This window comes from Streptomyces sp. NPDC060031 (assembly GCF_042736805.1).
GTDB lineage: Bacteria > Actinomycetota > Actinomycetes > Streptomycetales > Streptomycetaceae > Streptomyces.
Genome location: NZ_JBHWVM010000002.1, coordinates 111025 through 160795, shown reverse-complemented (window position 1 = coordinate 160795; position 49771 = coordinate 111025). Strand labels below are relative to the sequence as shown.

Sequence of the window (49771 nt, the reverse complement as noted above, 5' to 3'; positions counted from 1 at the left end):
GGGTCGCTCGGGACCACGGCGACGCACAAGGCGGGCGCGCCCGCGGTGGCCGTCCCCGCCCCGCGCCGGGCCGCGCCCGTGCCCTTCCCCGATCCCGAACCGGCCGGGCCGCGCCGTGCGGCGCCGCCCACGCTGGACCCCCGGGAGGCGGCGCTGGCCCTGCCCGTGCCGCTGGTGGACGCGGGCGATCCCAACGCCGGTTTCCTGGCGGGCCTGCTGGCCTCCGCGCCGGCCGACCTGCTGGGCGCGCTGGGCTCGGCCCCGGCCGACTCCGCCGAGGTGCGGCTGCGGGAGCTGCGGGCCCGGCTGGAGCTGGGCGAAGCGGGCGCGGCCGGGGCGGCCCTGGAGGAGCTGGAAGAGCTCTACCCCGACGACTGGCGGGTCGTGTGGGCCCGCGGGGTCGCCTCCCTGGCCGCCGGCGAGGACGAGATGGCGGCCCTGTCCTTCGACGCCATCTACGACGCCTTCCCGGGCGAGCCGGCGCCGAAGCTGGCGCTCGGGCTGTGCGCGGAGGTGCTGGGGCAGCTGGACAACGCGGCCGACTACTACCGCCTGGTGTGGGCCACGGACCCCGGCTTCGTCAGCGCGGCGTTCGGACTGGCCCGGGTGCAACTGGCCGCCGGGGAGCGGACCGGAGCCGTGGACACGCTGGAATCCGTGCCCGAGGCCTCGATCCACCACACCGCCGCCCGGGTGGCGGCCGTACGGGCACGCCTGCGCGACCGGGCTCCGCAGGAGGAGCTGCTGCCCGACCTGGCGTCGGCTGCCGCGCAGGTGGAGGCACTGGAGCGGTTCGGGCTGGACTCGGTACGGCACGTCCGGCTGTCGACGGAAGTTCTGGGCGCGGCCCTGGACTGGGTACTGTCGGGTGGCCGGGGTTCCGAACCCGGCCGGACCTCGCTGCTCGGCAGTCAACTGGACGAACGGGGCCTGCGCTTCGGCTTGGAGCGCTCGTACCGCTTGCTCGCACGGCTGGCGCAGCAGGGCGAGGAGAGGATCGAACTGGTGGAGCGGGCAAACCGTTTCCGTCCCCGGACGTGGGTGTGATTGATGTCGAAGCATCGGCTGTCTGGCTGCCCGAGCTGCGCGGAGCCCCTGGAAGAGGGTGACCGTTTCTGCGGCTTCTGCGGCCAAGCCGTCCTGTCCTCGCCGCAGTCCGTCTCCCGCCCCACCCTCCCCATCACTCCGCCCCCGCCGGGCCCGGCCCCCGCCCCGGCGGGCGGGTACGCCAGCGCGGCCGCGCCCGGGTGGGGCAGCGTGAGCGCGGCGGCCCCGACGCTGGTCGAGGGGCCGGACGGCTGGTCCGACACCCCCGTGGCCGAGGACCCTTACGGTGACGGCGGCCCGCCGGCCATGGCCTCGGGCCACGAGCCGGCGTACGGGAGCGGCCCGGGCGGCAGCGGCGCCGAGGGCGCGGGCAGCGGCGGCCCGCAGGGCCCGGTCCCCGCGGGCGCGGCCCCGTACCAGGCGCCCCCGGCGCACGAGCCCCCGTACGGCGGCACCAGCAGCGGCAGCGGCAGCGGCACCGCGCGGTACGACCTGCCCGGCGGTACGACACCCCCGGAGGGGCCCGGCGGGGCGGCGCCCGCGGAGGACACCGGCAAGACGTGCGTCGCCTGCCGCGCCGGGCGGGTCGACACCGACGGCTACTGCGAGCACTGCGGCCACGCCCAGCCGAGGGAGCGGGACCACCTCGAAGAGGAGCTCGGGAGCGTCGCCGCCGTCAGCGACCGCGGGCTGCGCCACCACCGCAACGAGGACTCCTTCGCCGTCGCGGCCACCGCCCTGCCCGACGGCTCCGCCGCCACCGTCGCCATCGTCTGCGACGGAGTCTCCTCGGCCAGCCGCCCCGACGAGGCGTCGGCCGCCGCGGCCGCCGCCGCCAACGAGGCGCTGCTCGAGGCGCTGCCCCGCGGCGCCCACCCCCAGGAGGCCATGCACGAGGCGATCCTGGCGGCGGCCGCAGCCGTGAACGCGCTGGCCCCCGAGGTCCCCGGAGCCCAGAACGCCCCGGCCTGCACCCTGGTCGGGGCCGTCGTCAGCGGCGGCCTGCTGACCATCGGCTGGGTCGGCGACAGCCGCGCGTACTGGGTACCGGACGACCGCGCCGCCCTCCCCCGCCGCCTCACCGAGGACGACTCCTGGGCCGCCCAGATGGTCGCGGCCGGCCTGATGGCCGAGGCCGAGGCCTACGCCGACGTCCGCGCCCACGCCATCACCGGCTGGCTCGGCGCCGACGCCTACGAACTCGAACCGCACACCGCCACCTTCAAGCCGGACCACGACGGCGTGGTGGTGGTCTGCACGGACGGCCTGTGGAACTACGCCGAATCCGCCCGCGACATGGCCCAGGTACTGCCCGCGGACGCCGCGGCCCGCCCCCTGCACAGTGCGCAGGTCCTGGTGGGGCACGCGCTCGACGGCGGCGGACACGACAACGTCACCGTGGCCTTGGTGCCGTTCGCCGCCCACCCGGACCCGGACCCGGCTGCCGGAGCACAACCGGAACCGGAAGCGGAACCGCGCCCCCAGGTCTGACCAGCCTGCCCCCAGCCCCCGAGGAGTCCAACCGATGGCGAACTTCGCCAAGCCGAGCGCCCCGCGCTTCAGCGTGGAGGTGTACCAGAACGAGTTCCTCCCCGAGGGCGGCCGCGACGTCCACGCCATCGTCACCGTCACCTCGACCGGCGGCGCCACCGCCACCCGCGCCCCCGCGGACCGGGGCGGCGCCGCCGTCGTGATCATGGTCGACTGCTCCGGCTCCATGGAGTACCCGCCGGCGAAGATGCGCGGCGCCCGCGAGGCCACCGCCGCCGCCATCGACACCCTGCGCGACGGCACCGCCTTCGCCGTGATCGCCGGCACCCACGTGGCCAAGGAGGTCTACCCCGGCCAGGGCCGCCTCGCCACCGCCGACCCGGCCACCCGCGCCCAGGCCAAGGAGGCCCTGCGCGGCCTCGCTTCCGGCGGCGGCACCGCCATCGGCACCTGGCTGCGCCTCGCCGACGGCCTGCTGCGCCAGGCCCCCGCCGCCATCCGCCACGGGATCCTGCTCACCGACGGGCGCAACGAACACGAGGAACCGGCGGTGCTCCGCGCCTCCCTCGAAGCCTGCGCCGGCCGCTTCACCTGCGACGCCCGCGGGGTGGGCACCGACTGGGAGGTCAAGGAGGTCACCGGCATCGCGAGCGCGCTGCTCGGCACCGCCGACATCGTGGCCGACCCGGCCCACCTCACCGAGGACTTCACGCTCATGATGGAGAACGTCATGGGCAAGGAGGTCGCGGACGTCGCGCTGCGCCTGTGGACCCCGGTCGGCGTGGAGATCCAGTACGTCAAGCAGGTCTCGCCGGCCGTCCGGGACCTGACCGCCCGCCGCACGGAGGCGGGCCCCCGCGCCGGGGACTACCCGACCGGGTCGTGGGGCGACGAGTCCCGCGAGTACCACGTGTGCGTACGGGTCCCCACCGCGGCCGTCGGGCAGGAAATGCTGGCCGCCCGCGCCACCTTGGTCATGCCGGGCGCGGCGGGCGAACCGCTCGCCGCACTCGCTCAAGGACTGGTACGCGCGGTGTGGACGAACGATCTGGTCGCCTCCACCGCCATCAACCCTCAGGTCGCCCACTACACCGGCCAGGCGGAACTCGCACAAGCCATCCAACAGGGGCTGGAAGCGCGCAAAATGGGTGATGTCGGCGGCGCCACCGCCAAGCTCGGCAGGGCCGTACAGCTGGCGAGCGCCTCGGGGAACGCGGACACGGCGAAACTGCTGGCGAAGGTGGTGGATGTCGTCGACGCGGCGGCGGGTACTGTGCGGCTGAAGGCGAAGGTCGCCGATGCCGACGAGATGACTCTTGAAACGCGTTCGACCCAGACCGTCCGAGTGAAGAAGAACTGACGACAGAGAAGAAGACCTGACGCGATGACGCAGGGAGAAGGGGGAAGCGCCGCCATGCCGACCTGCCCGAACGGGCACCAGTCCGCTTCCGACGACTGGTGCGAGGTCTGCGGCCACCGCATGGCCGCCCCCACGGGTGCGCCCGCGGCGCCCTCCTACGGCTACGGCTACCCTCCCACCGCCGGCGAGCCCACCGCCCAGGCCGAGCTCTGCCCGCAGTGCCGGACCCCGCGCGAGGCGATGGCCCCGTTCTGCGAGGAGTGCCGGTACAACTTCCTGACCCGTACGGCGACCTCGTACGCGCCGGTCGCGCCGGAGGCCGGCCACCGCCCGGGCCGCGCCGCGGGGGCCGTCGGGACGCCGGGACCGCCGCCGCCCCCGCCGCCGGTCGCGCCGCCCGCTCCGCCGGCGTACTCGCAGGACCACTTCGAGTACCAGGGCTCGCGGCCCTCCCGGGTCAACCGCCCGGCCGAGCCGCTGCAGCGCGAGGACGACTGGCTGCTGCCGCCCCCGGCGCACGAGCAGCCCGGACACCAGCGGCCCGCGCAGCAGCCCGCGCACCAGCAGCCGCAGCAGGAGTACCAGCAGCCGCGCTACCAGCAGCAGCCGCCGCCCCCGCAGCAGCAGGAGCAGCAGCACCAGCCCTTCCCGTCCCAGCAGCAGGGCGGCGGCGCCTGGAGCGCGACGATCGGCCCCGACCGCTCGTACTTCACGGCGATGATGCAGCGCAGCGGCCCCGAGGCGGCGGGCCTCAACCTGCCCGCCTACTCCCCGGAGCAGCACCTCCCGCTCTCCGGCGGCCAGATCACCATCGGCCGCCGCCGCGCCTCCACGGGCGAGTCCCCGGACATCGACCTGTCGGTGCCGCCGGAGGACCCGGGCGTCTCGCACCAGCACGCGGTGCTCGTCCAGCAGCCCGACGGCGGCTGGGCCGTGGTGGACCAGAACTCCACCAACGGCACCACCATCAACGACGGCGAGGACCCGATCCAGCCCTACGTCCCGGTCCCCCTCGCCGACGGCGACCGGGTCCACGTCGGGGCCTGGACCACGATCACCGTCCGCCGCGGCTAGACGGGCCCACGCGGCCTAGAGCTCCGGCCGGGCCGCCTCCCCCAGGGGCCACACGTAGGGCCCCTGGGGATCGTCGAGCCACGACCACTGCCCCTCGCCGCTGACGGTTACCCCGAAGCGTTCGCGGGCGGGCCGGTCCTCGCGCCGCCACAGGTCCAGCGCCTCCCGCGGGTGCAGCACGCCCGCGGTCAGCAGCAGCATGAACTGGAAGCGTTCGTTCTCGACCATCTCGTACGGGAGCCCCTGCGGCAGGCCGAACGTTCCGGGCGCCGCCGCCGTGGCCCCGCGCAGGGGCACGAAGTACGCCGAGGTGTGCAGGAAGCGGCCCTCCGCCAGGTCGGCGTCCCGGACGGTCAGCGCGATCAGCCCGGTCGACAACGGGGCCAGGATCCGCGCCCCCGGCCGGCACTGCCCCAGCCACGCGTACGGGATCAGCGGCAGCGTGCAGGTCACCAGGATCCGGTCGAAGGGGGCGCGGGAGGGACAGCCGCGCGCCCCGTCCCCGGTGACCACGGCCGGCCGGTAGCCCAGCAGGGCCAGATGGGCGCGGGCGGCCTCGGTGATCTCCTCGTCCAGGTCCACGGTGGTGACCAGGTCCTCGCCGAGCCGGTGGCAGAGCAGGGCGGCGTTGTAGCCGGTGCCCGCGCCGATCTCCAGCACGTTGTCCCCGTCGCGCACCTCCAGGGATTCCAGCATCTTCGCCATCAGCGAGGGCTGACTGCTGGAGGAGACCAGCTCGCCGTCGCGCAGCCGGGTGGCGAGCGGGGCGTCCCGGTACACCCCGCGCAACCAGCGGGCCCGCCGCTGCGGGTCCGGGTCCTCGGCCCACAGCCGCTCGTTGCCCGCGCCGCGGCCGGTGAAGAAGTACGGGACGAACAGGTGCCGGGGCACGGCGGTGAAGGCCGCCCGCCAGGCCGGGTCGTTCAGCGCCCCGGCGGCGACCAGCTCCCGTACCTGGGCGGCGTGCGCGGTCTCCCGCACGTCGCGCACCCCGGCTTGCTCGGCTCGTGCGCCCATGCATCCACTGTGCTGCGCGCGCCGTTCCCGTGCGACCTCGGGGGCGGCCGGGGGAAGTCCTAGGACCCCGGTCCTCCGTCCGGGCGTCTGAGACGATGGTCGGGTGAATGAGATTCCGCGGGGCACGGTTCAGGAGCAGACGTTCTACGAGCAGGTGGGCGGCGAGGACACCTTCCGCCGCCTCGTCCACCGGTTCTACCAGGGGGTCGCCGAGGACCCGCTGCTGCGCCCGATGTACCCGGAGGGGGACCTCGGGCCCGCGGAGGACCGTTTCGCGCTGTTCCTGATGCAGTACTGGGGCGGCCCGAACACGTACAGCGAGAACCGCGGCCACCCGCGCCTGCGCATGCGGCACGCGCCGTTCCAGGTGGACTCCGCGGCGCACGACGCATGGCTGGGCCACATGCGGGTCGCGGTGGACGAGCTGGGCCTCGCTCCGGAGCACGAGGCGCAGCTGTGGCGTTACCTGACGTACGCGGCGGCGTCGATGATCAACACCGCCGGCTAGAGGACCGCTACAGCGGGCGGACCTGGAGCGCGCCGAGACCGCCAGCACCGCCGGGCCGGCGCATGGCGACCGAGCCGTACGGGGTGCGCAGGCGCAGCCAGCTCCCGGAGGCGAGCAGCGCCACCGGGTCGGGGGCTCCGGGCGCGGTGGCGGGGGCGGGGGCGGGGGGCACGGTGGACCGTACCGGCCGCAGGAAGCCCAGGGACTGCGCGGCGTGCACGGCCCGCAGCGGGAGCTCCGTGTCGCCGAGGGTGCGTGACCAGATCTCGCGGCCGATGCGGTCGCGCTCGGAGCGGGTCCGGTGCTGCGGGGGCAGGGCCTCGTCACGGGCCCGGAACTCGGCCACGGAGGCCGCCACGGCCTCGCCGATCGCCTCGGGGCCGGGCAGCCCGGGGACCTGCTTCCAGCCGCCGCGCGGCGGGAGCACCCCGGCCCAGGCGGGTCCGGTGACGGGCGCGGGCACGGCGGCGAGCGCCGAGGCCTCCTCGACGGACTCCAGCAGCTCGCCGGCGGACACCGTCAGGTCCAGCGGCACGGCCACGGGCGCGGCGAGCCGCGCGGTGCGGACGGCCAGCACCTCGAAGGACGGCGGCCGCCCGAAGACGGCGAGCGCGCCACCGCCGGCCTGGAGCCGGACGGCGGCGGCGCGGTCGTAGTGCAGCAGCCGGCCCAGGAAGGCGGCGAGGTCCGCCGCCTCCCCGGAGTCGGCGAAGTGCAGCTGGTCGGGGCGCCCGCTCATGCCGCGAGGCGCCCTTGCGGGCTCTTGCGGCCCTTGGGATCGGCCGCCGGCCCGTCGAGGTACTCCTCGAGGAAGAGCTTCTCCTCGGCCGTGATGCGGCGGGGCCGCCCCTCGGCGAGGTTGTACGGCACGACCACGGTCTCGGCGCGCACGTAGACCGTCTCCGGCGCGTCCTCGGTCGCCTCGTCCTTGACCTCGTAGCGGATGGTCAGGGACGCGGCGCCGATCCGGGTCACCCAGGATTCGATGAGCACCGGCTCGTGGCGGTGCACGAGGGGCAGCTTGTAGTCGATCTCGTGACGGGCCACGACGGAACCGCCCGTGAAGGACTCACTGCCCTCCCCCGGCGCGAGGCGGAACATGAAGTCGATCCGCGCCTCCTCCAGATAGCGGAGGAAGACGACGTTGTTGACGTGCCCGAAGGCATCCATGTCCGCCCAGCGCAGGGGGCACCGGTAGTGGTGTCTGGCCATGATGTCGGCCTCAGCCTCGGGTGAGCTTCTTGTAGGTGGCACGGTGCGGACGCGCCGCGTCCGCACCCAGACGCTCGATCTTGTTCTTCTCGTACGACTCGAAGTTGCCCTCGAACCAGTACCACTTGGACTCGCCCTCGTACGCGAGGATGTGCGTGGCGACCCGGTCGAGGAACCAGCGGTCGTGGGAGATGACCACGGCCGCACCGGGGAACTCCAGCAGCGCGTTCTCGAGCGAGGACAGGGTCTCGACGTCGAGGTCGTTGGTGGGCTCGTCGAGGAGCAGCAGGTTGCCGCCCTCCTTGAGCGTCAGCGCCAGGTTGAGGCGGTTGCGCTCACCACCGGACAGGACGCCGGCCGGCTTCTGCTGGTCCGGGCCCTTGAAGCCGAAGGCGCTGACGTACGCGCGGGACGGCATCTCGACCTGGCCGACGTTGATGTAGTCCAGCTCGTCCGACACGACCGCCCAGAGGGTCTTCTTGGGGTCGATGTTGGCGCGGGACTGGTCGACGTAGGAGATCTTGACGGTCTCGCCGACCTTGATGGCGCCGGAGTCCGGCGTCTCCAGGCCCTGGATCATCTTGAAGAGCGTGGTCTTGCCGGCGCCGTTCGGGCCGATGATGCCGACGATGCCGTTGCGCGGCAGCGTGAAGGACAGGTCGTCGATGAGGACCTTGTCGCCGAACGCCTTGGAGAGGTTGTTGACCTCGACCACGATCGAGCCCAGACGCGGGCCCGGCGGGATCTGGATCTCCTCGAAGTCGAGCTTGCGCATCTTGTCCGCTTCGGCCGCCATCTCCTCGTAGCGGGCGAGACGGGCCTTGGACTTGGTCTGGCGGCCCTTGGCGTTGGAGCGGACCCACTCCAGCTCTTCCTTGAGGCGCTTCTGGCGCTTCTCGTCCTTGCGGCCCTCGACCTTGAGGCGGGTCGCCTTCTTCTCCAGGTACGTGGAGTAGTTGCCCTCGTAGGGCAGGGCGCGGCCGCGGTCGAGCTCGAGGATCCACTCGGCGACGTTGTTCAGGAAGTAGCGGTCGTGGGTGACGGCGACCACGGCGCCCGCGTACTTCGAGAGGTGCTGCTCCAGCCAGTTCACCGACTCGGCGTCGAGGTGGTTGGTGGGCTCGTCGAGGAGGAGCAGGTCCGGGGCCTCGATCAGCAGCTTGCAGAGCGCCACGCGGCGCTTCTCGCCACCGGAGAGGTTGGTGACCGGCCAGTCACCGGGGGGGCAGCCCAGGGCGTCCATGGCCTGCTCCAGCTGGGCGTCGAGGTCCCAGGCGTTGGAGTGGTCCAGGTCCTCCTGGAGCTTGCCCATCTCGTCGAGGAGCGCGTCCGAGTAGTCGGTCGCCATCAGCTCGGCGACCGCGTTGAAGCGGTTGAGCTTCTTCATGGTGTCGGCGGCGCCGTCCTGGACGTTCTCCAGGACGGTCTTCGACTCGTCGAGCTTGGGCTCCTGCATGAGGATGCCGACGGTGAAGCCCGGCGAGAGGTACGCCTCGCCGTTGGACGGCTGCTCCAGGCCCGCCATGATCTTCAGAACGGTGGACTTACCGGCGCCGTTCGGGCCGACCACACCGATCTTCGCGCCGGGCAGGAAGTTCAGGGTGACGTCATCAAGAATCACCTTGTCGCCGTGCGCCTTGCGCGTCTTGCGCATGGTGTAGATGAACTCAGCCAAGAGAAACCGTCCGGCAGATCGATGGGTGGGCAGATACACCCCATCTTGCCGTACGTCCATCCCCCGGGGGAAACCCGAATGGTCCCCGGACCCTGCGCCGGGGGCGTCCGCGGGGCCCGGATTCCGGGCCCCGACGGGCATCGGCGGCCCCCGACCGCCGATGCGAACGCAAAGGCGGCGCCGCCCGCGGGCGCGGGGTCAGCGGGGGCGGGGGTCCGCGGGGCCGGGGTCAGCGGGGGCGGTAGACGGTCAGGGCGTCCGGGAGTTCGTCGAGGACCAGGGCGGCGGGAGCCCGGGCGTATTCGCCGTCGTAGGCGAGCGGGGTGCCTTCCGGGATGTCGCCCACGCGCAGGCTGCGCAGCCGCGTGGCCACGTGGACGGGGGAGCGCGTCAGCGGGCCCGCCAGGGCCGCGGCCAGCAGCCGGGGGCCGGGGCGGCCGCCGCCGTGGACGAGGCGGACGTCGAGCAGGCCCTCGCCCAGGCTGGCGCGGCGCCGGGGGGTGGGGCCGGTGCCCTGGTAGGTGCCGTTGCCGGCGAAGAGCAGCCATACGCTCCGGGGCTGACCGGCCAGCCGGAGCCGTACGGGCCGCTGGGCGCGCACCACCCGCCAGGCCGCCAGCAGCGCGGCGGGCCCGCCGCCGATCCGGGGTGCCCACCGCAGGCGGTGGCCCAGCAGCTCCGGGTAGGCGCCGATGCTGAAGTTGTTCAGGAAGTACCCGGGACGGGCGCCGTGCGGCCCGGGGGTGAAGCGGCCCACCCCGACGTGCACGGCGTGTCCGGCCGCCACGGCGCGGCAGGTGTCCTCGGTTCCGGCGAGGCCGAGGTCCAGCGCGAAGTGGTTGAGCGTGCCCCCGGGGAACACCGCGAGCGGGATCCCGGCCCGCAGCGCGGCGCCGGCGGCGGCGTTGATGGTGCCGTCGCCGCCGCAGACCCCCAGCACGGTGGCCCGGGAGGCCGCCGCCTCAAGCTCGGCGGCCAGCTCCGACCCCTCGCACTTGACCAGCTCGGCCTTGGGCAGCCGCTCGCGCAGTACGTCGAGCCCCGCGGCCGTGGCCGTCCCCGACCCGTTGTTCACCACCACGGTGAGCCCGTCCCCGTCGGGGAGTGCGGGCGCCCCGACCGCCGTCCGCTCGTGTCCCGGGACGACCCGGGCCTGCTCGGCGCCCCGCGCGAGGCGGCGTACGACGAACCCCGCCGCCACCCCCAGCGCCGCGCCCGCGAGCACGTCGGAGGGGTAGTGCACCCCGGTGTAGACCCGGGAGAACGCCACGGAGGCGGCCACCGGGGCCACCACGGCGCCCCAGCCCGGGGACTCCAGCGCCAGCCCGGCGGTGAAGGCGAACGCCGACGCCGAGTGCCCCGACGGGAAGGAGGTGGTCCGCGGCTGCACCGCTGCCTGGCGCGCCGCGGGCACCCCGTCCAGCAGCGGCCGCCGCCGGCGCACGGACCACTTGCCGACGGTGTTGATGGTCGCGGAGGCCAGCGCCAGCGACGCGGCCCCGCGCACGGCGGCCTTGCGGGCCCCGGCCGAGCCGACGACGGCGATGCCGGCCGCGGCCGCGCCCCACAGCACCCCGTGGTCGGCGGCCCGCCCGAGCCGGGGCAGCACCCGGTCGGCCCCGGGCCAGTGCCGCCGGGCCACCGCGTCGAACAATTGCCGGTCCCACCGGGCGAACGCGCCCCGCAAGGTCAATTCCTGTTCAGCCATCCCGAGCGCTTACCCGCACTCACGGATCTGGAATCAGGACAGCCTCCCCCCTACTCCGACTCCTCCTCCAGCGGCCGCTTGCGCAGCAGGAGCACCACCAGACCGCCCAAGACCACCAGGCCCACCGCCAGGGAGGCGATGAACGGCGTGGCCGCCGAGCTGCCGCTGGTGGCCAGCCGCTCCTCCGGGGTGTCGGGCGACCCCTGCGCGGCAGGCCCGCCCGGCGCCGCCAGCGCCGAACCGGCGGCCGCGTTCCCGTTCGCGCCGGAGGTGGCGGCCGTGTCCGTGCCCGCCGTGGTGCCGATCGGGGTCGCGGTGGAGCGCGGCCACACCGCCGTCGCCCTGGCCGCCGCGGCGGACTCGCTGGAGCCCGCCACGATCTGGGCCTGGGCCGGCACCCCGCTGGTGAAGACCCGGCCCACCGGCACCTTCGTCGCGCCGTGGACGGTGACCGAGGCGGCGCCGTCCGGGGTGCCCGCGGGCACCTCGAAGTACAGGCGGCTGCCATTGACGGCGGTGTCGACCGGGCGCCCTTCGGCGTCCACCACCCGCACCCCCATGGCCACCGCCGCGGCATCGGGCGTCACGCTCACGCTCTGGGCCCCCGTCCGCACGGTGACCGGCCCGAGCCGCGTGCCCACCGGCCCCGACACGCCCCCGGGGTCCAGCCCCAGCGACGCCGGCGGCTCCGGCAGCCGTCCCGCCTCCCGCTGCAGGTAGTCGGCCAGCATCTCCGCCGCCGGGTCCGCGGCCTCCACCTGCACGCCGTCCGCCAGCCGCCAGATCGCCACCTGGGTGCCGGCCGCCGCGCTCTGCGCGGTGAGCGCCCCGGCACCGGCCGCCTTGGCGAGCCCGGCCAGGTCGTTCAGCTGCGGGTAGGAGTGCTCCAGGACCCAGCGGATCCGCCCCGCCTCACCGTTTCCGGCGAGCGGGCTGCCGCTCCAGCCGCTCTCGGCGTACCGGGCCTGGGGCTGCGCGTTGCCCGCGAATCCGACCCCGTACGTCTGGAGCATCCCGCCGCCGTCGACCCGCATCTCGTACAGCCCGGCCGGGATCTGGCGCACCGATCCGTCGCCGCCGCGCAGGACCGCCTGCCCGTACGTCTTCAGCCCGTCCAGCACGGCGCTCGCGCCCTCGGGTGCCCTGGGTGCCCCCGGGCCGCCGTCGGCGGCCGCCCGGGCACCCGGCGCGCCGGCGAGCGCCGCGGCGAGCAGCGCCACCGCCAGCGGGCGCCGTGCGCAGGCCCGTACGGCGGACGCGGCGGACACCGGCCCGGGAGCCGGAACGCGAGCCGGGGCCGGAGGCGGAGCGGAAGCCCGGTCAAGAGCCGGAACAGGAGCGGGATAAGGAGCGGGATCAGGAGCGGAGGATGCGGGAACGGCAATCGACACAGTCTTCCCCTTCGGGCCGAAGGCCCAGGTGCCCGTGAGTACCGGGGAATCCTATCCGGCTCGAACACTCAGACCACCGCCGCGTTCTGATTGACCATCAGCGGCGTATCGGTCGTGACGATCCGACGGAACGCGGCCGTCCCGCGGTTGAGGTCGTGCCCGATGGCGGTCGCTTCGATGTCCGCGGAGAACCACCGGTTGCCCTCCCCGTCGGGAGGGTTCTCGCGCACCCGCAACCTCCCGTGCACCACGAGCGGTTCGCCGACCGAGACGGAACCGGCGAGGTTCAGGGCGAGGGTGCGCCGCGCCCAGACGGTGTAGAAGCTGGTGGGCGCGTCGGCCCACGCTTCCTTGCGGCGGTCGAAGTACCGCGGTGTCACGGCGAAGCGGAACCTCGCCGACGGTCCGGCCGGCGTCTCCCTGTAGTCGATCTGCGTCGCCACGTGACCCACCAGCGTCACCTGGGTGTCGTTCATCCCGGCCGCCCTCCCCGGGCCCGGGCCGCGGCTGAAGTCCGCGCCCCGCACCCCTGCTCCGTACCCGCACGGACCATCCGCACGAGGTACGACCATGCTGGGCCGGGGCGCCGCAGCCCGCTCGCGCCTGTGGACTACTGGCGGGTTGTGGACAACTTGTTCCCCCCTGCGGCCACCGCCCCGTACTGCTCGCGCACCTCCCGGTAGCGCAGCAGCTCCGCCGCCACCGGCTCCAGCACCCGGGCCCGGCCGCACCCGGCCGCGGCCTGCCGCAGCCGCCGCTCCGCGTCCTGCCCGTAGCGCCTGGCCGGCCCGCGGGCCGCGATCGAGCAGGCCCATTCCACCAGCGGCCCGCCGATGATGCCCGCCACCATCAGCAGCACCGGCGGCATCAGGCTCGGCTCCAGGACCCCGACGATCTGCCCGACCAGCCACAGCCCTCCGTAGATCTGGAGCAGCGTCATGGCCGCCTGCGCGAGGACCGCCGCCGGCCACCACGTGGGCCGCGGGGGCTTGGCGCTGGGCACCGCGACCGCCGCGCCGAGCGTCACCGCGATCTCGTCCAGCGCCTCCGGGAGCCGGTCGGCCCCGCGCACCGCCGTCTCCCGTACCGCCTGCGCCCAGGGCTGGGGCAGCCCTGCGGCCGCCTCGTCGGCGACCGCCCGTACCGCCTGTTCGACGCGCTGGCGGGCCGTCACCTCCTCCTCGACCGGCGCCTGGGCCAGGGCGGTGCCCCGGCCGCCGATCGCCGCAAGGGCTGCCAGCCCGGCCAGCGTGCGCGGGGCGCGCCGGCTCTCGTACCACCGCCACAGCCGAAGCCACGGGGTCCCGCAGGCCTTGCCGGCATTGCGCCGCCACGCCCGCTCGGCGGCGAGCCCGGCCGCGTACGCCCCGACCGCCTCGGCGAGCCGGTCCTCGAACTCGGCGCGCGCCGTCTCCCCGATCTCCGGCCCCGGGTGCCCGTCGGCGACGTAGAGCGGCTGCAGGCGCATGGCGGCCCGGTCGAGGTCGGCGGCGATCCGCCGGGTCGCCGCGCCCTTCTCCTGGGTGAACTGTCCGAGCATCTCGCGCAGTTCCCCGACGCCTTCACCCGTCAGGGCGGACAGTCCGAGCACCGTGGCCCCCGGATCGCCGTGCTCGCCGAGCGCGATCCCGTCGTCGTCCAGCAGCCTGCGCAGGTCGTCCAGTACGAGGTCCGCCGATTCGCCGGGCAGCCGGTCCACCTGGTTCAGCACGACGAAGGTCACCTCCGCGTGCCCGGCCAGCGGGCGCAGGTAGCGCTCGTGCAGCACGGCGTCGGCGTACTTCTCCGGGTCCACCACCCACACCACCGCGTCGACCAGGGCCAGCACCCGGTCCACGTGGTCCCGGTGTGCGCCGACCGCCGAGTCCAGGTCGGGCAGGTCCACCAGGACCATCCCGCGCAGCGCCTCGACGTCGGAGGTCTCGCGGGGCCGGCGCCGCAGCCGGCCGGGGATCTCGAGGCGGTCGAGCAGCCCGGCGGCCCCGTCCGACCAACTGCACGCGATCGGCGCCGCGGTCGTGGGCCTGCGCAGCCCCGTTTCGGAAATCTGCACCCCCGCGAGTGAATTGAAGAGGGTGGACTTGCCGCTTCCGGTGGCTCCGGCGATGGCGACGACCGTGTGCTGCGCCGACAGTCCGCGCCGCGCCGCCGCCTCGTCCAGGACCCGCCCGGCCTCGGCGAGGGTCTTGCCGTCGAGCCGGGTCCGGGACAGTCCGACGAGCTGGCGCAGCGCGTCCAGGCGCATCCGCAGCGCGTGGCCCTCGGGACTGAGCGGGGGCGCGGGGGCCTTGCCGCCGTCGTCGCCCGCTCCGGATACGGCCCGCACGAGCGCGTCGTCGCCCTCCTCGTCGCCGAAACCGGGCTCCCGGTCGAGGGGCCGGGGGCGCGAGCGTGCGATGAACCCGTCGTCCCAGCGGTCGTCGGTGCGGTCGGTCAAGGCGGTCACCGTGTCACCTCTCCTTCTGCAGTAGGGACAGCGCGGCGATCAGCTCGGCCTGTGGTTCCGGGGACACTTCGAGCGCCTCCAGCGGGGCGAGCCGGCGGTCGCGCTCGGCGCGCAGCACCTGGTCGAGGTGTTCGCCGACCAGCTCGCCGCCGCGGTCGCGCAGCCGCAGCGCGGCCTGTACGCCGATCCGTTCCGCGAGCTTCTCCCCCGCCGGGCGGGCCCGCTTGCCGCCGAGCAGAGCGGCGACCAGCAGGGCGGCGACGCCGTCGGGGTCGGGTGCGGGCTGCTTGTCGAGCCGCGCGACCTCTTCCTCGGCGAGTTCCTCCAGCACGCGCCGCCAGCGGCGTACGGCCATGCCGATACGGTCCGCCGCCTCGCGGTCCGGTGCGGGCAGCGGCACCGCCCCGGCGGCCGGCTCGCGCCGCCAGGCGTCGGCGATCCGTTCGTCGGCGGCGGCGACCGCGCACTGCAGCAGCGCCGCCAGGGACTCCGCGAGGGAGTCCAGCAGTTCGTCCGCGCTGGTGTCGAGCGGGTAGCCGCGCCAGCGGGTCAGCGCGTCCCCGGCGAGTACGGCGCCGCGGTCGAGCCGGTTGCGCACCCGCTTGCCCTCCTTCTTGTACGCGTCCTCGACGGCCGAAGTCAGCCGTACGGCGGCAGCGTGCTGGGCGGCGACGGCGGAGGCGAGCTCCGGCATCCGCCGCGCGAGGGAGTCCAGCGCTCCGAGCGCGGTCCGCCCGACGGCGTACTGGCGGGCGGCCGGATCCTGGGCGTGGTGGGCGAGCCAGGCGGCGAGCGGCGCGACGGCGCTGGCCGGCAGCAGCCCGCCCCCGCCGGCCGATTCGGGCAGCTCCGGCACCGTGAACCGCGGTACGTCGCCCAGCCCGGCCCGCGTGAGCAGCGCCCCGTACTGCCGCGAGACCTCGGCGAGGACCTGGTGCGGGACCCGGTCGAGGACGATGATCAGCGTCGCCTTGTACTGCTTGGCGGTGCGCAGCAGGTGCCAGGGCACGGCGTCGGCGTACCGCGAGGCGGTGGTGACCATGACCCAGACGTCGGCGGCGCAGATGAGTTCGGCGGCGAGCGTCCTGTTCTCGACCACGAGGGAGTCGATGTCGGGGGCGTCGAGGATGGCGAGCCCGCGGGGCAGGGAGGAGACGGTCTCGATCCGCAGCTCACGGGTGGAGTGGTTCAAAGGTCCGCGCGGGGCGGTCCTCTTCGGGTGCGGAACGCGCTCCTCCTCCCCCTGCGGGGCCCAGACCCGCATCAGGTCGGGGAGCACCCGCATGCCGGCGAACCAGTGGTGGTCGTCCGGGTGGCAGACGAGCACCGGCGTGCGCGTGGTCGGGCGCAGCACGCCGGCTTCGCTGACCTGCCGTCCGACGAGGGAGTTGACGAGGGTGGACTTGCCGGCCCCGGTGGACCCGCCGACAACGGCGAGCAGGGGCGCCTCGGGCGCCTTCAGCCGGGGTACGAGGTAGTCGTCGAGCTGCGCGAGCAGCTCGGCTCTGGTCTGACGCGCGCGGGGGGCGCCGGGCAGGGGCAGCGGCAGACGCACGGACGCGACCCGGTCGCGCAGGGCGGACAGGGCATCGAGCAGCTGAGGCCGAACATCCAAGGTCACCACATGCGAAGAATGCCCAATTTAGGGCCATTTTTGAAGCTTATACGTCCTCTGCGCGCCGACCGCGACTCCAGTGGGACATTGCGGGCACGACGGACGAGTGGGGCGCAGGCATAACGAGTGCACAACACCCAGGGCGGCGCGGCGCAAAAGCGATGCGAGAATCGCACCTGCCTGCGATTATCGGGACCGCTTCACCGAACCTCCACATCGTGGCACGCGGGTGAAGCAACCGGGACAAGGCGGCCGGAGCCCTATCCTTGACCCGGCACGGACCACAGTCCCACCCCCACCAAGGGGCTCCAGGCCACCACGGCCACCTTCCGGCCCCCGTAGCTCAGTGGATAGAGCAGGTGCCTTCTAAGCACTTGGCCGCAGGTTCGAGTCCTGCCGGGGGCACCACACTTCCACCCCTCCGAGCCCTCCCTCGCGGAGGGCTTTCCTGCAGGTCAGAGGCACCCTAGCGGGACCGGTGTAGCACCGCCATAAGCCCCGGGGGCGCCCTCGCCGGGGTCCGGCGCCGTCCGGCCGTCACCGGGTTTCCGCCGGCGGCCGCGGAGAGGGCCCGGTGAATTCCTCCGCGGCGCCCGGTCCGCCTCCGGCGCTTCGCGGAGGTCGCCGTCACCCTCGGCCCGCCACTCGGGAACGGGGCATCCACCGGCGACACATCGGGCATATCCGGCAGGCGGCACCGCGGCGCGACGCCCCGGCCGGTCCGCCGCCCGCGCCCGACGGCACCCCGTCATTCAGCCAGTTCGCTCGCCGGAGCCGGACAGGCGCGGCGCGGGTCCCGCCGCCCGTCCCGACGTCGGTCCCGCCGTCGGCGGTCCGGCGCTTCCCCACCGCGGTCCGTGTTCTACGTATGAGAAGTTCACCCTATTGGTCTCCCCGCTGCCGCCCGGCGCTCAGCTCCGCCCGCCGGACAGGCGCAGGCGCAGCCGCAGCCGGCAGATCACCGCGTCCGTGTCGCGCCGGACGGCGTGGGCCACGACGGCCCCGCGCTGGTTCTGCAGGAGCCGCTGCCACAGCCGCTCCGGCTCGGCCTCCGCGATGACCGACGCCATCGCGTCGAGGCTTGACGCCGAACGTCCCGGTTCTGACGCGTCCTTGACTCCCGGACCCCACAGGCCGCCCGCACCGGTCGACCACGCAGGTCGTTCACGCAGGTGGGGACGCGGTACCGCCGCTCACGGCATTTCCGTGCGCCCCGGCGTTAAGGGCTCGTCAAGATCTGCTCCATGAGCTGCGCCTGGGGCCGCAATGCGTACGCTTTCCAGCTGGTCGCACTGGTGGCCGGATCGAAGCGGTACGACAGGAGCATCACCATGGCGGCCACCCCTGCCCGCCCCTCACGCCTGCGCGCGTGGCTGCTGGAGGGTCTGACCGACCAGAACAGACGGTCCGGCCCCCGCGCCGGGGAACCGACCACCGAGCACGAGGGCCGTCCGTGGTGGCGCGTCATGTGCCTGACCGGTCTCGACTACTTCTCCACCCTCGGCTACCAGCCCGGCATCGCGGCGCTGGCCGCGGGCCTGCTCTCGCCGGTCGCGACGATCGTCCTCGTCCTGCTCACCCTCTTCGGCGCGCTCCCGGTCTACCGGCGGGTCGCCGAGGAGAGCCCGCACGGCGAGGGCTCCATCGCCATGCTGGAGCGGCTGCTGTCCTTCTGGAAGGGCAAGCTCTTCGTCCTGACCCTGCTCGGGTTCGCCGCGACCGACTTCCTCATCACCATCACCCTGTCGGCCGCCGACGCGACCGCGCACCTGGTGGAGAACCCGCACCTCACCGGCACCCTGCGCGGCCACGAGGTACTGATCACCCTGATCCTCGTCGCCCTGCTCGGCGCGGTCTTCCTGAAGGGCTTCAGCGAGGCCATCGGCGTGGCCGTGGTGCTGGTGGCCACCTACCTCGCCCTCAACGCGATCGTCGTCGCGGTCGGGCTGTGGCAGGTCCTCACCGAACCCCACGTCGTCGCGGACTGGGCGGACGCCCTCACCGCCGAGCACGGCAACCCCTTCATGATGATCGCCATCGCGCTCGTCGTGTTCCCGAAGCTCGCCCTCGGCCTGTCGGGCTTCGAGACGGGCGTGGCCGTCATGCCGCACGTCCAGGGCGACGCCGACGACGCCGCCGCCAAGCCCGGCGGCCGGATCCGGGGCACGAAGAAGCTCCTGACCACGGCCGCCGTGATCATGAGTGTCTTCCTGATCTGCTCCAGCTTCATCACCACGCTGCTGATCCCGGCCGAGGAGTTCAAGTCGGGCGGCGAGGCCAACGGCCGCGCCCTGGCCTACCTGGCCCACGAGCACCTGGGCTCCGCCTTCGGCACCGTCTACGACGTCTCCACGATCCTGATCCTGTGGTTCGCGGGCTCCTCGGCCATGGCCGGTCTGCTCAACCTGATGCCGCGCTACCTGCCCCGATACGGCATGGCCCCGCACTGGGCCCGCGCGCTGCGCCCGATGGTGATCGTCTTCACCCTCGTCGCGTTCCTCGTCACCTGGATCTTCCACGCCGACGTGGACGCGCAGGGCGGTGCGTACGCCACCGGCGTCCTGGTCCTGATCACCTCGGCCGCCGTCGCCGTGACCATCGCCGCCCGCAAGGCCGGGGAGCGCGGCTGGACCATCGGCTTCGGCGTCATCTCCGTGATCTTCATCTACACGACCGCGGTGAACGTCGTCGAGCGCCCCGACGGCGTGAAGATCGGTGCCTGCTTCATCGCCGGCATCATGGCCCTCTCCCTCCTCTCCCGCCTCGCCCGCGTCTTCGAACTCCGCGTCACCCACGTGGAGCTGGACGACATGGCGCAGCGGTTCGTCCGCGACACCGCCAACCGCACCATCCGCTTCATAGCCAACGAACCCGACAACCGGGACGACACCGAGTACCGGCTCAAGAAGCAGCAGATCCGCGCGGACAACGACATCCCGTCCGAGGACGACGTCATGTTCGTCGAGGTCACCGTCCTGGACGCGTCCGAGTTCGAGTCCGGGATGCGGGTACGGGGCGAGGTGCTGCACGACCGCTACCGCGTCCTGACCCTGGAGAGCTCCTCCATCCCCAACGCCCTGGCCGCACTGCTGCTGTACGTACGGGACGAGACCGGGCAGCGGCCGCACATCTACTTCGAGTGGACGGAGGGCAACCCGATGGCCAACTTCCTGCGGTTCTTCCTCTTCGGCCAGGGCGAGGTCGCCCCCGTGACCCGCGAGGTCATCCGCGAGGCCGAACCCGACCGCGCCCGCCGCCCCCACGTCCACGCCGGCTGACACGACCGTCCCGCCCGACGGGGGGGTGTCGGGCGGGACGGGGAGCGGGGAGAGGACGGGTTCCGGGCGCGTGGATCACGCGGCGGGGGCGTCCTCCGGGGAGACGCCGAAGACCTTGACGGCCTGGTAGTAGGTCCAGGCGGTGCCGTCACAGGAGGTCTTCTTGGCGCCCGAGTACTGCGTGCAGACGCGCTTGAGGTCCGAGTAGAACATGTCGTCCAGCCGGGACTTGGCGGCCGAGAACTCACCTGCCGCCTTGTAGTTGCGGTAGCCGAAGTCGTGGCGGGCGCAGGCCGTCTGGAAGGGGAAGCCGAACGGGTTGTCCGGGGACGTCGTGCAGTAGTCCGTCGACCAGTCGAAGCCGTACGCCGACCAGGCCCCCTGGCTGCCGCGGGCCGCGACCCAGGAGTTGTAGCTGGCGGCGCTCGTTTGCGTCCAGTTGCTCAGCACCTGCGGCTTGTCCGCTGGGGCCGCAGAGGCGGGGGTCGCGAAGACGAGCACACCGGCCGCGGCGGCGGACGCGAGAACGGGGGCGAGGCGACGGCGCATGACATTCCTCCGGGAGGGGCGGGGACGGGGCGGGGTGGGGGTGGTGCGGGGGGTGTGCGGCCGCCGTCCGGCCAACTCCCGGTGCGGCGTCTGGTCACACCCTCGGAGCCCGCCATATCGCCGATCCCCACGGCACCTATAACGCGGAGCGCCACCCGGTGAGCCGGGGTGGCGCTCCGCTGGAATCCCAATGCCGCTCGCGCTACGGCGTGTTGGCCACCTCGTCCCCGGCGGTGGTGGCGGCGCAGTCGCCTTGCAGCATGCGGCGGGTGAGGGTGCCGCCCGAGCATGAGGGTCGCACCGATGCCGGCCAGCCCGAGCAGCGCGGCCGCCACCTGGGCCAGGGGGATCAGCAACCGTGCCCGGCGCAGCCGCCGGGCCGCCGGGTCACCGCCGAGCGGGGCGGCCCGCTCGCGCGGTCCGGTCAGGCCGAGCGCGGCGAGGGTCAGCGCCGCCTGGGGCCAAAGGGCCGGACCGGGACTCAGGTATGAGTCGTTGTCACCCTTGGGGTCGAGACGAGGTTGGTACTCGGGAGGGACGCGGAAAGAGGCCCGGGCGCGAACACTTGTGGGTATGAACCGCCGTCCTCTCGTCATCGTCGCCGCCACCGTGGGAGTGCTCGCCACCGCCGCCTTCGCGCTGCCCAACCTCCCGCCCAACCCCGTGACCGACGCGGTCAACGACCATGTGTTCAAGGAGAAGGGCAAGCGCTTCCAGACCGCGGCCGATGCCCCGACCCGCGGGGAGCCGACGTGGGTTCTGCCGTCCTGGATACCCAAGGACGCCACCGATGTTCGAATACACGTCCGGACCACCGGGGAGGCCCGGCTGATCCGGTTCAAGCTGGGCGCGACCCCGCTGGACGGCCCTCAGTGCACGGCGGGCACGCCCAAGCAGATGGCGCGGCCGGCGCTGGACGCCAAGTGGTGGCCGCACGACACCCGCTCCGAGGAGCGGTCCGAGTGCCGGGACACCCACCAGTACCAGGTCGCGGTGCGCGGCAAGCGGGTCTACGCGTGGACCGACGGGACACCGTCGCCGGGCGCGAAGACGCAGGGCGGCGCCCCGGCGGCGCAGCATGCGGCGGGCGCCCGCTAGAGGGCGTCCTCGGCGAGGGCCGTCGCCGCGGCCCGGGCGAAGCCGTCGGGGTTGTCGAGCATGATGTTGTGCCCGCAGTCGGGGACGGGGACCACCGTCACCCCGGACGCCTCCAGCGCCTCGGTGCCGGGGAAGTGGCCGTCCTGCGTCGGGAACAGGTAACTGCGGGGGATCTTCAGCTCCAGCAGCAGCTCGCGCATCGTGGGCGTCGTACCCACGGCGAGGTGGAAGGCGCTGCGGTACAGCGCGACCCGGCCCGCCAGCCGCATCGTGGACCACCAGTGCGCCCCGACCCGGTCGCGCACCTCGGCCCAGCCGCCGGCCAGGAACTCCTCCTCGGAGTAGGAGGCGATCCCACTGCTGCCTGCCGCGCCGGGAGTGCGGGGGCTGGGGTCAAGGTTCGCGTCGACCAGGACCAGACGGGAGACGAGGTGGGGGTGCCGGTCGGCCAGCACGATGGCCACGGCCCCGCCCATGCTGTGCGCGATCAGTTCGGCCCCGTCGGCGTCGGCCTGTTCGAGCGCGGAGGCGAGCGCGTCGGCATGCGCCTCCAACGTGTAGGAGAAGTCCTCGGGCCGGTCGCTGTGCCCGTGCCCCAGCAGGTCGACGAGCAGGGACCGCCGCCCGGCGAGCAGCGGGTGCACGGCGCACGCCGCGAAGTAGGCGGGCGAGGTGGACCCCAGCCCGTGCAGGTAGACCCGGGGCGGCTGCGCCCCCGGCAGTTCGACCCACCGGATCCGGTCACCATCGGGCGTGACGACGGCACTTCGCATGCTGCACTCCCCCAAGTCGAAGCCAAGTCGAAGCCGAATCGAAGTCGATCGAAGTCGAGGGGGAAGCATAGGCCTTGCCCCGGGCCGGGGCGGCGACCAGCTCGTCTACCCTCGTCGGATGACTACCTACGTGAACCGCCTCGGCAGCGGCGGGCCGCGGACCGGGGCGCTGCCGACGGGTACGGGCGTGGCGGTCTGGGCTCTGGACACCACCTCGCAGGTGGTCGGCGGCCACCCGGTCGCCGAGGCGCTGCCGATGCTGGACGCGGCCGAGCGGGACCGGGCCGAGCGGCTGATGCGGGAGGGCGACCGGCGCCGCTACCTGGCCTCGCACGTGGGGCTCCGGGTGCTGATCGGGGGTTACCTCGGGCTGGCCCCGGCGGAGGTGGCGCTGGTCCGCGAGACCTGCCCGTGCTGCGGTGGCCCGCACGGCCGGCCCGCCGTGGCGGGCGGCGCACTGCAGTTCTCCCTCTCGCACAGCGGCGACGTGGCCTACTTCGCCTTCGCGGGGGTCCCGGTCGGGGTCGACGTGGAGGGGATCCCGAGCGCGGCCGCGGTGGCCGACGTACTGCACACGCTGCACCCGGCGGAGACCGCGGAGCTGACCGCGCTCCCGGAAGCGGACCGGCCCGCGGCGATGGGGCGGGTGTGGTCCCGCAAGGAGGCCTACCTCAAGGCCACCGGTACGGGCCTGGCGCTCGGCCTGGCGGAGCCGTACGTCGCCACCGTGCCCACCCCGGCGGCGGTCCCCGGCTGGACCCTGACCGACCTGCCGGCCCCACCCGGCTACGCCGCGGCCCTCGCCCTGCGCGCCCCTGCCCCGGCGGCCCCGGCAGCCCGGGAGCCGGGCTCGGTCTAGCCCGTACGCACCGCCCGGGCCGCCGCGGCCCGGGCCAGGTCGGGCCAGAGCGCGGCGAGCCAGGCCTCCACCGAGGGGCCGTCCGCAGGCCCGCCGGTACCCGGTCGTGCAGGGCCGCGGTCTCCGGTTCGGCGTCGCGGTGCAAGGTCAGGATCCGCGGTTCGGCGGGGCCCGGCGCGGCCAGGACCGCGCTCCGCAGGAACATCACGTGGGCGGCCGGCAGCCACACCCCGCCGCGGGCCTGCCCGCTCGTCCCGCCCGGGGATCCGCCCGCCAGGGCCCACGGTTCCGGCGCCAGGTACCGCACCTCCCTCACCCCCGTGAACCGGGCCGCCGCCGCACACATCTCGCACGGCTCCTGCGTGCTCCACAGCGTGGCCGCGCCGAGGTCCCGGCCCGTCCGGGCGGCCCCGAGCGCGTTCGTCTCGGCGTTCGTCTCGGCGTTCGTCTCGGCCTGCGCCAGCGGCGTGCCGCGCAGCGGTCCATCCCCGGGCCCTCCTCGTACGCGAGGGCGAGCGCCCTGCGTACCGCCCGGGGCGCGGCCCGCCACGCCGTGCCGAAATCGATCTCCCCTGCGTCATGCCCGCACTATCGTGGCCGCCATGGACATCCGCCGAGCCGGTACCCCCGCCGAACTCCAGGCTGCCGAGGGCCTCTTCGACGGCCCCGTCAGCGAGGACCGGTCGCGGCGGTTCCTCGCCGCCGCCGGGCACCTGATGCTCATCGCCTACGTGGACGGCGTGCCCGCCGGCATGGTCTCCGGCATCGAGATGAGCCACCCCGACAAAGGCACCGAGATGTGCCTGTACGAGCTCTCGGTGGACGAGGGCTACCGGCGGCGCGGGATCGGCCGCGCCCTGACCGAGGCCCTGGCCGCCGAGGCCAAGGCCCACGGCTGTTACGGCATGTGGGTGGGCGTCGACACCGACAACGGAGCCGCCCTGGCCACGTACGCCTCGGCCGGCGCCCGCGACGAGGGCGTGTTCGCGATGCGCGGCTGGCCCCTGGGCGCGGACATCGCGTAGCTCCTGCGGCGGCGTGTCGTGGGGCCAGTCGGCGCACCCTCCGCGCGGGCTTCGCGCGCCGGGCCGAGCATCGGGCGCATGACCCCACTCTTCACCCTGTTCCCGGCCGCCGCCCTGCTGGCGGCGGCCACGCTGTCAGCGCCGGCGCCCGCCGAAACCCCCACCGCCGCCTACGTCGTGGTCCTGCGCGACTACGCCTCGCGGGCCCCCGTCCGCGCCCTTGCCGCCGAGGCCGAGGCGGCCGGCGACCGGGTCGGGGCCGTGTACGACACCGTCCTGAACGGCTTCGCCGTACGCACCACCGCCGCCCGCGCCGCGGCCCTCGCCGCGGACCCGCGGGTGGCCTCCGTGGAGCCGGACGCCGAGTTCCGGATCAGCGACGGCAACGGCGGCAGCGGCGACGGCGGCGGCGGCGGCAGCAGCAGCAGCAGCAGCAGCAGCAGCAGCAGCAACTCCGGCGCCGCCGCCTTGGCTCAGAGCCCCGCGCCCTGGCCGCTGGACCGGATCGACCAGCGCGAGCTCCCGCTCGACGGCTCGTACGCGTACGCCACCCAGGCGCGGGGCGTCACCGCGTACGTCGTGGACACCGGGATCAACATCCTCCACCAGGAGTTCGCCGGCCGCGCCCGGTTCGGGGTCAACACCGTGTCCCGGCAGAGTGCCGACGACTGCAACGGTCACGGCACGCACGTCGCGGGAACGATCGGCGGGGCCACGTACGGGGTCGCCAAGGGGGTCTCGCTCGTCGCGGTCAAGGTCGCCGACTGCCGCGGGAACGGCAACCTGTCGGCCATGATCGGCGGCCTCGACTGGATGGTGAGGGACGCCCTGGCGGCCGGCGCCACCCCGGCGGTGGCCAACATGAGCATGGGCGGCAGCTACAGCTTCGCCCTGAACCGGGCGGTGAGGCGGGCGGTCGCCGCCGGGATCACCTTCACCGTCGCCGCCGGCAACGCCCGCGAGAACTCCTGCGCCGGTTCCCCGGCGAGCGTCTCGCAGGCCGTCACGGTCGGCGCGACCGACGCCACCGACCGGTGGGCCCGGTTCTCCAACTACGGCAGGTGCGTGGACCTGGCCGCGCCGGGCGTGTCCGTCACCTCCGCGTGGAAGGGCTCCGCCACCGCGACCGCGCGGGCCTCCGGCACCTCGATGGCGGCCCCGCACGTGGCGGGCGCCGCCGCGCTGATCCTGGCGGGCGGTACGGCCAGGACCCCGGCCCAGGTGTTCCGGGCACTCGTACGCGATGCCGTGCCCGGCCGGATCACCGCGCTCCCGGCCGGCACCCCGAACCTGCTGCTGCACACACCGACCCGCAGGTAACCGGCCGTACGCACGCCCCGCCCGCCGACGCCTCCCCGGCCGCCGGGGGGCCTCGTTACCGCAGGTCAGCGCCGTCCCGCAGTCCCACCCTCCCCACCCGCACCGCGGGCCGGCCGACCGGTATCCGGCCACCTGCCAGACCTGGCCTGATGGCACATCAATTTCTGAGTGCTTCGGGCGAAAGCAAGCCATTGACTTCTCATCACCGCGACGCGTCAATGTCGGCCACCGCACCGGCTCGGCCTCCCCCACACAGCGGGTGGGGGGAGGGGTTCGTCTGACGAAGGAGTCGCGACCCAGTGAGTACAACGTTCCGACGAAGAGTTCTGGCCGGGGCGGGCGCATTGTCCCTGGCCCTGACGGGCGGCGTGGTGGGCCTGGCGGGCTCCGCGCAGGCCGCGACGAAGACGACTCCCGTCTTCGAGAACTGCGACGCCCCGGCGCCGCAGGCGGACGGTTCGGGCAACCAGAACTACACGGTCACCCTGCCGGACGGCGCCAAGGCCGGCGACGTCGTCCCGATCACCATCGACCCGGGCGCGAGCCCGCTGCTCCCCGGCTTCTCCGTCACGACGGTGAACACCTCCAAGGTGACCCTGAAGGTCGGCACGACCACCCAGGTGGTCGTCAGCCCGCCCGAGACGGTCAGCGTCGTGGCCGGACAGCCCCTGGACCCCAAGGCGTTCTCCGGCACCATCAAGATCCCGGACGGCTCCGAGGGCACCACCCTCTCCGTCTCCCTCGACCTGTCGGTGGTCGACGCGGACCTCTCCGGCTCGATCTTCACCACCACCTGCACCCCGGCGCCTCGCCCGAGCGCCTCCCTCGGCTCAGTCGCCGTGGAGGCCCTGCCCAAGGACCCGATCACCACCAAGCTGACGCCCAACAGCGGCAAGGCCGGCACCGCGGTCACCGTCACCGGCGCCAACTTCCCCGCCGGACCGGTCACCTGCTCCGCCCTCAAGGGGGGCGCCGCGACCGGTGAGACGGGCAGCGGCACGGCCGCGGCCGACGGCACCGCCACCTGCGCGATCACGATCAACCAGGACACCGACCAGATCAAGCTCGACGGTGCCGTCACCCCGTACAAGGACTTCGTCTTCGTCAAGGACCAGCCCGGGGTGAAGAACCCGGTCGACGTCGAGGTGCTGCCCGGTCCGCTGGCCATCGGCCCGCAGAGCGGCAACCCGGCCGTCGACTTCGGCAAGGTGACCATCAACGGCAAGGCGCAGTCGGTCATCGGCCAGTTCACCGCGATGACCGTCCAGGACTTCCGCGGCGGCACCCTCGGCTGGGACGTCTCGGCGACCCGTACGCCGTTCCTGAACGAGGCCACCGGCCACTCGATGGCCAAGGCGCAGATCGGCATCCAGCCGTCCTGCAAGGTGACCAACGCGGACAGCCCGAGCACCTGCACCGCCGGTGCGCCCGGTGCGATCTCCGACACCCCGATGAAGATCGCCTCCCAGGCGCCGGGCGGGGACAACCTGACCGGTGGCGAGTTCGAGGTGGGCGGCGCCGGGATGATCCAGCTCCCGCCGTTCATGTTCGCCGACACCTACCAGTCGGTCGTCACCTTCTCGATCGCCTGACCCCGCCCAACCCGCTCCATCCGGGTGGTGCGGTGCTCCGGCACCGCACCACCCTTCCCCTGTCCGCCCCGTCTGGAGAACCGCCCATGCGCACCCGCCTCCGCACCCGTAGCCGCATACGCACCCGCCGCCGTCGTCCGCGCAGCGCCCTGTACGGTCTGCTCGCCGGCCTGCGCCTGCTGGGCGCGGGCCTGCTCCTGCTGGGCGCGGGCCTGCTGTCCGCCACCCCCGCCGCGGCCGCGGACAACGGCACCTGGGGGGTCTTCCCGACTCCGCCGGCCGGCGCGGCGATGACCGACCGCGCGTACTTCTTCCACCAGGGCGAGGCCGGGAGCACCGTCACCGACAGCGCGACGATCGTGAACTCCTCCGACAAGGAGCTGACGTTCCAGGTCTTCGCCACCGATGCCGTGAACACCCCGGTGGGCGGGGCCTTCGCGCTGCTGCCGGTGGAGACCGGGCCCAAGGACGTGGGCACGTGGATCGCGCTGGCGCCGCAGACCGCGACCACGGTCACCGTGCCGCCCAAGGGCCGCAAGGACATCCCCTTCACCGTGAAGGTCCCGGCGGACGCGACGCCCGGCGACCACGTGGGCGGGATCGTCGCCCTCAACACCGCCGTGGAGGGCGTGCAGAAGGAGGGCAAGGTCCAGGTCGGGGTGAAGCGCTCGGTGGGGGCCCGGCTCTACTTCCGGGTGCCCGGGCCGGTGACCCCGGGGCTGAGCGTGGAGGACGTGAAGGTGGACCGGGCGGCGCCGCTGCTGCCCTGGGTGAAGAAGGCCCGCGCCACGGTCACGTACACCCTGGTCAACCGTGGCAACGTGGTCGTCGAGCCGAAGGTGGCGGTCGCGGCCGAGGGGCTGTTCGGACGCACGGTGCTGGACCGGCCGGCCCGTGAGCTGAAGCTGGTGCTGCTGCCGGGCCAGCGGATCGTACTGACCGAGGACTGGGCGGACGCTCCGCAACTGGACCGGGTCACCGTCGACATCACGGCCGGGGCGGCGGCTTACCCCGACCTGTCCTCCGGATCCACCGCCGATTTCCTCGCCGTTCCCTGGCCGGCGCTGGGCGCCGTCCTGGTGCTGGCGGGCGCGGCGATCGCGTGGCGGGTACTGCGCCGCCGCCGCACCGGGGGCGAAGACGCGCGACCCACACCGGACTTGGCTGCGGCCCGCTGAGCGGCGAGGGTGTCTCCCGGTGGCGGCATTCGGCCACCACCGCTACGGGGAGGCACAACCATGGAACACCAGCACGGCAAAGGCCGGCCTGACCAGCCGGCCCGCGCCCGCTCCGGCCCCGACCGGCGGGTGGTGTTCGCGGGGGGCCTGGCCGGGGCGGCCGCTCTCGCGCTCGGCGTCGCCGGCGGGGCGCACGCCGCGGGCACCACGTCCGGGATGCGCGGGGCGGCCGCGGCGACCGCCGCGGGTGCGGGACTCGCGGCCTTCGGGACGCTCGACCCGGCCCGCTCCGCCACCAAGGGCGCGGGCCTGCTGACCCGGATCGAGCGGACCCTGGGCACCGGCGCCGCCGCCTACCAGCCCGGCGACGGCTGGGTGCGCCTCACCCTCCCGCTCTCCGACGGCGGCCCGGCCCCCGTCACCGTGGACGTGGTCGCGGACACGGCGCGGCCGCCGCGCGGGATCGCGTACCTGCTGCCGGGCGGGGGGCTGAACTTCGGCGCCGACTTCTTCACCCCCGGCGGCCCCGGCGACCACAACCTCGCGCACGAGCTGCGCCGCCAGGGCCTGTTGGTGGTCGGCGTGACCCCGCGCGAGGACTCCGCGCGCGCCGGCGACATCACCGCGGACCGGGGGCTCGCCGCGCACCGCCGGGACCTGGCCAAGGTGGTGGGCGCGCTGGACTCCGTACTGCGGCTGCCGTACCAGTACGCCGGGCACTCCGCCGGGGCCGCCCTCGCGCTGGACGCGGCCTCGCACGACGGCTCCCCGCGCCTGCAGCGGGTGGTGGCCCTGGACACGACCGGGCCGTACACGGGAGCCCTGGCCGTACGGGCGGCGCAGACGCGGGACGTGTACGCCGGCCAGCTCGCGCGCGGCGTGTACGCGACCGACCCGGGGCTGGCGGGGCTGGTCGCGCGGGCCGTCCGCGACCCGGGCGGCTCCTCGCCCGTACCGTGGCCGCCGGACCCCGCGCGGCGCTTCACCCACGCGGGGCTGGCCCATTTCGCGCTGATCCGCACCTGCGTGCTGCCGGGCGCGGCGAACTGGATCTACAGCCAGGGCCACAGCGCGGGGAGTTACGCATTCGGCGCGACCCCGGCCGAGGACCGGTTCACGCTGGCCCACACCCCGCTGGCCACCTGGCACGCGGCCACCACCGCCCTCGGCAGCGGCCTGATCCCGACGGCCCTGATGCGGGACCTGGCCGCGGTCTGGGCGGGCGACGAGAAGGCGTACAAGATCGACTGGGGCCGGATAACCGCCGAGGTGGTCTGGATCAACACCGAGCTGGGCCGCGGCGACCATCCGCGCGGCGCGGAGCTGATCCGCGCGGCCGGCAACAAGCGGGTCGGCTACTCGGTCGTCCCGGGCTACGGCCACGGCGACGCGGTCTGGTCCGCCACGGCGGCGAAGGACGTCTGGTCCCTGCTGTTCCGAACCGGCCGCCCGCCGGCCCGGGGAACGGGCTCGCCCCCCGCGTGAGGGTTGCGGGGGGCGAGCGGCCGGTGCGGGTCGGGTCGGGTCGGGTCGGGTCAGTGGTTGCGCGGGAAGCCGAGGTCGACGCCCGCCGGGGCGTCGGAGGGGTCCGGCCAGCGCGTCGTGACGACCTTGCCGCGGGTGTAGAAGTGGATGCCGTCGTTCCCGTAGATGTGGTGGTCGCCGAAGAGCGAGTCCTTCCAGCCACCGAAGGAGTGGTAGCCCACCGGCACCGGGATCGGCACGTTGACGCCGACCATGCCCGCCTCGATCTCCAGCTGGAAGCGGCGGGCCGCTCCGCCGTCGCGGGTGAAGATCGCCGTGCCGTTGCCGAACGGCGAGGCGTTGATCAGCGCCACGCCCTCCTCGTAGGTCTCGGTGCGCAGCACGCACAGCACCGGGCCGAAGATCTCGTCGCGGTAGGCGTCCGAGTCGGTCTTGACGTTGTCGAGCAGCGACAGGCCGATCCAGTGGCCGTTCTCGTTGCCCTCCACCGTGTAGCCGGTGCCGTCGAGGACCACGTCGGCGCCCTGGGCGGCCGCGCCCTTGACGTACGAGGCGACCTTGTCGCGGTGGGCGGCGGTGATCAGCGGACCCATCTCGGAGGTCGGGTCGTTGCCGGGGCCGATCTTGATCTTCTCGGCCCGCTCGCGGATCTTCTCGACGAGCGTGTCCGCGATGGAGCCGACGGCCACGACGGCGGAGATCGCCATGCAGCGCTCGCCGGCCGAGCCGTAGGCGGCCGAGACCGCCGCGTCGGCGGCCGCGTCCAGGTCGGCGTCCGGCAGCACCAGCATGTGGTTCTTGGCGCCGCCCAGGGCCTGCACGCGCTTGCCGTTGGCGGAGGCGGTGGTGTGGATGTGGCGGGCGATCGGGGTGGAGCCGACGAAGGAGACGGCCGCGATGTCGGGGTGCGCCAGCAGCGCGTCCACCGCCACCTTGTCGCCGTGGACCACGTTGAGCACGCCCGCCGGCAGACCGGCCTCGGTCATCAGCTCGGCCAGCTTGTTGGACGCCGACGGGTCCTTCTCGCTCGGCTTGAGGATGAAGGTGTTTCCGCAGGCCACGGCCAGCGGGAACATCCACATCGGCACCATCGCCGGGAAGTTGAACGGGGTGATGCCCGCGACCACGCCGATCGGCTGGCGGATGGAGGAGACGTCCACGCGGTTGGAGACCGACGTGGAGAGTTCGCCCTTGAGCTGCGTGGTGATCCCGCAGGCCAGCTCGACGATCTCCAGGCCGCGCGCGACCTCGCCCAGCGCGTCCGAGTGGACCTTGCCGTGCTCGGCGGTGATCAGCTCGGCGATGGCGTCGCGGTTGGCGTCCAGCAGGGCGCGGTAGGCGAACAGCACCTTGGTGCGGGCGGCCAGCGAGGACTGGCCCCAGGTCTGGAAGGCCTCCTTCGCGACCTGCACGGCGGCGTCGACCTCGGCGGCCGAGGCCAGGGCGACCTGCGTGGTGACCTCGCCGGTGGCCGGGTCGGTGACCGGGCCGTAGTTGCCCGACGCGCCCTCGACGGTCTTGCCACCGATCCAGTGGTTGACGGTCTTCATGCCTATTGCTCCTTCACAGATGGCGACGTCGCTGCGCGGCTTGCCGGTCGTACTCTTCGCGGGCTTCCACCGCGGACGCACGGGTCGCGGTCTCGGCCACAGGAACATCCCACCACGCCTGTGCCGGGGGTGGGCCCGACACAGTGTCGGGTGTTCGGGTCGTTGCGTAGACACATGTGGGACGGTCCGCCGCACGCGCCTCGGAGAGAGCTTTTCGCAGGTCACCGATGGTGCGGGTGCGGATCACGGCCATCCCGAGGGAGGCCGCGTTGGCGGCGAGGTCCACGGGAAGGGGGTCGCCCGTGTACGAGCCGTCCGCCGCCCGGAAGCGGTAGGCGGTGGCGAAGCCCTCGCCCCCCACCGCCCCCGAGAGGCCGCCGATGGAGGCGTAGCCGTGGTTGTCGAGGATCACCACCTTGATCGGGACGCCCTCCTGGACGGCCGTGACGATCTCGGTCGGGTTCATCAGGTACGTCCCGTCGCCGACCAGCGCCCACACCGGGCGGCCGGGCGCGGCGAGCGCCACCCCGATGGCGGCCGGGATCTCGTAGCCCATGCAGGAGTAGCCGTACTCCAGGTGGTACTGGTCGGACGAGCGGGCCCGCCACAGCTTGTGCAGGTCGCCGGGGAGGGATCCGGCCGCGTTGACCAGGATGTCGGTGCCGTCGACGAGGCCGTCCAGCAGGCCGAGGACCTGCGTCTGGGTGGGGACCGCGTCGTCCTCGTCCCCGGGGACCTCGTAGGCCTGGTTGACGCGCGCTTCCCAGCGCCCCTTGTCCGCCCCGTACGCGGCCTCGTAGGCGGGATCCACGCGGTGGCCCCACAGCGCCTCCCGGAGCTCGTCGAGGGCTTCCCGCGCGTCGGCGACCAGGGGGCGGGCGGCGAGTTTGTGGGCGTCGTACGGGTCCAGGTTGAGGCCGATGAACCGGACGGCGGGGTTCTGGAACAGGGTGGCGGAGGCGGTGGTGAAGTCGGTCAGCCGGGTCCCGGCGGCGATGACGAGGTCGGCCTCCCGGGCGAGGCGGTCGGCCGTGGCCGTCCCCGTGTGCCCGATACCGCCCACCTCGGCGGGGTGGTGGTAGGGCAGGACGCCCTTGCCCGCCTGTGTGACGGCCACCGGGATCCCGGTGGCCTCGGCGAGGGCGGCCAGGGCCGCCTGCGCCGCGCTGTGCCGGATCCCGCCGCCGGCGACGATCAGGGGCCGCGCGGCGCCCCGTACGGCGTCGGCCGCCGCGGCGAGCTCCGCCCGGTCCGGGCGGGGCCGGCGTACGCCCCACACCCGCTCGGCGAAGAACTCCTCGGGCCAGTCGTACGCCTGCGCCTGTACGTCCTGCGGCAGCGCGAGGGTGACGGCGCCGGTCTGCACGGGATCGGCGAGCACCCGCATGGCCTGGAGGGCGGCGGGGACCAGGGCCTCGGGGCGGGTGATTCGGTCGAAGTACCGGGAGACGGGCCGCAGGGTGTCGTTGACGGAGAGGTCCCCGGCGTACGGGACTTCGAGCTGCTGGAGCACCGGATCGGCGGGCCGCGCGGCGAAGGCGTCCCCGGGGAGCAGGAGCACGGGGATCCGGTTGATCGTGGCGAGGGCGGCCCCGGTGACGAGGTTGGTGGCGCCGGGGCCGATGGAGGTGGTGACGGCGTGCGCGGAGAGCCGCCCGCACTGGCGGGCGTACCCGACGGCGGCGTGCACCATGGCCTGCTCGTTGCGCCCCTGGAAGAAGGGCATGGCGTGCGGGCCGCTCTCCAGGAGGGCCTGCCCGATCCCGGCGACGTTCCCGTGCCCGAAGATCCCCCAGGTGGCGGCGACGAGGCGCTGCCGGTGCCCGTCGCGCTCGGTGTACTGGCGGGCGAGGAAGCGTACGAGCGCCTGCGCCACGGTGAGCCTCACTGGGGGTCCTCCGTGCGGTGGAAGGGCAGCCTGGGGTCGACGTCCTGTCCGGCCCAGGTGGACCGGATCCAGCCGTGGTCGGGGTGGTCGCGGATCAGCCACTCCCGCGTCCGGTCCGGTCCGGCCATCACGTTGAGGTAGTACATGTCATGGCCCGGAGCCGCGATGGACGGTCCGTGCCAGCCGTCCGGGATGAGCACCGCGTCACCGGTCCTCACCTCGGTGAGGATGTCGGTCTTCCCGGCCGGGGAGGGGCTGACACGCTGATAGCCGACCCCGGGCGTGTCCCCGTGCGGGGCGATCTCGAACCAGTAGATCTCCTCCAGCCGGGACTCCTCGCCGGGGTGGTGCTCGTCGTGCTTGTGGGGCGGGTACGAGGACCAGTTCCCGCCGGGGGTGAGCACCTCGACGGCGATGAGCCGGTCGCACTCGAAGGCCCCGGCGGCGGCGAAGTTGTTGACCTGCCGGGAACACTGCCCGGCCCCGCGCAGCTCGACGGGCACGGCCGCGGCCGGGCCGTACCGCGCGGGCAGCCGCCGCTCGCACCGCGCCCCGACGATCGCGAACCGCCCGCCGCCGGCCGAGCGGATCTCCACTCGCGCGTCGCGCGGCACGTACGCGAAGTCGGTGGGCCCGTCGAACACCCCGGCGCGGCCGCGCAGTTCGAAAACCTCCGGTCCGCTGCTGATGTCGCCGGCCGGCCATTCCGGCCCCGCCGGCGTTCGAGGCGCGTTGTCCGGGGCGGAGCCCCGCTCTTCGAGCTCCGCACAGCGGACCGTGCAGGCACCCGACAACGGGAGCACGATCCACTCCGCGTCACCGCACTCGTGCGCGTGCACCTCGCCGGGCCCCAGCTCCAGGACCACCAGCCGGGTCCATTCCATCCTCCGCTCAGACAGCACCGCCACGCCCCAGCACCTCCTCCACCTCACTGGCGAACGGCATCGCCGTGGAACACGCCAACCGCGAAGCAACAATGGCCCCGGCCGCGTTCGCGTACCGGATCGTCCGCTCCAGGTCCCACCCGGAGAGCAGCCCGTGGCACAGGGCCCCGCCGAACGCGTCCCCGGCCCCGAGCCCGTTGACGACAGTCACCGGCACCGGCGCGACCTCCGCCACCGCCCCGTCGCGGTGCACGGCCAGGACCCCCCGCGGCCCCCGTTTGACCACCGCAAGTTCCACGCCCGCCGCCAGCAGCGCCCGCGCCGCCGCGTGCGGGTCCGACTCCCCGGTGGCGAGCGCGCATTCCTCCGCGTTGCCGACGGCCACCGTCGCGTGCGCCAGCGCCCGCTCGTACCACTGCCCGGGCTCCTCGGACCACAGCGTCGGCCGCCAGTCCAGGTCGAAGACGGTGGTCCCGGACTTCCCCCGGGCCTCCAGCGCCGCGAGCGTCGCGGCCCGTGAGGGCTCCGCGCTCAGGCCCGTCCCCGTCATCCAGAACGTCCGCGCCGCCCGCACCGCGTCCAGGTCCACGTCCGCAGGCTCGATCTCCAGGTCCGGCGCCTTCGGGAAGCGGTAGAAGTACAGCGGGAAGTGGTCCGGCGGGAAGATCTCGCAGAAGGTCACCGGCGTCAGCAGGCCGGGCACCTCCCCCGCCCACCGGTCGTCCACCCCGAACCCCCGCAGCTCCGCACGGAGATACGTCCCGAAGGGATCGGCCCCGGTCCGGGTGATCACCGCGGTCCGCCGGCCCAGCCGGGCCGCCGCCACGGCGACGTTCGTCGGGGAGCCGCCCAGGAACTTCCCGAAGGTGTCCGCTTCCGCGAGCGGTACGCCCGTTTTCAAGGGGTAGAGATCCACCCCGATCCGCCCCATCGTGATCAGGTCGAACGCCAACGGATCCGTAGTCACCAGCACACCACTCCTCCCGATCGGTCTTCCCCGTCCCCTTGAGCCTCGCACCCTAAGGTGGCCGCATGACGTCCTCTCCGCCCGCGTTGACCCGTATCCGCATCGGCTCGGCACCGGACTCCTGGGGTGTCTGGTTCCCCGACGACCCTCGGCAGACTCCCTGGGAGCGGTTCCTGGACGAGGTCGCCGACGCCGGGTACGAGTGGATCGAACTCGGCCCGTACGGCTACCTGCCCACCGATCCCGCGCGCCTCGCCGAGGAAACCGCCGGGCGCGGGCTGCGCGTGTCCGCGGGCACCGTCTTCACCGGACTCCATCACGGGCCCGCCGTGTGGGAGGACACCTGGGACCACGTGTCGCGGATCGCGGCGCTCACCCGGGCGGTGGGCGCGGGCCACCTCGTGGTGATCCCCTCCTTCTGGCGGGACGACAAGACGGGCGAGGTGCTGGAGGACCGCGAGCTCACGCCCGCTCAATGGCGCGAACTGACCACGCAGACCGAGCGCCTGGGCCGGGAGGTCCGGGACCGGTACGGGCTGCGGATCGTCGTGCACCCGCATGCCGACACGCACATCGACACCCCGCGGAACGTGGCCCGCTTCCTCGACGCCACCGATCCCGACCTGGTCTCGCTGTGCCTGGACACCGGGCACTACGCCTACTGCGGCGGCGACAGCGTTCAGGCGATCGAGACCTTCGCCGAGCGGATCGGATACCTCCACCTCAAACAGGTGGACCCGCGGATCCTCGCCGAGGTGATCGCGGAGCAGGTGCCCTTCGGGCCGGCCGTGGCGCGCGGGGTGATGTGCGAACCGCCCGCGGGGGTGCCCGCGCTGGAGCCCGTACTGGCGGCGGCCCAGCGGCTCGGCGTGGAGCTGTTCGCCATCGTGGAGCAGGACATGTACCCGTGCCCGCCCGACCGGCCGCTGCCGGTCGCCCGCCGCACCCGCGCCTACCTGCGCTCCTGCGGCGCCCGCTGACCCCACTGTCTGGGAGGAACCAAGGATGAGCAGCACGCTCGGCATCGCCGTCATCGGCACCGGGAAGATGGGCGCCGACCACGTACGCCGGATCGGCCGGACCGTCGGCGGGGCCCGGGTGGTGGCCGTGGCCGACCCGGACGGGGACCGCGTCAAGGAGGTCGCGGCCGGCCTGGAGGGGGCCGCCGCGCACACCGACCCGGCCGCCGCGATAGCCGCGCCCGGGGTGGAGGCCGTACTGATCGCCTCTCCCGGACCCGCCCATGAGGAGGCGATCCTGCACGCGCTGGCGCGGGAGTTGCCGGTGTTGTGCGAGAAACCGCTGACCCCGGATCCGGCGGGGGCGCTGCGCGTGATGGAGGCGGAGCTGCGGCTGGGCCGCCGGCTCGTCCAGGTGGGGTTCATGCGGCGGTTCGACGCCGAGTACGAGCGGCTCAAGGAACTGCTGGACGCGGGCGGGATCGGGCGGCCGCTCTTCCTGCACTGCCGGCACCGCAATGCCTCCTCCCCGTCCTTCTTCACCAGCGACATGCTGATCAGCGACTCGGTGGTGCACGAGGTGGACGCGGCCCGCTGGCTGCTGGGGCAGGAGATCACCGCCGTGACGGTGCTCTCGCCCACGCCCACCGCCGCCGCCCCCGAGGGGCTGCGCGATCCGCGGCTGGTGCTGCTGGAGACCTCCGGCGGGGCCGTCGTGGACGTGGAGATCTTCGTCAACTGCGGTTTCGGCTACCAGGTGCAGTGCGAGGCGGTCGGCGAGAGCGGCAGCGCCCGCATCGGTGACGGCCACGCGATGGTCGTCCAGTCGGCGGGCCGCTGGGGCGGGGCGATCGACCAGGACTTCACCGTGCGGTTCGCGGACGCCTACGACCGCCAGCTGCGGCGCTGGGTGGCGGCCGCCGCGCGGGGGCGGGTGGCGGGGCCCGACGCCTGGGACGGCTATGCGGCGGCGGCCGTCTCGCAGGCGGGTCTGGCCGCGTCGCGCAGCGGCGTACGCACTCCCGTGGAGCTGGCGGAACGCCCGCCCCTGTACCGCTGATTCCACGCGACCCCTGTGCCGCATCTGTCACAGGGGTCGCCCTTGTGTCACACATGTCCGCATTACGCGGCTCTTCCGTCACAGCCGGTCCACAGCCCCTCCCCCGCCCTCACCCTGCATCGTTCTCCGGGCACTACCCGAGTGATCGTCACTGTCCACGTCCCGGCTCCCCCGACGGCCTCCCGGCCGGCCCCGCGGCGTGGACAAGGAGGTGCCGTGGATGAGCGACCGACAGCTGTGGTCGTACAAGGAGATCGCCGCCCATATCCGGGTCCAGCCGGACACCGTGCGCTCGTACCGCAAGCACGGGCTGCTGCCCGCGCCCGACCACGTGGAAAGCGGCAAGCCCTACTGGTACGCCGACACCATCCGGGCCTGGGTGGCCCGCCGCCCGGGCAATCGGAGCCGACGCGAAGACTGACGGCACCACCCCGGGAAAGTGCCGGGGATTCTCGCGTCAATACCCCCTAGGGGTATAGTCTGGGAGTGTCGGGAGGGACGGTGGAGCGATCGACCGCCTTCCCGGCGACCGGACACGCCCTTGAAAGAGGAGAACGACATGAGCGCCGACACGGACACCCAGACCACCACCGTCTACCGGGTGACCGGCATGACCTGCGGGCACTGCGAGGGCGCGGTGACCGGCGAGCTCTCCGCCCTGCCGGGCGTCAGCTCCGTCAAGGCCGTCGCCGCGACCGGCGAGGTCACCGTGGTCTCCGCCGCCCCGCTCGCCGAGGCCGACGTGCGCGCCGCCGTCGACGAGGCCGGATACGAGCTCGTCGGCCGGGTCTGAGCCTCCCCCTTTCGGCAGTACCTCGCCGGGGCGTGCCGGCCAGCTCATACTGGTTCCGTACGCCCCGGCCCTCCCCCTGGAGCCGGAACACATGACCAGCACAGTGCACGACGGACCCATAGCGGCGGTCGAACTCTCGATCGGCGGAATGACCTGCGCCTCCTGCGCGGCCCGCATCGAGAAGAAGCTGAACCGGATGGACGGGGTCAGCGCCACGGTGAACTACGCCACCGAGAAGGCCAAGATCTCCTACGGCGGTGACGTCGCGGTGGCGGACCTGATCGCGACCGTCGTCAAGACCGGGTACACCGCCGAGGAACCCCCGCCGCCGGCCCCCGGACCGGCCGACGAGCCAGGCGGGCCCGGCCCGGCCGGCGCCGGGTCACAGGTCCCGCGCGACCCCGAACTGGCCGCGCTCCGCTCGCGGCTGCTGGCCTCCGCCGCGCTCGCGCTCCCCGTCGTCCTGCTCGCGATGGTCCCGGCCCTCCAGTTCGACAACTGGCAGTGGCTCTCGCTCACCCTCGCCGCCCCCGTCGTCGTCTGGGGCGCCCTCCCCTTCCACAAGGCCGCCTGGACCAACGCCCGGCACGGCGCGGCCACCATGGACACCCTGGTCTCGGTCGGCACCCTGGCCGCCTTCGCCTGGTCGCTGTGGGCCCTGTTCTTCGGCCACGCCGGAATGCCCGGCATGCGGCACGGATTCGACTTCACGATCTCCCGCACGGACGGCTCCTCCGCCATCTACCTGGAGGTCGCGGCCGGCGTCGTCAGCTTCATCCTGCTGGGCCGTTACCTGGAGGCCCGCTCGAAGCGCAAGGCCGGCGCGGCCCTGAAGGCCCTGCTGGAACTGGGCGCCAAGGACGTGGCCGTACTGCGCGGCGGCGTCGAGGTGCGGATCCCGGTGGGCGCGCTCGCCGTCGGCGACCGCTTCGTGGTCCGCCCCGGCGAGAAGATCGCCACCGACGGCGCCGTCATCGAGGGCGGTTCCGCCGTGGACGCCTCCATGCTGACCGGCGAGTCGGTCCCGGTCGAGGTCACCGTCGGCGACTTCGTCACCGGCGCTACCGTCAACGCCTCCGGCCGCCTCGTCGTCGAGGCCACCCGGATCGGCGCCGACACCCAACTCGCCCGGATGGCCCGACTGGTCGAGGACGCTCAGAACGGCAAGGCCGAGGTGCAGCGCCTCGCCGACCGGATCTCCGGGGTCTTCGTCCCGGTCGTGCTGCTGCTCGCGCTCGGCACCTGGGTGACCTGGCTGCTGATCACCGAGAACCCGACGGCCGCCTTCACCGCCGCCGTGGCCGTCCTGATCATCGCGTGCCCGTGCGCCCTGGGCCTGGCCACCCCGACCGCGCTGATGGTCGGCACCGGCCGCGGCGCCCAGCTCGGGATCCTGATCAAGGGGCCCGAGGTGCTGGAGTCCACCCGCCGCGTGGACACCGTGGTCCTGGACAAGACCGGGACCGTCACCACCGGCCGGATGACGCTTGCCGCCGTGCACACCGCCGAGGGCGTGGACGAGCGCGAGCTGCTCCGCCTCGCAGGGGCCCTGGAGCACGCCTCCGAGCACCCGATCGCCCGCGCCATCGCCGCGGGCGCGGCGGAGCGCACCGGGTCCCTGCCGGTTCCCGAGGGCTTCGAGAACCTCCCCGGGCTCGGCGTCCAGGGCGTGGTCGACGGGCACGCCCTGCTGGTGGGCCGCGAGCAGCTGCTGGCCGACTGGTCGATCGCGCTGCCCGCCGCCCTCGCGCAGGCCAAGGCGGCCGCCGAGGCGGCCGGCAGCACCGCCGTGGTGGTGGCCTGGGACGGGGCCGCGCGCGGGGTGTTGACCGTGGCCGACGCGGTCAAGGACACCAGCGCCGAGGCCGTGTCCCGGCTGCGGGCGCTCGGGCTGACCCCGGTCCTGCTGACCGGCGACAACAAGGCCGTCGCCGAGACGGTGGCCCGCGAGGTGGGCATCGACGAGGTGATCGCCGAGGTGCTCCCCGAGGACAAGGTCGAGGTCGTACGCCGGATGCAGGCGCAGGGCCGTACGGTCGCCATGGTCGGCGACGGGGTCAACGACGCGGCGGCGCTGGCCCAGGCCGACCTGGGGCTGGCCATGGGCACGGGCAGCGACGCGGCGATCGAGGCCGGCGACCTGACCCTCGTACGGGGCGACCTGCGGGTCGCGGCGGACGCGATCCGGCTCTCGCGCCGGACCCTGGCCACCATCAAGGGCAACCTTTTCTGGGCGTTCGGCTACAACCTGGCGGCCCTGCCGCTGGCGGCCGCGGGCCTGCTCAACCCGATGATCGCGGGGGCCGCGATGGCCTTCTCCTCGGTCTTCGTGGTCACCAACAGCCTGCGGTTGCGCAGCTTCCGCTAGTAGTCCTTCTCCCCATCTCGCACACACTTCCTTCACGCGAGACGCAGATCACAGTGATTGGAACGTAACCATCTGCCACCGTCGCGGGTCTAATGGGGCGATGCCAAGAACGTCTGGGGGACGTTCGCGGGGGTCTTGGGGGACGCCCGGGCATCGGCCGGCCGGGACGCGCGCCCGCGGGAGGCTTTGAGCGGCCCTCCCGACCCGTAGCGGGTCCCGGCAGCACCGATCGCCCCGGCTCGGGTCCCGTGGGGGGAATCCGTTCCGGGGAAAGGAAAGCGCCCCGACCGTCGACCCGTGGGGGGATCGGCGGCGGGGCGCTTTTCGTACAGCTGTTACTGCCGTGCGGAGCGGGCCTCGGGTCAGCGGCCCTCGGGTCAGCGGCCCTCGACCGGGACGAAGTCGCGCAGGACCTCGCCGGTGTAGATCTGGCGCGGGCGGCCGATGCGGGAGCCGGGCTCCTTGATCATCTCGTGCCACTGGGCGATCCAGCCGGGGAGCCGGCCGAGCGCGAAGAGCACGGTGAACATCTCGGTCGGGAAGCCCATGGCCCGGTAGATCAGGCCGGTGTAGAAGTCGACGTTCGGGTAGAGCTTGCGCTCCACGAAGTAGTCGTCGGCCAGCGCGTGCTCTTCGAGCTTGAGCGCGATGTCGAGCAGCTCGTCGCTCTTGCCGAGCGCCGAGAGGACGTCGTGCGCCGCCGCCTTGATGATCTTCGCCCGGGGGTCGAAGTTCTTGTAGACGCGGTGCCCGAAGCCCATGAGCTTCACGCCGTCTTCCTTGTTCTTCACCTTGCGGATGAAGGTGTCGACGTCGCCGCCGTCGGCCTTGATGCCTTCCAGCATCTCGAGCACCGACTGGTTGGCGCCACCGTGCAGCGGACCCCACAGGGCCGAGATGCCGGCGGAGATCGAGGCGAACATGTTCGCCTGCGAGGAGCCCACCAGGCGCACGGTGGAGGTCGAGCAGTTCTGCTCGTGGTCCGCGTGCAGGATCAGCAGCTTGTCGAGCGCCGAGACCACGACCGGGTCCAGGTCGTACTCCTGGGCCGGCACGGAGAAGGTCATGCGCAGGAAGTTCTCGACGTAGCCGAGGTCGTTGCGCGGGTAGACCACCGGGTGGCCGACCGACTTCTTGTACGCGTACGCGGCGATCGTCGGCAGCTTGGCCAGCAGCCGGATCGTCGAGAGGTTGCGCTGCGTCTCGTCGAACGGGTTGTGGCTGTCCTGGTAGAACGTGGACAGCGCGCTGACCACGGAGGACAGCATCGCCATCGGGTGCGCGTCCCGCGGGAAGCCGTCGTAGAACCGCTTCACGTCCTCGTGCAGCAGCGTGTGCTGGGTGATGTCGTTGCGGAACGACGCGAGCTGGTCGACGGTCGGCAGCTCCCCGTTGATCAGCAGGTACGCGACCTCGATGAAGGTCGAACGCTCGGCCAGCTGCTCGATCGGGTAGCCGCGGTAGCGCAGGATCCCCTGCTCGCCGTCGAGGTAGGTAATCGCGGACTTGTACGCGGCGGTGTTGCCGTACCCGCTGTCCAAGGTGACGAGCCCGGTCTGGGCCCGCAGCTTCGCGATGTCGAATCCCTGGTCACCGACGGTGCTCTCGACCACCGGGTAGGTGTATTCACCGTCCGCGTACCGGAGTACTACAGAGTTGTCGCTCACGTCATCCCTCACCGACGTAGTGCCTCTTCTTCGAGGTGCCCTGACTGCCTCTACCTTCCCCCATTTGGCACAGGAGAGTGCACTCGGGGTCGGCCTTTGGTCTTTTTGACGGCACTGAGTGCCTTCAACCTGCTCATCCTGCCCCTCCGCACCGGTGGCGGGAACCCCAAATGATCGATCATCTAGGTGATGTTCCCCACCGGTATGCGTCCGGCCAGCCTGGGCGCGACCGCCGTGAACCTCCTGCCTGCGGAAACCGTACGCACAGCCTGGCCGAGGGCTTTGCGGGACCCGACCAGGACGACCAATTTCTTGGCCCTGGTCACCGCCGTGTAGAGGAGATTTCGCTGGAGCATCATCCAGGCTCCCGTGGTGACCGGGATCACCACCGCCGGATATTCGCTGCCCTGGGAGCGGTGGATGGTGACGGCGTACGCGTGGGCCAGCTCGTCGAGCTCCGAGAACTCGTAGGCGACTTCCTCGTCCTCCTCCGTGCGCACCGTCAGGCGCTGTTCGTCCAGGTCGAGGCCGGTGACCACGCCCACGGTGCCGTTGAAGACGCCATTGGCGCCCTTCTCGTAGTTGTTCCGGATCTGGGTGACCTTGTCGCCCACCCGGAAGACGCGGCCGCCGAAGCGCTTCTCGGGCAGGTCGGGCCGGGCAGGGGTGAGCGCCTGCTGGAGCAGCCCGTTGAGATTTCCGGCGCCGGCCGGGCCACGGTGCATGGGGGCGAGGACTTGGATGTCCCGGCGCGGGTCAAGCCCGAATCTGGCCGGAATTCGCCGGGCGGCGACATCCACGGTGAGCCGTCCGGCCTCCTCGGTGTCCTCCTCCGGGAAGAGGAAGAAGTCGGGGAGCCCCTGGGTGATGGGCGGCAGACCGGTGTTGATCCGGTGCGCGTTGGTGACCACCCCCGACTGCTGGGCCTGCCGGAAGATCCGGGTCAGGCGGACGGCCGGGACCGGGCCGCCCTCGGCGAGCAGGTCGCGCAGCACCTCGCCGGCGCCGACGGAGGGGAGTTGGTCCACGTCCCCGACGAGCAGCAGGTGCGCTCCGGGGGCCACGGCCTTGACCAGCTTGTTGGCCAGCAGGAGATCCAGCATCGAGGCCTCGTCGACCACGACCAGGTCGGCGTCCAGCGGCCGCTCCCGGTCGTACGCCGCGTCCCCGCCCGGCTTGAGTTCCAGGAGGCGGTGCACGGTGGAGGCCTCGGCGCCGGTGAGCTCCGAGAGCCGTTTGGCCGCCCGGCCGGTGGGGGCGGCGAGCACCACCTTGGCCTTCTTCGCCCGGGCCAGCTCCACGATCGAGCGGACGGTGAAGGACTTGCCGCAGCCCGGACCGCCGGTGAGGACCGCGACCCGGCGGGTGAGCGCCAGCTTGACCGCGTCCCGCTGCTCGGGGGCCAGTTCGGCTCCGGTGCGCCCGGCGAGCCAGCCCAGGGCCTTGTCCCAGTCCACCTCCCTGAACCCCGGCATCCGGTCCTCTTCGGCCTGCAGGAGCCGGCGCACCTGCCCCACCAGCGACAGCTCGGCGCGGTGGAAGGGCACCAGGTACACGGCGGTGAGGGGGTCCGGCCCGCCCTGCGGGTCGGGCACGGGCTCCCGTACGACGCCTTCGGGGTCGGCGGCGAGCTCCGCCAGGCAGTCGATGACCAGCCCGGTGTCCACCTGGAGCAGCTTGACCCCGTCGGCGATGAGCCGTTCCTCGGGCAGGAAGCAGTGGCCCTGGTCGGTGGACTGGGACAAGGCGTACTGGAGCCCGGCCTTGACCCGCTCGGGGCTGTCGTGCGGGATGCCGACGGCCTGCGCGATCCGGTCGGCGGTGAGGAAGCCGATGCCCCACACGTCGGCGGCGAGCCGGTAGGGCTGGTTCTTGACCACCGAGATGGAGGCGTCGGCGTACTTCTTGTAGATGCGCACCGCGATGGAGGTGGAGACGCCGACTCCCTGGAGGAAGACCATGACCTCCTTGATGGCCTTCTGCTCCTCCCAGGCGGCGCCGATCAGCTTGGTCCGCTTGGGGCCGAGGCCCGGCACCTCGATCAGCCGCTTCGGCTCGTCCTCGATCACATCGAGCGTGCCGGTGCCGAAGTGCTCCACGATCCGGTCGGCGATCTTCGGGCCGATGCCCTTGATCAGCCCGGAGCCGAGGTAGCGCCGGATGCCCTGGATGGTCGCGGGGAGCACGGTGCGGTAGTTCTCCACCGTGAACTGCTTGCCGTACTGCGGGTGGGAGCCCCAACGGCCCTCCATGCGCAGCGACTCGCCGGGCTGCGCCCCGAGCAGGGAGCCGACGACCGTGAGCAGGTCGCCGCTGCCGCGGCCGGTGTCGACGCGGGCGACCGTGTACCCGCTCTCCTCGTTGGCATAGGTGATGCGCTCGAGCACCCCCTCGACCACTGCCGGCTGCACCGCCCCGTTGGTTGCCATGACCAGAAGCTACCGCTTGGCACCGACAGCCCGGACGGCCTGTGGATAACGGGGGGCGGAAAACGGGGGCGGAAAACCGGAAGGGGGTCCGGCCTCGCGGCCGGACCCCCTCACGGTTACCCCTCCCGTGTCGGACTTCCCGATCCCCCCAGATCCCTCCCCGGAAGTGCCGACGCAACGTACGACCCACGACCCCCGCCGGGGGTTGCACACCGATCCACAGCTTTACTTTTTCATGACCCAAGGGTGATCCGAGCGCGACCCGAAGTGCCGGCGAATCGGCACACACGTAGCGTTTCGGTCATGAGCGAATCTTCATTCCAGGACGACGTTCTCAACGAGCTGGGCGACGACAAGCTGACCGAGATCGCCGGGGTGCTCGGCAGCGACGTGGGCACCGCCCGCGAGACCGTCACCGAGACGGTCGGCGCGATGACCGGCGGCCTCCAGGAGAAGGCGGACGCGGACGACGACGACGGCGTGGAGGTGCGCCAGGCCTTCGCCGAGGTGGCCGAGCCGCCGCTGCAAGGCGCGGCCACGCTCGGCGGCGGCCTCGGCGGCATGCTCGGCGGCGGGATGATGGCCGGCGTCCTCGCCAAGGTCGCCAAGCCCGTCGCCAACGCCGTGTCGAAGAAGACGGGCATCCCCGCGGCCACCGTCGGCCGGGTCATCGAGATGCTGATCCCGGTGCTGCTGACCGTCTTCGCCAAGCGCGCCGCCGCCGGCAAGGGCGCCGGGGCGGGCGCGGCCACCACGGGAGGCGCACCCGCCCCCGGCACGGCCCCCGCCGAGGGCGGCGGTCTCGGCGACCTGCTGGGCCAGATCCTGGGCGGCGGCAAGAAGTAGTCACCCGTACGCGTCACCCCTACGGCGCAACGGCCGCCGCGCTATCCTCGGGCGCCATGGACAACCCCGGTGCACAGGTGCGGCTGCGGGACCCGGCGCCCGGCGAACTGGGCTGGATCGTGCAGCGGCACGGCGCGCTCTACGCCGCCGAGTACGGCTGGAACAGCGAGTTCGAGGGCTCGGTGGCCCGGATCGTCGCGGACTTCGCCGGGGACCACGACCCGTACCTGGAGCGCGTCTGGATCGCCGAGCTGGACGGCCGGCCGGCCGGCTCGGTGATGTGCGTGCGCGAGGAGGGCTCCCCCGGCACCGCGCGGCTGCGGCTGCTGCTGGTGGAGCCGGCGGGCCGCGGCCACGGCATCGGCGCCCTGCTGGTCGACACCGCGGTCGCCTTCGCCCGCTCGGTCGGCTACCGCGAGCTGGTGCTGTGGACCAACGACGTGCTGCGCGAGGCCCGTTCCCTCTACGAGCGCGCCGGCTTCACCCTGGTCGCCGAGCGCCCGCACCGCTCGTACGGCGTCGCCCTCACGGGGCAGGACTGGCGGCTGCCGCTACAGGAGGACTCCCCGCGCTGACGCCCGAACCGACCCCCGTACGGTTCGAAGCGCGCGCGGGGGCCAGCGAGGTGAGCGCCACCCCGCCGACGAGCAGGACGGCCGCCAGCCAGCGCAGCCCCGAGATCCCCTCGTCGAGCACCAGCGCGGCCGAGGACATCCCGAAGACCGGGACCAGCAGCGAGAAGGGTGCCACCGAGGAAGCCGGGTAGCGGCGCAGCAGGTACCCCCAGGCGCCGAATCCGAACACGGTGGACACCCAGGCCACGTACCCGATCACCGCGGCCCCGGACCAGTCGAGGCCGCGCAGCGCGGCGAGGTCCCGCTCGGGCCCCTCCACCAGCAGCGAGAGCCCGAACAGCGGCAGCACCGGGACGGTGCACACCCAGACCATGAAGTTCAGGGCGTCGGGCGGCGAGGCCCTGCGCGTCAGCACGTTGGAGACGCCCCAGCAGGCGGCGGCCGCCACGACCAGGGTGAAGCCCAGCACCGGCCCGGAGGTCCCCCCGTCGGCGGCGGCGACGGCTATCCCGGCGAGAGCGACGCCCATGCCAGCCACCCGGACCCGGCCGGGCCGCTCGCGCAGGACGACGGCCGCCAGGACGGCGGTGAAGACGGCCTGGATCTGGAGCACGAGGGAGGACAGCCCGGCGGGCATCCCGTCGGCCATGCCGGTGAAGAGCAGCCCGAACTTGGCGATGCCGAGGGCGACTCCGACGCCGGCGATCCACTTCCAGGCGACCTTGGGCGGTCCGACGAAGAACACGGCGGGCAGGGCGGCGACGAGGAAGCGCAGCGCGGACAGGAGCAGCGGCGGGAAGTGTCCGAGGCCGATCTCGATGACGACGAAGTTGACGCCCCAGACGGCGGCGACGAGCACGGCGAGTGCGGTGTGTACGGGACGCATGCTCCGAGCATCGACGCCAGGACCATGTAGCACCAGCGCGGATCTCTTCCGGGATGGATGAAGCGTTGCTTACGGGTGGTCCGGGTGCCACCATGGCCCCATGCTCGACCTGTCCCGGCTGCGCGCCCTGCACGCCGTCTCCGTCCACGGCTCGGTCGCGGGCGCGGCGGCCGCCCTCGGCTACACCCCCTCCGCCGTCTCGCAGCAGATCGCCAAGCTGGAGCGGGAGACCCGCACCACGCTGCTGGAGCGGCGCGGGCGCGGTGTCGCGCTCACCGAGGAGGCCCGCCATCTGGCCGACACGGCCCAGGAGTTGCTGGCCATCGTGGAGCGCGCCGAGACCACTCTGGAAGAGCGCCGCGGGCAGCCGAGCGGGCTGCTCACGGTGGCCGCCTTCGCCTCGGCGGCGCGCGGGCTGCTGCCGGGGGTGCTGGCCGACCTGGCGCGCCGTCATCCCGCGCTGGACGTACGCCTGACGGAGGTGGACCCGCACCTCTCCGTGGACCTGGTGGCCCGGGGGGTCACCGATCTCGCGGTCGCGCACGACTGGGACATCGCCCCGCTGCCCGCTCCCGAGGGGGTGGAGCAGGCGGTGATCGGCGACGACCGCTGCGACCTCGTCGTACCCGAGAGCCACCCCTTCACCTCCCGGGCGGTGATCCGGCGGGCGGATCTGGGCGGGCAGCGCTGGGTGTGCCAGCCGCCCGGCCGGGTCTGCCACGACTGGCTGGTGCGGACCCTGCGCACGGCCGGGTTCGAGCCCGACATCGCGCACGTCGCCGAGGAGAACCACACCATCGTCGCGCTGGTCGCGGCCGGGCTCGGGGTGGCGGTCGTGCCGCGGCTGGGCACCGGGGCGCTGCCGCCGGGCGCGGTGGCCGTACCGCTGGAGCCGGGGCCCGTACGCAGGCTGTACGCCCTGTGGCGGACCGGGGCGGCCCGCCGGCCCGCGATCACCGAGGCCGTACGCACCCTGCAGGAGCAGTGGGGCTAGACGGAACCCCTTCCGGGGGACCCCGCGAGTGTCCGCGGCCGCGGCGGGGCGGCCCGGCAGTAGGGTCCGGCGCGTGCCGTACCAAGCCTCCCGCCGGACCCTGCTCGCCGTGGCCGCAGTGGCCGCCGCCACGGCCGCCGGGGCCGCCGCCGCCGCCGTGGGGCGCGACCCGGCGCCCGAAGACCCGCGGCCCCACGACCCGCGGCCCGGCGACCACCCGCCCCGCCGGGACCGGCCGGCCGGGCACCGGCCCGACGCGGCCGAGCTGCACGGCCTGGTGGCCCGGATGAGCCTGGCCGAGCAGGTCGGGCAGCTCTTCGTGTCCCGGGTGTACGGGCATTCGGCGACCGAGCCCGACCCGGCGGACGCCGAGCGGAACACGGCGCTGTTCGGGGTGCGCACCGCCGCCGAGCTGGTCTCCCGCCACCACCTCGGCGGGATCGTCTACTTCGCCTGGGCCCACAACACCCGTACCCCGTGGCAGATCGCGCAGCTGTCGGGCGGCCTCCAGCGGGCGGCCGCGGACTCCGGCGCGGGAGTGCCGCTGCTGATCTCCACCGACCAGGAGCACGGCATCGTCGCCCGCATCGGCACGCCCGCGACCCTGCTCCCGGGAGCGATGGCGCTCGGCGCGCAGTACGGCGGGACGGGCTCCGCCGCCGAGGCCCGCCGGGCCGCGCGGATCGCGGGCGTCGAGCTGGCCGCGATGGGCATCCGGCAGGACTACGCGCCGGTGGCCGACGTCAACGTCAACCCGGCCAATCCGGTGATCGGCGTACGGTCCTTCGGCGCCGACCCGCGCGCCGTGGCGGCCTTGGTCGCCGCCCAGGTGCGCGGCTACCAGCGGGCCGGGGTGGCCGCGACGGCCAAGCACTTCCCGGGCCACGGGGACACCGAGACCGACAGCCACGTCGGACTGCCGGTGATGCGGCACACCCGCGCGCAGTGGGAGGAACTGGACGAGCCGCCGTTCAGGGCGGCGGTGGAGGCGGGCGTGGACGCCGTCATGACGGCGCACATCGTCTTCCCCGCGCTCGATCCGTCACGGGATCCGGCGACCCTCTCGCGGCCCATCGTCACCGGGATCCTGCGCGAACGCCTGGGCTTTCGGGGGGTGGTCGTCACCGACGCCCTCGACATGGCCGGGGTCCGCCAGAAGTACGGGGACGACCGGGTCCCGGTGCTGGCCCTGAAGGCCGGCTGCGACCAGCTGCTGAATCCGCCGGACCTGGGGCTTGCCGTGCGCAGCGTGCTGGCGGCCGTGGAGTCGGGCGAGCTGTCGCGGGCGCGGATCGAGGAGTCGGTGCTGCGCATCCTGGAACTCAAGGCCCGCCGGGGCCTGTTCGACCGCCCGCACACCGCGGAGGCCTCCGCCGCGGAGGTGGCCGCGGTCGTCGGGATCCCGGAGCACCTGGCCGCCGCCGACGAGATCGCGGCCGGGACGACGACCCTGCTGGCCAACCCGGTGAAGCTGCTGCCGCTGGACCCGGCGGCCCGGCCCCTGCTGCTGGTGACGGGCACCGACCCGGCCTCCCCCACGGGTACGACCGGACCCCCTACCGAGGTACTGGCCCGGGAGCTGTCCGCGCTGGGCTGCCGGGCGACGGCCGCGGCGCCGGAGCGTGCGGTGGCTGCGGCCGCGGGTCACGCGGCCGCGCTGGTGTGCACGTACAACGTCCCCGAGGGGGACAGCCCGCAGCGCACGCTGGTCGCGGGGCTGCTCGCCACCGGGGTCCCGGTGGTGCTGGTGGCGATCCGCAATCCGTACGACGCGGCCCGGCTGCCCGCGTGCGCGGCCGAGCTGGCGACGTACTCCTGGACGGACGTGGAGCTGCGGGCGGCGGCCCGGGTGCTCACCGGGGCCGTGCGGCCCTCGGGCCGCCTCCCGGTCCCGGTGCCGGGCCGCTACCCGCTGGGCCACGGGCTGACGTACTAGCCCGCGGCCCGGCGGCGACCGGCGCCGTCGCGACGACGGCGACCGCGGCCGCCGTCGCGGCTACGGCCGCAGCATCGGCTCGCGGCGCAGGTCGACCTGGTCGAGCTGCGGGTCCGGCTTCGCCAGCGGCGCCGCCGCGGGTGCGGCGCCGTCCGCGGAGAACCCGGTGGCCGGGGCCACCCCGGCCCACTGCAGGATCTTCGCGGTGGCCAGGGCCTTCTCCTCGTCCAGCAGCTTGGCGACGCTGGCACCGTGGTTGGCGCCCGGC

41 protein-coding genes, 1 tRNA gene and 2 pseudogenes (1 of these 44 cut by a window edge) are annotated in these 49771 nt (G+C 73.6%); 23 read left to right on the top strand and 21 right to left on the bottom strand.

What is annotated here, in order from left to right:
* The 4 genes from ACFWB8_RS01660 to ACFWB8_RS01645 form a co-directional block, all read left to right on the top strand.
* The coding region (locus ACFWB8_RS01660; RefSeq protein WP_385220868.1) for a tetratricopeptide repeat protein at positions 1 to 1047 on the top strand (1047 nt) is incomplete at its 5' end.
* Between the two features lie 3 nt (positions 1048 to 1050).
* On the top strand, positions 1051 to 2538 hold the full coding sequence (locus ACFWB8_RS01655; protein ID WP_385220865.1) for a PP2C family serine/threonine-protein phosphatase: 1488 nt from the start codon (positions 1051 to 1053) through the stop codon (positions 2536 to 2538).
* A gap of 34 nt (positions 2539 to 2572) precedes the next feature.
* Positions 2573 to 3898, top strand: coding sequence for a VWA domain-containing protein (locus tag ACFWB8_RS01650; protein ID WP_385220862.1), 1326 nt, complete (start codon positions 2573 to 2575; stop codon positions 3896 to 3898).
* 24 nt (positions 3899 to 3922) lie between these two features.
* Positions 3923 to 4972: an FHA domain-containing protein gene (locus ACFWB8_RS01645; protein WP_385220859.1), complete on the top strand. Its 1050-nt coding sequence runs from the start codon at positions 3923 to 3925 to the stop codon at positions 4970 to 4972.
* Positions 4973 to 4987: 15 nt separating this feature from the next.
* Here ACFWB8_RS01645 and ACFWB8_RS01640 read toward each other — a convergent pair whose 3' ends face one another.
* The gene (locus ACFWB8_RS01640) at positions 4988 to 5989 is read right to left on the bottom strand and encodes a methyltransferase domain-containing protein (RefSeq protein ID WP_385220856.1); all 1002 of its coding nucleotides are present in this window, start codon (positions 5987 to 5989) and stop codon (positions 4988 to 4990) included.
* 103 nt (positions 5990 to 6092) lie between these two features.
* Here ACFWB8_RS01640 and ACFWB8_RS01635 point away from each other — a divergent pair, with 103 nt between their 5' ends.
* A complete protein-coding gene (locus ACFWB8_RS01635) occupies positions 6093 to 6497 on the top strand; it encodes a globin (RefSeq protein WP_385220853.1) in 405 nt (134 codons plus the stop codon).
* 7 nt (positions 6498 to 6504) lie between these two features.
* Here the strand turns inward: ACFWB8_RS01635 and ACFWB8_RS01630 are convergent, their stop codons facing one another.
* From ACFWB8_RS01630 to ACFWB8_RS01595, 8 genes are all read right to left on the bottom strand, one after another.
* Entirely contained in the window at positions 6505 to 7236 is a 732-nt protein-coding gene (locus ACFWB8_RS01630; protein ID WP_385220851.1) for a hypothetical protein, read from the bottom strand.
* The gene (locus tag ACFWB8_RS01625; protein ID WP_385220848.1) at positions 7233 to 7709 is read right to left on the bottom strand and encodes an acyl-CoA thioesterase; all 477 of its coding nucleotides are present in this window, start codon (positions 7707 to 7709) and stop codon (positions 7233 to 7235) included. Before ACFWB8_RS01625 ends, ACFWB8_RS01630 begins: the two co-directional genes overlap by 4 nt.
* 10 nt (positions 7710 to 7719) lie before the next feature.
* Complete coding sequence (gene ettA / locus ACFWB8_RS01620) at positions 7720 to 9384, bottom strand: energy-dependent translational throttle protein EttA (RefSeq protein ID WP_385220845.1); 1665 nt, start codon at positions 9382 to 9384, stop codon at positions 7720 to 7722.
* Positions 9385 to 9613: 229 nt separating this feature from the next.
* A complete protein-coding gene (locus ACFWB8_RS01615; RefSeq protein ID WP_385220842.1) occupies positions 9614 to 11092 on the bottom strand; it encodes a bifunctional phosphatase PAP2/diacylglycerol kinase family protein in 1479 nt (492 codons plus the stop codon).
* A gap of 50 nt (positions 11093 to 11142) precedes the next feature.
* Complete coding sequence (locus tag ACFWB8_RS01610) at positions 11143 to 12360, bottom strand: TQXA domain-containing protein (protein WP_385220839.1); 1218 nt, start codon at positions 12358 to 12360, stop codon at positions 11143 to 11145.
* Between the two features lie 191 nt (positions 12361 to 12551).
* The gene (locus ACFWB8_RS01605; RefSeq protein WP_385220836.1) at positions 12552 to 12959 is read right to left on the bottom strand and encodes a single-stranded DNA-binding protein; all 408 of its coding nucleotides are present in this window, start codon (positions 12957 to 12959) and stop codon (positions 12552 to 12554) included.
* Positions 12960 to 13093: 134 nt separating this feature from the next.
* Positions 13094 to 14929 carry a GTPase gene (locus ACFWB8_RS01600; protein ID WP_385220833.1) on the bottom strand — a complete coding sequence of 612 codons (1836 nt, stop codon included), beginning with the start codon at positions 14927 to 14929 and terminating at the stop codon, positions 13094 to 13096.
* Between the two features lie 4 nt (positions 14930 to 14933).
* The gene (locus ACFWB8_RS01595; protein ID WP_385220830.1) at positions 14934 to 16544 is read right to left on the bottom strand and encodes a dynamin family protein; all 1611 of its coding nucleotides are present in this window, start codon (positions 16542 to 16544) and stop codon (positions 14934 to 14936) included.
* Between the two features lie 332 nt (positions 16545 to 16876).
* Here ACFWB8_RS01595 and ACFWB8_RS01590 point away from each other — a divergent pair.
* A tRNA-Arg gene (locus ACFWB8_RS01590) sits at positions 16877 to 16952 on the top strand.
* A gap of 503 nt (positions 16953 to 17455) precedes the next feature.
* Here ACFWB8_RS01590 and ACFWB8_RS01585 read toward each other — a convergent pair.
* Positions 17456 to 17614, bottom strand: coding sequence for a hypothetical protein (locus ACFWB8_RS01585; protein WP_385220894.1), 159 nt, complete (start codon positions 17612 to 17614; stop codon positions 17456 to 17458).
* Positions 17615 to 17875: 261 nt separating this feature from the next.
* Here ACFWB8_RS01585 and ACFWB8_RS01580 point away from each other — a divergent pair, with 261 nt between their 5' ends.
* Positions 17876 to 19822, top strand: a complete 1947-nt coding sequence (locus ACFWB8_RS01580; RefSeq protein WP_385220889.1) for an APC family permease — start codon at positions 17876 to 17878, stop codon at positions 19820 to 19822.
* 75 nt (positions 19823 to 19897) lie between these two features.
* Here the strand turns inward: ACFWB8_RS01580 and ACFWB8_RS01575 are convergent, their stop codons facing one another.
* Entirely contained in the window at positions 19898 to 20371 is a 474-nt protein-coding gene (locus ACFWB8_RS01575; RefSeq protein ID WP_385220827.1) for a phospholipase, read from the bottom strand.
* Between the two features lie 573 nt (positions 20372 to 20944).
* Here ACFWB8_RS01575 and ACFWB8_RS01570 point away from each other — a divergent pair.
* Positions 20945 to 21469: a hypothetical protein gene (locus ACFWB8_RS01570; protein ID WP_385220824.1), complete on the top strand. Its 525-nt coding sequence runs from the start codon at positions 20945 to 20947 to the stop codon at positions 21467 to 21469.
* On the opposite strand, the gene ACFWB8_RS01565 is transcribed toward ACFWB8_RS01570, so the two are convergent.
* Complete coding sequence (locus ACFWB8_RS01565) at positions 21466 to 22242, bottom strand: alpha/beta fold hydrolase (RefSeq protein ID WP_385220821.1); 777 nt, start codon at positions 22240 to 22242, stop codon at positions 21466 to 21468. The two genes, ACFWB8_RS01570 and ACFWB8_RS01565, sit on opposite strands and share 4 nt — an antisense overlap.
* Positions 22243 to 22360: 118 nt before the next feature.
* Here ACFWB8_RS01565 and ACFWB8_RS01560 point away from each other — a divergent pair, with 118 nt between their 5' ends.
* Entirely contained in the window at positions 22361 to 23101 is a 741-nt protein-coding gene (locus ACFWB8_RS01560) for a 4'-phosphopantetheinyl transferase family protein (RefSeq protein ID WP_385220819.1), read from the top strand.
* 355 nt (positions 23102 to 23456) lie between these two features.
* On the opposite strand, the pseudogene ACFWB8_RS01555 reads toward ACFWB8_RS01560, so the two are convergent.
* Positions 23457 to 23651 (bottom strand): annotated as a pseudogene (locus ACFWB8_RS01555) (hypothetical protein); the annotation flags it as partial.
* A gap of 52 nt (positions 23652 to 23703) precedes the next feature.
* On the opposite strand from ACFWB8_RS01555, the gene ACFWB8_RS01550 reads away from it, so the two are divergent.
* From ACFWB8_RS01550 to ACFWB8_RS01530, 5 genes are all read left to right on the top strand, one after another.
* Positions 23704 to 24126: a GNAT family N-acetyltransferase gene (locus ACFWB8_RS01550; RefSeq protein WP_385220816.1), complete on the top strand. Its 423-nt coding sequence runs from the start codon at positions 23704 to 23706 to the stop codon at positions 24124 to 24126.
* A 78-nt stretch (positions 24127 to 24204) separates the two neighbouring features.
* Positions 24205 to 25446, top strand: coding sequence for a S8 family peptidase (locus ACFWB8_RS01545; RefSeq protein ID WP_385220813.1), 1242 nt, complete (start codon positions 24205 to 24207; stop codon positions 25444 to 25446).
* Between the two features lie 299 nt (positions 25447 to 25745).
* Positions 25746 to 27038 (top strand): hypothetical protein, encoded by a 1293-nt coding sequence (locus ACFWB8_RS01540; RefSeq protein ID WP_385220810.1) that lies wholly within the window; start codon positions 25746 to 25748, stop codon positions 27036 to 27038.
* An 86-nt stretch (positions 27039 to 27124) separates the two neighbouring features.
* Complete coding sequence (locus ACFWB8_RS01535; protein ID WP_385220807.1) at positions 27125 to 28216, top strand: WxL protein peptidoglycan domain-containing protein; 1092 nt, start codon at positions 27125 to 27127, stop codon at positions 28214 to 28216.
* A 60-nt stretch (positions 28217 to 28276) separates the two neighbouring features.
* Complete coding sequence (locus ACFWB8_RS01530) at positions 28277 to 29701, top strand: hypothetical protein (RefSeq protein ID WP_385220804.1); 1425 nt, start codon at positions 28277 to 28279, stop codon at positions 29699 to 29701.
* A 50-nt stretch (positions 29702 to 29751) separates the two neighbouring features.
* Here ACFWB8_RS01530 and ACFWB8_RS01525 read toward each other — a convergent pair whose 3' ends face one another.
* The 4 genes from ACFWB8_RS01525 to iolC are packed head-to-tail and all read right to left on the bottom strand — an operon-like array spanning position 29752 to position 34990.
* A complete protein-coding gene (locus ACFWB8_RS01525; protein WP_385220801.1) occupies positions 29752 to 31251 on the bottom strand; it encodes a CoA-acylating methylmalonate-semialdehyde dehydrogenase in 1500 nt (499 codons plus the stop codon).
* A 13-nt stretch (positions 31252 to 31264) separates the two neighbouring features.
* A complete protein-coding gene (gene iolD / locus ACFWB8_RS01520) occupies positions 31265 to 33139 on the bottom strand; it encodes a 3D-(3,5/4)-trihydroxycyclohexane-1,2-dione acylhydrolase (decyclizing) (RefSeq protein WP_385220798.1) in 1875 nt (624 codons plus the stop codon).
* Positions 33136 to 34023 carry a 5-deoxy-glucuronate isomerase gene (iolB, locus tag ACFWB8_RS01515; protein WP_385220886.1) on the bottom strand — a complete coding sequence of 296 codons (888 nt, stop codon included), beginning with the start codon at positions 34021 to 34023 and terminating at the stop codon, positions 33136 to 33138. Before iolB ends, iolD begins: the two co-directional genes overlap by 4 nt.
* 7 nt (positions 34024 to 34030) lie before the next feature.
* Complete coding sequence (gene iolC, locus ACFWB8_RS01510) at positions 34031 to 34990, bottom strand: 5-dehydro-2-deoxygluconokinase (RefSeq protein ID WP_385220795.1); 960 nt, start codon at positions 34988 to 34990, stop codon at positions 34031 to 34033.
* 65 nt (positions 34991 to 35055) lie between these two features.
* On the opposite strand from iolC, the gene ACFWB8_RS01505 reads away from it, so the two are divergent.
* The 5 genes from ACFWB8_RS01505 to ACFWB8_RS01485 all read left to right on the top strand — a co-directional run bounded on the left by ACFWB8_RS01505 (position 35056) and on the right by ACFWB8_RS01485 (position 40170).
* On the top strand, positions 35056 to 35970 hold the full coding sequence (locus ACFWB8_RS01505; protein ID WP_385220793.1) for a sugar phosphate isomerase/epimerase family protein: 915 nt from the start codon (positions 35056 to 35058) through the stop codon (positions 35968 to 35970).
* Positions 35971 to 35995: 25 nt separating this feature from the next.
* Entirely contained in the window at positions 35996 to 37009 is a 1014-nt protein-coding gene (locus tag ACFWB8_RS01500) for a Gfo/Idh/MocA family protein (RefSeq protein WP_385220790.1), read from the top strand.
* A 220-nt stretch (positions 37010 to 37229) separates the two neighbouring features.
* Positions 37230 to 37430, top strand: coding sequence for a helix-turn-helix transcriptional regulator (locus ACFWB8_RS01495; RefSeq protein ID WP_385220787.1), 201 nt, complete (start codon positions 37230 to 37232; stop codon positions 37428 to 37430).
* 138 nt (positions 37431 to 37568) lie between these two features.
* The gene (locus tag ACFWB8_RS01490; protein WP_385220784.1) at positions 37569 to 37802 is read left to right on the top strand and encodes a heavy-metal-associated domain-containing protein; all 234 of its coding nucleotides are present in this window, start codon (positions 37569 to 37571) and stop codon (positions 37800 to 37802) included.
* Between the two features lie 91 nt (positions 37803 to 37893).
* Positions 37894 to 40170 (top strand): heavy metal translocating P-type ATPase, encoded by a 2277-nt coding sequence (locus ACFWB8_RS01485; protein ID WP_385220781.1) that lies wholly within the window; start codon positions 37894 to 37896, stop codon positions 40168 to 40170.
* 377 nt (positions 40171 to 40547) lie between these two features.
* Here the strand turns inward: ACFWB8_RS01485 and ACFWB8_RS01480 are convergent, their stop codons facing one another.
* Entirely contained in the window at positions 40548 to 41837 is a 1290-nt protein-coding gene (locus tag ACFWB8_RS01480) for a citrate synthase (RefSeq protein WP_385220778.1), read from the bottom strand.
* Positions 41838 to 42019: 182 nt separating this feature from the next.
* On the bottom strand, positions 42020 to 44266 hold the full coding sequence (locus ACFWB8_RS01475) for an ATP-dependent RecD-like DNA helicase (RefSeq protein WP_385220775.1): 2247 nt from the start codon (positions 44264 to 44266) through the stop codon (positions 42020 to 42022).
* 303 nt (positions 44267 to 44569) lie between these two features.
* Between ACFWB8_RS01475 and ACFWB8_RS01470 the strand changes: the two genes are divergently transcribed.
* Positions 44570 to 45112, top strand: a complete 543-nt coding sequence (locus tag ACFWB8_RS01470; RefSeq protein WP_385220773.1) for a DUF937 domain-containing protein — start codon at positions 44570 to 44572, stop codon at positions 45110 to 45112.
* A 71-nt stretch (positions 45113 to 45183) separates the two neighbouring features.
* Positions 45184 to 45687 (top strand): annotated as a pseudogene (locus ACFWB8_RS01465) (GNAT family N-acetyltransferase); the annotation flags it as partial.
* Here ACFWB8_RS01465 and ACFWB8_RS01460 read toward each other — a convergent pair.
* Positions 45638 to 46573, bottom strand: coding sequence for an EamA family transporter (locus ACFWB8_RS01460; RefSeq protein WP_385220770.1), 936 nt, complete (start codon positions 46571 to 46573; stop codon positions 45638 to 45640). The pseudogene ACFWB8_RS01465 and the gene ACFWB8_RS01460 sit on opposite strands and share 50 nt — an antisense overlap.
* Before the next feature lie 100 nt (positions 46574 to 46673).
* Here ACFWB8_RS01460 and ACFWB8_RS01455 point away from each other — a divergent pair, with 100 nt between their 5' ends.
* Both ACFWB8_RS01455 and ACFWB8_RS01450 read left to right on the top strand, forming a co-directional pair.
* A complete protein-coding gene (locus ACFWB8_RS01455; protein WP_385220767.1) occupies positions 46674 to 47567 on the top strand; it encodes a LysR substrate-binding domain-containing protein in 894 nt (297 codons plus the stop codon).
* 73 nt (positions 47568 to 47640) lie between these two features.
* On the top strand, positions 47641 to 49503 hold the full coding sequence (locus ACFWB8_RS01450) for a glycoside hydrolase family 3 protein (RefSeq protein ID WP_385220764.1): 1863 nt from the start codon (positions 47641 to 47643) through the stop codon (positions 49501 to 49503).
* Between the two features lie 60 nt (positions 49504 to 49563).
* Here ACFWB8_RS01450 and ACFWB8_RS01445 read toward each other — a convergent pair whose 3' ends face one another.
* Positions 49564 to 49771 carry the end of a S28 family serine protease gene (locus ACFWB8_RS01445; protein WP_385220761.1) on the bottom strand. 1235 nt of this gene lie beyond the right edge of the window, so only the last 208 of its 1443 coding nucleotides appear in the window; its start codon lies off the right edge, out of view; its stop codon occupies positions 49564 to 49566.

Bases quoted from the DNA above. Each gene is read 5' to 3' on its own strand.
- ACFWB8_RS01655 (WP_385220865.1), top strand. From the start codon at position 1,051: ATGTCGAAGCATCGGCTGTCTGGCTGCCCGAGCTGCGCGGAGCCCCTG.
- ACFWB8_RS01650 (WP_385220862.1), top strand. From the start codon at position 2,573: ATGGCGAACTTCGCCAAGCCGAGCGCCCCGCGCTTCAGCGTGGAGGTG.
- ACFWB8_RS01645 (WP_385220859.1), top strand. From the start codon at position 3,923: ATGACGCAGGGAGAAGGGGGAAGCGCCGCCATGCCGACCTGCCCGAAC.
- ACFWB8_RS01640 (WP_385220856.1), bottom strand. From the start codon at position 5,989: ATGGGCGCACGAGCCGAGCAAGCCGGGGTGCGCGACGTGCGGGAGACC.
- ACFWB8_RS01630 (WP_385220851.1), bottom strand. From the start codon at position 7,236: ATGAGCGGGCGCCCCGACCAGCTGCACTTCGCCGACTCCGGGGAGGCG.
- ACFWB8_RS01625 (WP_385220848.1), bottom strand. From the start codon at position 7,709: ATGGCCAGACACCACTACCGGTGCCCCCTGCGCTGGGCGGACATGGAT.
- ACFWB8_RS01615 (WP_385220842.1), bottom strand. From the start codon at position 11,092: ATGGCTGAACAGGAATTGACCTTGCGGGGCGCGTTCGCCCGGTGGGAC.
- ACFWB8_RS01605 (WP_385220836.1), bottom strand. From the start codon at position 12,959: ATGAACGACACCCAGGTGACGCTGGTGGGTCACGTGGCGACGCAGATC.
- ACFWB8_RS01585 (WP_385220894.1), bottom strand. From the start codon at position 17,614: ATGGCGTCGGTCATCGCGGAGGCCGAGCCGGAGCGGCTGTGGCAGCGG.
- ACFWB8_RS01580 (WP_385220889.1), top strand. From the start codon at position 17,876: ATGGCGGCCACCCCTGCCCGCCCCTCACGCCTGCGCGCGTGGCTGCTG.
- ACFWB8_RS01575 (WP_385220827.1), bottom strand. From the start codon at position 20,371: ATGCGCCGTCGCCTCGCCCCCGTTCTCGCGTCCGCCGCCGCGGCCGGT.
- ACFWB8_RS01570 (WP_385220824.1), top strand. From the start codon at position 20,945: ATGAACCGCCGTCCTCTCGTCATCGTCGCCGCCACCGTGGGAGTGCTC.
- ACFWB8_RS01565 (WP_385220821.1), bottom strand. From the start codon at position 22,242: ATGCGAAGTGCCGTCGTCACGCCCGATGGTGACCGGATCCGGTGGGTC.
- ACFWB8_RS01560 (WP_385220819.1), top strand. From the start codon at position 22,361: ATGACTACCTACGTGAACCGCCTCGGCAGCGGCGGGCCGCGGACCGGG.
- ACFWB8_RS01550 (WP_385220816.1), top strand. From the start codon at position 23,704: ATGGACATCCGCCGAGCCGGTACCCCCGCCGAACTCCAGGCTGCCGAG.
- ACFWB8_RS01545 (WP_385220813.1), top strand. From the start codon at position 24,205: ATGACCCCACTCTTCACCCTGTTCCCGGCCGCCGCCCTGCTGGCGGCG.
- ACFWB8_RS01535 (WP_385220807.1), top strand. From the start codon at position 27,125: ATGCGCACCCGCCTCCGCACCCGTAGCCGCATACGCACCCGCCGCCGT.
- ACFWB8_RS01530 (WP_385220804.1), top strand. From the start codon at position 28,277: ATGGAACACCAGCACGGCAAAGGCCGGCCTGACCAGCCGGCCCGCGCC.
- ACFWB8_RS01525 (WP_385220801.1), bottom strand. From the start codon at position 31,251: ATGAAGACCGTCAACCACTGGATCGGTGGCAAGACCGTCGAGGGCGCG.
- iolB (WP_385220886.1), bottom strand. From the start codon at position 34,023: ATGGAATGGACCCGGCTGGTGGTCCTGGAGCTGGGGCCCGGCGAGGTG.
- ACFWB8_RS01505 (WP_385220793.1), top strand. From the start codon at position 35,056: ATGACGTCCTCTCCGCCCGCGTTGACCCGTATCCGCATCGGCTCGGCA.
- ACFWB8_RS01500 (WP_385220790.1), top strand. From the start codon at position 35,996: ATGAGCAGCACGCTCGGCATCGCCGTCATCGGCACCGGGAAGATGGGC.
- ACFWB8_RS01495 (WP_385220787.1), top strand. From the start codon at position 37,230: ATGAGCGACCGACAGCTGTGGTCGTACAAGGAGATCGCCGCCCATATC.
- ACFWB8_RS01490 (WP_385220784.1), top strand. From the start codon at position 37,569: ATGAGCGCCGACACGGACACCCAGACCACCACCGTCTACCGGGTGACC.
- ACFWB8_RS01485 (WP_385220781.1), top strand. From the start codon at position 37,894: ATGACCAGCACAGTGCACGACGGACCCATAGCGGCGGTCGAACTCTCG.
- ACFWB8_RS01475 (WP_385220775.1), bottom strand. From the start codon at position 44,266: ATGGCAACCAACGGGGCGGTGCAGCCGGCAGTGGTCGAGGGGGTGCTC.
- ACFWB8_RS01470 (WP_385220773.1), top strand. From the start codon at position 44,570: ATGAGCGAATCTTCATTCCAGGACGACGTTCTCAACGAGCTGGGCGAC.
- ACFWB8_RS01460 (WP_385220770.1), bottom strand. From the start codon at position 46,573: ATGCGTCCCGTACACACCGCACTCGCCGTGCTCGTCGCCGCCGTCTGG.
- ACFWB8_RS01455 (WP_385220767.1), top strand. From the start codon at position 46,674: ATGCTCGACCTGTCCCGGCTGCGCGCCCTGCACGCCGTCTCCGTCCAC.